This window comes from Aquibacillus kalidii (assembly GCF_014280935.1).
In the GTDB taxonomy this organism is placed as follows: Bacteria; Bacillota; Bacilli; order Bacillales; family Amphibacillaceae; genus Aquibacillus_D; species Aquibacillus_D kalidii.
Genome location: NZ_JACLZI010000028.1, coordinates 1 through 41104, shown reverse-complemented (window position 1 = coordinate 41104; position 41104 = coordinate 1). Strand labels below are relative to the sequence as shown.

The window sequence follows — 41104 nt, the reverse complement described above, 5'->3', positions numbered from 1 at the left end:
ACAGGGAGCGTTCTTTGCGACCGAGGAGGCTCAGCGCGAGCCCACGGAAAGCGTAGTGAATTTCCGTAGCGGCACCAGTTACTTCGTATTTTATACAAATTGCGTCAAATGAAATAATAGTTGCAAAAGAGTTATGTTTATAAGAAAATTTGGCTTATCTATTAAAATTCCATTATAATTGTCAAAGGTTTTAATTTTTATATAACGAAAAAACGTATGATTGTCATAAATTCAAGGGGGATTACAATGAAGAAATATATGTTGGCTTTGCTTTTAAGTACTATTATTTTAGTTCCGATACATATGCCAGTAAAAGCCGTTAATACGTCTTTATCAGATGGGTCTATCTATTATGTATTAATTGATCGGTTTACAAATGGGGAGTCGGAGAACGATAAAGAAATTAATATTGATGATCCGCAAGCTTTTCATGGAGGGGATCTCCAAGGTGTTATCAATAAGTTAGATTACATTAAACAGCTAGGCTTTACGACAATAAACTTGAGTCCAGTGATGCAATCAGATGTGTACCATGGATTTGCTCCAAGTGACTACCAAAAGGTTAATGAACAATTTGGCAAAATGGATATTTTGAAACAATTAGTCGACGCAGCACACGAGCAAAATATCAAAGTTATTTTGGACATGCCTGTATCTCAAATCAGTTCCAAACATCCGTGGGTTTTGGAACGACCAGAATGGCTTGGGGAACCTGTAAGTAATACTTGGGGAGAGAATTTGCCAAGTCCTGATCTAACCAATCCTAAAGTATCAAACTATTTCTTAGAAACTGCAAATATGTGGCTAGACGAAACAGGAATTGATGGATTCAGGCTGTACACCAATCAATATACACCAATCGAATTTATTGAATTGTTTGCTGAGCATATTAAAACAGTGAAATCAGATGCCATTACAGTTTTGGACTCGGGTGGTGAGATAGAAAAGCCTAATTTGTTACTTGTAAACAACACGCTAAAAGAGACGATATCTTCTATCTTAAGCGAACCCGGTAACTCGTTGGAACCATTATTTGAGGATAATCTACTAACAGAATTAAATGATATAAATTTCGTCGATTCGGTAGAGACAGTTCGTTTTACGAGAGAATCTGTAAAACAAGGACAAAACCCTACTACAAGATGGAAGCTTGCTTTAACATACTTGTACACGATACCAGGTACACCTACCATTTACCAGGGATCAGAAGTACCGATGGATAATGGAATGGATATCCCTGGTCACCAGATGGCTGAATTAAATACTGGTGAAGATGAACTACGTAATTATATGGAACAACTGATGGCAATTAGAAGCGAATTCCCTGCAATAACGAAAGGGGACATTCAGTTTGTAGATAGTAGTGGTGCCATGGTTTTATTTAAGAGGGAGTACGACGATAAATCTGTCTATATAGCAATGAATAATGATAAAAAATCTCAAGTAATCTCTTTAGCAGATGTTCCTGATGGAATGCAACTAACAGGGTTATTACAGGATAACATCGTCAGAGAACATGAAGATGGATTGTATAGAATTGGTCTTGAAAGAGAAACGGCAGATATATTTATCATCGAAGAAGACAAGGGATTAAACTGGTTGTTTGTAGGTTTTATTGTTTTAGTATTGGGTACTTTTGTTTTTTCAGTAATATACTTAAGTAGAAAGAATAAAAAAGAAGCTAGGTCATAATAAAAAAACTGTCTAACCAAGTTATGGGGTAGACAGTTTTTTTCATTATTCCATTACTTCTTTTTTTACATATGCTTTTCTAATCCAGTTTCGTGACTTCCATCTCTTTAACATTAATATACCTCGTAACCATTCATCTGCAATAAAGCCAATCCAGATTCCAACTAACCCTAATCCTAAGAAGATTCCAAAGAACCAAGCAAAGGTTACACTAACTCCCCACATAGAAAGTATGCCAATATAGACTGGGAATTTCACATCACCTGCGGCTCGGAGACAGTTAATTACTACTAGATTAAATGCCCTACCTGGCTCTAGGATAATGGTAACAAGAAGTACGAGTGCACCCTTTTCAATAATAGTAGTATCGTCAGTAAAAATACCTAATAAAAAGTCTCGTGAAAAATATACAACAATTGCAGCAAGAGTACTTATAACTATCGCGATTTGCAGGCTCTTAAGGCAACGTTTATATGCCCCTTCTATATCGCCTGCGCCAATCATATGTCCAATTAGGATTTGTGATCCCTGTCCAATAGCGATTGAAAAAAGAAGGATAAACATCATAATATTTTGTACATACACTTTTGTTGTGATCGCTACAGTTCCAAGCTGCGCGATAAAATAAGTAATTGCCATTTGACTGGTATTATAAGATAGTTGTTCACCAGCTGAAGGAACACCAATCCCAAGCAGATCCTTTACATCTTCTTTCTTAAAAGAGAAAAAGTTGCTAAATGGCAACGAGTGATTACTTCTCTTAATTAGTATAAAAATAAGTACAACAAACCCGATAAATCTACTAATCATAGTAGAATAAGCTACCCCTTCCACACCTAGAACAGGAAAGCCAAATGGACCAAAGATGACAAAAAAGTTTCCTACTACATTAATGATGTTCATTCCGATTGTGACAAACATCGTATCCTTCGTATAACCATAGCTACGTAAAATGGCAGACACAGTCATGATTAAAGCCTGAACAAAAATAAATCCGCCTACTATATTCATATAGGATGATGCGTCATCCATTAGTTCAGTAGGAAGATCCATTAAACCGAGAATAGGTTTACTGAATAGATATAAAACAATACTTAAAGCTAAAGAAAACCAGAGATTTAGGCTTATGGACGTAACTGATATTTTTCCCGCTTTTAGGTTTTGTTTAGCACCGAGATTCTGTGCGACTAATATAGAAGCTCCTGCCGCAACAAACCCGAACATGACAATAATAACAGAAAGTATTTGGTTAGATACTCCTACTGCAGCAACTGAATGATCAGAATACTGGCTCAGCATTAAAGTATCAGCATTTCCCATTAACATATGCAGTAAGATTTCTATAAAGATAGGCCAAGTCAAGCTAAATAAACTCAAGTTTTGGTTGTTTGTTTTTGCCACAGATGATCGCGCTCCTCTATATATAAAACTAGTTTCAGGATATAATGGATAAATAATCACTTAGAAAACGTATCCAAAAAATATGCATGTTACTAATTTAACCCTTTATAGGACTAAAAGGCAACATAATATTATGACACTTTTAGCACATAAATTCTTCGTAGTCTTCTGAAGGGAAATTAGTGGTACCATAAGAAAAAATGGCTGGAGGAGTGGAAGATGAAAATAACAGGAGTTAATCATTTTTTATTTTCAGTGTCTAATCTAGAAAAATCTATTATATTTTATGAAGAAGTATTTGGGGCGAAGTTATTAGTAAAGGGGAGAAGCACAGCATATTTTGACCTAAACGGACTTTGGGTTGCACTTAATGTAGAGCAGGATATACCTCGTCATGAAATAAGCTATTCATATACTCATATTGCATTCTCAATCGATGAGTTAGAAATGAAAGATACGCATGATAGGCTGCTTTCCTTAGGAGTAAATATACTTTCAGGTCGTCCTAGAGACGAAAAAGATAAAGAATCTATTTACTTTACGGATCCAGATGGGCATAAATTTGAGTTTCACACAGGGACTTTGCAGGATCGACTTGATTATTATAAAGAGGAAAAACCGCATATGGAGTTTTATGATTAGTAATAGAAGCAATGCTTGAATATAATGTACAAGCATTGCTTCTTTATCTTCTAGCCGTTAACAATAAATCCTCCATTAACATGGATCATTTGACCGGTTACATACGATGAATCGTTACTTGCTAAATAAACATAGGCAGGTGCTAGTTCGTGTGTTTCACCAGGTCTGCCCATCGGGGAAGTGGATCCGAATTCTGCTACCTGTTGCTCATCAAAGGTTGCTGGAATTAGTGGAGTCCAGATTGGGCCCGGTGCAACGCCATTTACTCTAATTCCTTTCGAAACAAGGTTTTGAGATAGGGAGCGCGTGAAAGAAGTAATGGCACCCTTCGTACTTGAATAATCAATCAACATCTTATTCCCATGATAAGCGGTAATGGATGAAGTATTTATGATGGAGCTTCCTTGTGACATATGTGGAAGCACTGCTTTTGACATGTAGAAAAACGAAAAGATGTTCACTTGGAATGTTCTCTCTAACTGTTCATTAGAGATATCCATAAAATCCTGTTGTGGAAACTGTTCTGCAGCATTATTTACTAAAATATCTATTTTATTGAATTCTTGTGCAATACTTTTAACGGTAGTATCACAGAAGTCTGGTTTACTAATGTCACCACTATAAACAGTGCATTTCCGTCCTTCATTTTCAACTAATTGTTTGGTTTTTTCAGCATCATCATGTTCATCGAAGTAGATAATCGCAATATCTGCGCCCTCTCTCGCAAAATAAAGGCTAACTGCTCGGCCAATGCCGCTGTCCCCACCGGTAATAACAGCAACTTTGTCATTTAATTTCCCGCTGCCTTTATAGTTTGGGTCTTCATACTTCGGTAATGGATTCATTTGGTGTTCAAATCCTGGTTGTCTATCTTGATGTTGTTTTGGCAATACCTCTTTTTTTTGTGGCACAAAAAGTCCTCCCATAACTATTTTACTAACAATAGTTGTAACCAATTTTTAAGATTTAAATCATGATTAGTGTGATGCTAAGCAAAAAACACACAGTGGAAATCTAGTGCACAGGTAACGAAAGGGGAGGTGAAATCATTAGATAGAATACGGTGTTGAAAGGCGGAATTGGCAGGAATCCTTGGGACAGAATATCCAAAAATAATAAAGCAGCATTTTAATTTAAAAATGCTGCTTGAAAGTACTTTATTTATAAGAACTGTTTAAGAAAAATAGGGCGATTGTTCCAGGTCCGGCATGTGCTCCTATTGATGAACCAACCATTTCGATATGGATATTGTCAGTCTTAAATTTTTCCTTTATTAATTCGGCTAGCTGGTTTGCTGTATCTATTGCATCACCGTGACTGATACCTATTGGTTGATTTTGCAAGTCAAATCCACGTTCTTCCATAACATCGACCATTCTTTTTAATACTTTTTTTGAACCGCGTACTTTTTCAAGAGGAATTAGTTTACCAGCCTCGACATGTAGAAGTGGTTTGACTTTAAGTAACGTTCCTACGAATGCAGCTGTTTTACTAACTCTACCACCGCGGTACAGGTACTCTAGATCATCAACTGTAAAAATATGTTCCATGTGTTCTGCATGATATTTACTAATCTCTACAATTTTTTCAAACGATTCACCCTCTTGAGCTAATTGGGCAGCTCGTAAAACGACTAAACCAAACCCTAAAGAAGCACATTTCGTATCGATTACTTCTATTTGCCAATCTGGGTAGCTTTCTTTAACTTCTTGTTCCATCATTTTAGCAGATTGAAACGTACCTGATAGTTCTGAAGAAAATGACACATAGATACAAGGCTGATTATTTTTGGCATAATATTCAAATGTATTCTTAAATGCTTGCGGAGAAACCTGAGAAGTCTTTGGTGCCTTACCATTACGCATAGCATCGTAGACAGTTTTAGCTGATATAGTTTTAGCGTCTTCATAGTTTTGCTCATCAAGTTGAACTGTTAAAGACAACATTTCAATATTATATTTATCAAAATGTTCTTTGGATAAATCACTAGCAGAGTCTGTAATTATTTTTACAGTCACATTAACACCTCCGGAATTTGTAAGAAGACAAATCTTCATGTTTACCTACGGAATTAGTAGTATTTATATAAAACAGCGGTAATACTAATAAGGTCAATTTGCAAATCTAATTTAAGTTTAATCATATAAACCGTTATAGTCAAAAGGAAAATGACATATTTTACTTTCGTTATTGTTTTACTGTAAGATAGTCAGGGTATTCTTAAGACATCGAAACTTTATAAAAGGAGGTATTTCCTTGTTTTTAGTAGAAGCAAAACGAATATTTATCGTTATAATTGGCGCCGTTTTAAATGCAATTGCATTAAATTTCTTCTTTATCGGTGCTAATGTATATGCTAGTGGATTTACTGGTATTGCACAAATTTTATCCAGTGTATTTACGGATGTTCTTCATATTCAAGGGATTAGTACAGGTATCATCTTGTTTATATTAAATATCCCGGTTGCCATATTAGGTTGGTTAAAGGTTGGGAAAGGTTTTACACTATACAGCTTTATGTCTGTTGGTTTTACAACAATCGTTCTTGAAATAATTCCAGTACTTCATCTTTCGAATGACATTATGCTAAATGCAGTATTTGGTGGTGTCCTTGGGGGGATAGGTGTCGGGATAACATTGAAATATGGTGCCTCTACAGGTGGCTCTGATATTATCGCGATGGTTTTATCAAGAATGAAGGATAAGCCAATTGGTAGTTATTTAATGGTCATTAATGGCTTAATCATCTTTATTGCTGGTGTACTAAACGAGCCTGAAAATGCATTATACACACTTTTAGCGTTATATGTATCCACACGTGTGATTGATGGTATCCATACTCGGCATGAGAAAGTGACAGCTTTGATCGTGACAAGAAATGCGGATGTGCTCCAGAAAGAAATACACAATACGATGACGAGGGGAATTACAATTCTTCCTGCTAAAGGTGCCTATACGAAGGAAGAGAAGGATATGATGTACCTTGTTATCACAAGATACGAGTTGTATGACCTAGAAAGGATTATACATGAAGTTGATCCTCACGCATTTACAAATATAATTGAAACAGCAGGAGTGTATGGTTTCTTTAAACGGAATGATTAGATAAGAAATATTCAGAAGTAAATTAATTATGGGTAACAAATTTAAAAAAGGTGTCCAACGTAGGGTTGGACACCTTTTTCGATTAATAACCGTATTTCTCTATAACTTCAGTAACAGTTTGAGTTAAAGAATCCCACTCAGCATCAAACTTCTTGTTTACCGTTATAAAATTTTGAAAGCCGAATACATTGTCGACACCATCTAATTCCATTAGATCATTTAAGATTTTATGTTCACTCGTTTTTCCAGGCATAACAGAAACGCTGTTATTCCCCTCGAATATTAAAGAATCAGTTGTGAATTTCATTGCATTTGGGTTTGGTGTAGCGTCTACGCGAATACTCATTGTGTGTTTCCTCCTATAATCTACTATACAACTAATCATAGCAGAATTTTAGTGATTTAAAAAGATTCGAGGTAGTATCTTCCTTAAGAATTTTGTTTAGAGATATAATAATTAAATCATTATATCTTCATTTTTATCAGATTGGAACGATATTAATAATAGGATGTGTTTCATATGAGAATAGGCAGAATTATTTTGGGTGGAACGTTGTCTGGTATTCTGCTCGGAATGTATCTAGGATTTTTTGAGTGGTTTTCAGGAAAAAAAGTTTATACTTTGTTATTAAATGTGGATTTTATCCCCTATATAGGGAACTCCCCTGATTTCTTACTATGGTTGTATCATCTTATTATTTCCTGGGGAATATGCTTACTTTTTGTCGTATTAATTAGCGTTAGAAAATTGGCGGGAATATATAAGTTTTTACTAGCCATTACGATAAGTGGTGTTGCAATGTTATCCTATTTTCCATTAACCTTGTTAGCTCTCAGGCCAACTCCTACCGTTTATGATATAGAATCTATTATTTATTGGGTAAGTGGACACTTTTTATACGGCTGCTTGTTATACGTATTTTATAGAAATGAGCATTAGATAAGGTGAATTATTTTTTAAAAAATATGTCGAATTTAGTTGTTTAATGTCGAAGAAAACAGTATTGTTAAGGGTGGGTTATTTATCATTTGAGTGTTTTCTTTTAAACTAATAGTAAATGTACATTGAACTTCCAATCTACTCAATTGAGTATTAAAATATAGTAATGGTCTACTAACTTAAATAATAAGATTTATTCCATTTAGATAGAACAGATATGGGACTACCTATAATTAGGAGTGAAGGTTTTGAAGAAGTATCAAACAATGTTCTTGCAAAGGTATAGCAACATGCTTATGCAATGGAAGCAGAAACAGGATATAACAAATGACGAGCTCTATCATTTTTTGCATTCGATAAAGGGTACTGCATCATCTATAGGACTTATAAAACTTACAGAAATTGCAAGTGAACTAATAGAAAAAATCTCCAAAGATGGACAGCGTATATGGAATGAAGAAGAGTGGGGTAATTTTATTCAACCACTAGCATTAGAATTCAATGATACAACTGAATCTAGTCAATTGGAAGAAGATATAATAGAAGAACGCCCATCACAATCCAAAATTCTTATAATAGATGATGATATTGAATTACTAAATGATGTTAAGGACTGCTTAGAAGAAAATAACTATATGGTGTTCATTGCTACAACTATAGATCGTGGTGTCCAGCTATTTTATGACCATCACCCTGATTTAGTAATTATTGATTATTTCATTAAAGGGAAAAGTAGTTTGGAATTCTTAAGTAGGATAGCAACTTTAGCTAGAAGTATTTTTACACCGATTATTGTGATTAGTGATGAAGCAACAACCTTTATACAAAAACAAGTGTATGACTCTGGTGCTCATGATTTCATTCAGAAACCGATTGATAACACTGTGTTTTTAAGTATTATTAACAATCGTATGAAACAACAGGATTGGTTTAAAAAACGTGTGATGGTTGATGAATTAACAAAAACTTATAACCGTGCCTCTTTATATGAAATATGGTCTGAATTAAATAAGACCTACCAAAAGACAGAAATCCCATTTAGCTTTGCCTTAATGGATTTAGATCATTTTAAGCAAGTGAATGACAGGCATGGTCATTCGGTAGGGGATCTTGTATTAACTAACTTTTCTAAATTGATCCTTCAAGAGAAACGCCAAAAGGATTACTTAGTTCGTTATGGTGGAGAAGAGTTCTTATTAATTCTGCCGAAGACGAAACAAAGTGAAGCAGTTGGTCTAGTAGATGGACTATTAAAAAAATTTATGAAACTTGGCCACGATACAGACGAGGGACAAATCAAATTAAGCTTCACTGCTGGAGTTGCAGAAGTGCAGAAGTCAATTAAATCGATGGAACAATTAATCGTAAGAAGTGATTTAGCCTTGTACTTTGGAAAACAAAATGGTAGACATAGCGTACACGGTTATACTGCAGAAATGCAAAAAAGTAATGAGGTAATTGAAAGAGATAGTTTACTTAGAATTGCAGTTGTCGATGACGATCGCGTGATACAGCGCTTATTAAGCGATCAATTATCTAAGATGTCCATTAGTAATTACCAAGTGGAAGTAAAGTCATTTCAAGACGGAGAGACTTTTCTAAATTCCACCTGGTATAAGGGAACAGGAAAGTACATCATTCTACTAGATGGAATTATGCCTAAGATGGACGGTTTAGAAGTATTGTCTCATTTGCGTAAAACAGAAAATGAGAAGAATATGGGAATTGTCATGTTGACTGGTAGACAAAAAGATAAAGACATTGTCAAAGCACTAGAGCTTGGTGCAGATGACTATATAACAAAACCATTCAGTTTGCAACAACTTCAAGCAAGAATAAAAAGGTTAGTAAACAGGTTGTTTTAAGGGGGGATCCTTGTGGCGAGAATTTTAGTAGTAGATGATGAAGAAGTACTTAGGATGTTAATTATGGATACATTAGAAGATGAAGGACATGATGTGTTTGAGGCAAGTGATGGCAAAGAAGCACTAGCTATTCTTGGAAATGAATCATTTGATCTAGTCATTCTTGACAACATGATGCCAGGCTTAACTGGTATTGAAGTGGCACAACAAATGGATGAGGAGTGGAAGAAGAACCACCCAATTCTAATGCTAACAGCGAAAACGCAGCAGTCAGATATTGATGAATCAAAGCTTGCTGGCATCCCTTATTACATGGCTAAGCCATTTAGCCCAAGTCAATTGGCTTTATTAGTGGAGGATATATTGGATGCTTAATTTTTTTCGTAAAACAATTCGTCGCCAGTTTTTCTTTTTAATAATGGCGGTGTCATTTATTACTTTTATAGGAGTAATTGGCTTATTTACTGTGAGTAACCAGGTGAAATCAGATTATTTACAAGAACGTTCTGAACTATCCTCCAGAGTTCGAGTATTACAAGAAATACAAAATCATATTAATGAGATGGTTGTCCACATGCGTGGATATGCTGCATTTGGAAATCAAGATGAGTTACAACAATCGGCTTTAGCTAATCAAGAAGTGAATGAAAGCTTAGATGAATATAGACAATTGGATTTAACGGTAGAAGAAACAGAAATTATGAATCAAATAGAGGCATTCCAAGACATATACTGGAATGAATTACTTAAGGTGATGCAGCCTTTTATCGAATCGAATGATTATACTGCGTTGAAAGAAGCTAGTGCATCTTATTCTTCAACAGAGATTGTAAATGGACTCTTGCACAGGATGAATCAAGTGACTGAAGATTTTAGAGCTAAACAGAAGGCAAGTCATGATTCTTTTTTAGATACAATTAGCTTCATTAACTATTCACTTTTTGCCTTTCTAATTCTTATATTTATAGTACTGAGCATTACATCAAGAAATTTAACAAGGATGATCGTTAATCCAATAAGTGAACTATCAACCGCGGCAGAAGAACTTGCAAAAAATAAACGAACTGAAATAAAGCGATTGAAAAGAGAAGATGAACTAGGAACGCTTTCCAATAGTTTTGCTGAGATGGCAGGGCGCATTATTGATAGAGAAGAGAACCTTTCTAATCAAAATCAGCGATTGAAAAAACAGCGAAAACAATTGGAAACAACAAAGCGTACATTAGAGCGGTTAAATCACATGAACCATGCACTTTCTGTGACACAGGATCAACAACAATTGTTGGATCAGGTAATAAAAGATCTTGTAAGCATTTATAAATTTAATAAAGGAATTTTATTTACACTGGATTCTGAATCCTTTAGTTCAGTAGGTGTAAAAACAGAATTGTTTTCTGGTCCTATTAGTGAATTGTTTGCCTCTGTGATCCAGCGACTACAAGAAGAGAAGCATTCATTTGTTACAGAAAGAAAAGCAAGTAAAGATGAGCAAGGGTTTTATCATTCTGCAGTGACATACGATTTCCATGCTCCTATTTTTGACAGCAATGAAAAATTAAATGCCGTGTTAAGTTGTTCTAGAATAGATTATCCATTCACAGAACAAGAAGTTGAGGAAATAATCGGTATCCTAAATCGTGTTTCAATTTCTTTAGAAAAAATCGCTTTCTTTGAACAAACAGAAAATAGTAGAAAGCTTAATCAGGATATTATCGATAATATTAACGAAGGTATTCAGTTTGTGGATGAGCAAGGTAATCTCGTTCAATATAATGAAAAATGGTTAGAGTTTTTTGGTCTTAATCATTATAATGAAACAAAATTTGTGAAGGATACTTTCCAAAAATGGATGAAGCATATATCTAATAATGTGAAAGACAAGGATTCATTTTCAAAGTATTTAAAAGATGTAGTCATCAATGATCGGATTGACTCAGAAGGAACTAGTTATCAATTCGAAGTGAGTAATCGTATTCTAGTTGTTTATGCAGAAGCAGTCTTTAGGCAGGAGCAGAGAATTGGGACACTATTAGTATATAGAGATATAACAGCAGAATATGAAGTGGATCAAATGAAATCCAATCTTGTTAGTACGGTTAGTCATGAATTGCGTACCCCTCTTGCTAGTGTGTTAGGATATACGGAATTGATGATTAATAAGGATTTGAAACCTGAAAGACAAGAAAGGTATCTCAAAACAATCCATGGTGAAGCCAAGCGGTTAACAAACTTGATTAACGACTTCTTGGATTTACAACGAATGGAATCAGGTCAACAAACTTATAATAAGCAGCAGATTAATGTGGTAGACATAGCGGACGAGTTGAAGGAAATCTTTGAAGTAAATAATCCTAATCATACCATTAAGCTTTTAAATCATAGTACAAATTCGTTAGTGTACGGTGATACAAGTAGCATTACTCAGTTGTACACCAATCTTCTCAGTAATGCCATTAAATTTTCACCTGAAGGCGGCGATGTAATTATTTCATTTAATAATAATGCAGAGCAGCTCTTTATTCATATATCTGACGAGGGGATTGGAATTCCGGAATATGAATTAAAACGTCTATTCACGAAATTTCATCGCATAGATAACTCGAGTCAACGTAAAATTGGAGGGACAGGTCTAGGTCTAGCAATCTGTAAAGAAATTGTAGAAGCGCACCAAGGAAAAATTGCAGTTAGATCAGAAATGGATAAAGGAAGTGTGTTTACTGTGACACTACCGCTAGATCCAGCTTCTATCACTTGGGAAGGTGATACTACAATAAAAGGGTTGTTGCCTGAAGTGATTTTAGTCGAAGATGACCAAAGCTTATCCCATCTACTAGAGGACGAATTAAAAGATACAGGTTTCTATGTAAAGAAATACAATACTGGAGAACTACTGTTAGAGGACTTAGACAACATACATCCAGACGGTTTTGTAATTGATATTATGTTGGGTGATGGTATTGATGGGTGGAAGTTAATTGAAACCCTACGGAAGCATGAGCATCTAAGGAACATACCAATTTTTATTTCCAGTGCTTTAGAGCAAAATTTAAAAAGCCAACTGTTTAAGGTGGAACATTACTTGACAAAGCCTTACCCACCTAATAAATTATCAACTGTTATTCTTCATACCTTGTTGCAACAAGGTAAAAATGGTCAAATTTTATTTGCAGATGAGGAATAAGAAAATACCCCTTCAATCTAGAAGGGGTATTTTCTATTTAGGCAGTTATTTTAGAACGTTTTGTTGTTCTAACTGCTGCTCTAATTGTTGTAGTTCTTGTTGTTCTTCTGGGGTAGCATTCGTATAAGCTGATTGAATAGCATTCTTTGCAGCTTGCTTATCATTTTGACCAATAGCTTGCCCACTTGTTAGACGGTTTACAGCATCTTTTGCTTGTTCAAATAAATTATTTTTCATGATTAAAAAACCTCCTAAAGTGTTCTTTTATTTACGGGACTCGCGCTCAACGTCTGAAAAGCGCTCATGATAAGGAATTCTTTCGTCATGCTTTTTAACGGAATCTGCTCCTTGCTGAGTAAATCGTTTCGATTTGCTCTTTTTGCTCATGACCACATTCCTCCCAATCGAACAACTTTTTAATACTAAAAAAGCTTGAACACTAATTTGCGTTCAAGCATAGTTTAGACATATTGAGAAATTTAATGAGTGTTATAAACTGGAATTAAACTTGAATATTTAAGTTTAGGTATTCTTCTAAGAAAATCCCGATTCCATCTTGTTCGTTTGTTGCCGTAATGTGATTAGCTTTTGCCTTTAATTCATCAATCCCATTACTCATTGCCACGCCAACTCCAGCATATTCAATCATTTCATAATCATTATCTTCATCCCCAAAAGCAATAATGTTCTCTTGTGGAATGTGATAGTAATGGGCGATCCTTTCTAGGCCAACTGCTTTACTCATTCCTTTTCTTACAATTTCAATAACATTCCAAGGTGCACCCCATTTTCTATGCTCGATTACAGTAGAATGTTTTGTATCAAGATGCTCACGCAATGCCTGAATGTGGTTGTTTCTAGGGTGAATAAGAATAGAGGTCGGATCCTCGTTTAACTCATTTTTTAAACTACCAACCTTTATGGGATGATCTTCAGCTGTTGCATGGAAAATTTCCATCAATTCCTCATCATAACGATCAAAGAACATATCATCTTTAATCTCAGCAAATATGTTTTTAACATCAAAATCATAGCAAGTTTGGATGATTTGCTTTGCTGTCCTCAGTGGTAGAGGACTATGTAATGCTTCCCATTTCTTATCAGTGGGATGGTGAATGAGTGCTCCATTGAAATTTACCATTGGTGTATCCAACCCTAGTTCATGGTAATATTCAATGCTTGCTCGATGAGGTCTACCAGTCGCAATAATTACGATATGACCTTCTTCTTTTGCTTTCAATACAGTTCTCTTGGTTCGTTCACTAATTACTTTATTATCTGTTAGCAATGTTCCATCTAAGTCTAAAGCAATTAGGTGTTTGTTTTTTTTCATGGTATCACCTCTTATTTAGTAAGTATAGTGTATAGTTATGACTATTATATGTAAAGAATTTCTATTTTTTTGTCTATATTTTTGCATGTGGAGAAATCAACCTATATGATAGATATATAATAAAAATTACTTCGAAAGGAAATTATATTATGATAGGTATTTATAAGGAAAAATTACAAGGTATTCCAACTTTAATCGTCGTAGACTCGGATAAGTATGACCAAGCTTTACCAGTTCTTACATATATGCATGGATTTACAAGTGCAAAGGAACATAACCTACCCTTAGCATTTCTTATGGCAGAAAAAGGATACAGAGTAATTCTTCCTGATTGTATGTTACATGGGGAAAGAGCTGAAGATATTACTTCTGACCAAAGGCAAACACAATTTTTTCAAATTGTAAAACAAAATATCCAAGATATCGAAACATTAAGAAAAGAACTTGTCGAACGTAATTGGATATTGGATGAACGTTTTGGATTAGCTGGAACAAGTATGGGTGGCATTACTACTTCGGCTGCTTTAACACAATTTCCATGGATTAAAACGTCTGCTGTATTAATGGGTTCACCTAAAATTACAGATTATGCTAAAGAACTGGTAGAGCATATGAAAAAAGCAAATGTAGACCTACCACTAACAGACGAAGAGATTAACCAAATTTTTAACTCACTAGAACAAATAGATCTCTCTAAACAAATAGATAAACTTAATGGGCGCCCTATTTTCTTTTGGCATGGCGAGAATGATTCCGTTGTCCCATTCCGCCATTCCTATAGTTTTTATGAAGAAGCTACGGATCATTATAAAAATCCGGAAAACATTCGCTTCTTGAGAGAAGTTGGTAGAGACCATAAGGTAAGTCGTTTTGCAATAAAAGAAACAGTAAATTGGTTTGAATTGCAACTGTAGTGATCTATATCATTTATTTTACTACACATTTATGTTTATAATATAGATAAGCACATTTAAAGGAGGAAGTATAATGGAAGAAGCATTACAAGAAAATCTAATGGGCGCTTTGGAAAATGTTATTGATCCAGAGCTTGGTATAGATATAGTAAATCTTGGACTAGTTTATGGTGTGGATTTAGATGACGATGGAGTGGCCACTGTAACAATGACATTAACTGCAATGGGATGTCCACTTGCTGGTCATATCGAACAAGATGTTAAGCGTGTGATGGAGGATCTTCCTGAGGTTAAGGATACAAATGTTAACATCGTTTGGAGTCCGCCATGGTCTAAAGATCGTATGTCACGTTATGCGAAAATCGCACTAGGAATTCCAGATTGATTCATACTTAATGATTCACTTGCAAATTTGTAATATTAGAATTTGAAGACATATTCTAATATTACAAAATAAGCAAATTAAAAAAGCTGTCTTTTGGATTTTTACTCCAAAAAACAGCTTTTTTATTATTGGACTTAGAGTATGTAGATAGACAAATGTAACAAGTGGATTAGTCATGAATATGTTATCCTATATACCTATTAAGGGGAGGATCAATAATGAATAATCCAACTCGTTTCCAACAATCTGCTTCTCCCAATCCGCAACAATTATATACACAGCAGGACAACGGAGATAATAAGGATAATCAGATTCGTACACCGAGAGTCGATATGTATGAGTCTGATTATCAATATTACGTTAGATTAAGTATACCTGGAGTTAAAAAGGATGATTTGCAGGTAGCGTTTAATGATCAGGAAATGTTAGAAATATCGGGAAGTGTAAAGCCGTTTGTTCCACAAGAAATGACGCTTAAAATTGTTGAAGAAATCTTTAAAGGTCCATTCAAACGTTATATTAAATTTCCTAAACCTGTAGATAAAAAACAATTAAAGTTTGGCTATACTAATGGGATTTTAGAGATTTATCTCGAAAAATTGCAGTAAAGTAATTGTTTGAAGTGGTATTTGGACCAGAGTCAATAGGTGTTATTCTTGATGGATTAGAATTAATGCAATGGAAAATACTGCATCAATTGGAATTGGGGATGTTTATTTTCAATCGCTAGATAGTCAGGTGAAGAATAATTTAGTAGCTGGGCAAACATATGGTGATTTTGATTATAATTTTATACAACCAGTTGGTACTCCTTTATTTGATCCAGATGGTGCGGATACATTTATGCCAATGACAACATCGTTACTTGGTCTTAAAGGACTGATAAAAAGGCTCCACTGCTGCTTAGAGAAGTAGCAGTGGAGCCTTTTAGTGAAAAGATAACATTTAAGGCTCCCAATATGGAGTATTCTTTTTAAAATCATTAAAAGAATTGATTGGATGGCTAATTGGTTCAGGTGAATGACTACTAATGTCATGATGGTTTTGAATGGGTATGTCGTACTGGTCAGGGTCATGTAATGGGGAATTATAAGGACTCATATTAATATTAGAGCCATCCCCATATGCGCTTCCGACCCCATTATTAGTTTTGGAGTTACTGGAAACACCCTCAAAACTACTTTTTCCAATAACAAGGGAGGATGTTCCTGACAAATGAAATACTTTAATGTTTCCAATGTTAATCTGAATAGTAATCATCCTCTCAGTCTAGAAGTCGAATGGAATCGTGAAATTATCGGATTGACTGGTGTCCTGCTTTTTCTCTAATACAATGTGAAGAATGTTATGTTCAAAAGACTTTGTATATTGTTCTATTCGTATTGGTCCTGGAAGGTCAATTTCTTTTTCAACCGTTTGATGAGGGAAATCTGTTGCAATAAGTGATTTTGCTCCTGTCGGCTGAATAGGACTTGCTTGGGCTTTAATCATTAGCTTTTGATCATTATAAAAATGTAGATAGGCATTACTAGCCGTAGTCAACCCAGGAATTAGTATACTAATGTAATAATTTTCTTCATTTTCCCAAATCTCACAGGGCACAAGCTCTCTCTGTCTTGGATTTCTTCTTTGGTTATTTCCACTACCAGTAAAACCTTGAATGTCCTTCCAAAAATCTTCATTTAGAACACTGTTAAAGTTTTTTACCATTTCTCTAATGTTATCTAAATATTGTGGGGAAAACTGACCATTGTTCATTTGATTCATAAAGGAAAAAGGGTCATTATTTTGATTATAACGCTTCATGTTGTAACTCTCCTTATGTGATGTTATTACATAGTACTCTTATATGTGCCTAAGCGTTCATCATTTCTAGTCGTAATCATAATCACCAATTTATAGTAGTCAAATATAATAGTCTTAGAATAATGGTGTAGGGAGATGACTATTTTGGTATTTGGATATGAAAACCAACCAATGCCGATAAATGTGTTCGGTGGCTTTGGTATCAATAGTATAGATGGAAATGCAACCATACAGTTGGGCGAGTCTGTATTTCAAGCACTATCTAGTAATTCGAAACATAATTTCATTGGTCAAACATACGGTGATTTTGGGTATGTTAACTTTACTCCAATAGGCTCACCAATAATTGATCCAGATGGTATTGACCATCCTATGTTAACGAATGCCATTCCTTTTGGTCTCGAGGATTAACCAAATCATATATTTATAATTAAGGGAATAGAATAATGGAAATAGTACTATGGGAGTGATCCTCATGTATAATTACACGGAATTATTCAAACAAATCAATTCCCTTAAACAAAAAGTAAAACACTATGAAAACCTTCTTCATAACCTTCCAATTTTTGAGTATCACTTAGGCACAATAAAGGTAGAAAAAGTAAAAGGAACCATACAGTTAGGCAAGTTGTTTCAGGAAGAAGAAATTGAAACGGAAGGTGTTCATAAAATATATGTAGATGATATCGTCATAAAAGAAATTGAATCTAGTGGTACTCTAGGGGTAGGGATTGTGGAAAAATCGAGTGAAAAACAAAAGGATAAGAACAAAGTTACTCCTGAAGAGGCAGAGCCTGAAATTAAAGAGATTTATGAGGAAATCAAAAATAAGCTAAATATAGACCAGGTACCGTCACTTTTTCAGGAAATAGCAACAAAAAAAGCTGTTTTGAAACAAGTTTGGTTTTATTTGAAGAATATTAAAGGTACTAAAGACTTCTATACTGCAATTGCTTCGGGTCTGGACAATCTCTTTAATGAGTCGACTAACGATATAGCAAACTACGATCTTGTTCAAGATCACATACTATATGAAAAAGTACGGAAGGAAATGGAAAGGCAAGTAAAGACATTCTATCTTATCCTGCATCTTTTTAAATTATTATTAACCGGGTATCTAGAGAAATATCGAGAACAAATGGTTAGTATCGAACAACTATCCATACAGAAAGAAATACAACCAGCAGAAATGATCGACAAACTAAAAGCAACCTATCATTTACATAACACACCGAAGTCATTGCAAGAATTGGAAAAGCACCCAAACATAGCAGCTTATTGGTACAATGATTTACTAGTACCGCTAAATAAAGCGGGTGATGACAACGAGTTTATTACTAAGCTTATAGACTATATATTAACGTATTTTGAAAGTATAAAAGATGATGAACAAAGTGATGTAGACTTGAAAGTAGAGGAAAAAGCGTTTTTGTTTGCCGTTATGATCAAGCATATGGAAGACATTCCAAAATATATTTATCTAGAAAAGGTGCTTATCCATCTTATTGACTAAAAAACCCTAGGAATCCGCTTTGAAGAGGAGATACCAAGGGTTTTATTTTAATAGCTTTTTTATTAAAATAGCTCGTTTTCTAGACGTTCTTTTTCGATGAGGAAATTGCCAGAAGCGTCTGTAGAAATGAGTTTTTGTTTTTTTAATTGGGTCAGTGTTCTACTAACAGTTTCTCTACTAGAACCAATCATATTTGCAAGCTCTCTGTTAGAGAAATCATTTTTTAATTTGAAGGTACCATCCGCTATTTTTTCACCGTAATTATCCGTTAAGCGAAGAATTAATAAAATAATTTGTTCATATGAATTATGTAAAATTTGTTCCTCCAGTCGTTTTTGTAAATCGACAATTAAATCACCAAGTACTTTAAATAATTTCATACATATCTCAGGATTGTTCAAAAGAAAACTTTCAAATAAATGAATAGGAATATAGACTAGAATAGCATCTTCGCTAACTTCTGCATGGGCAGGGCATTTATCTTGCCTAAAAAAACCTTGATGAGGAAACATATTTCCTTCCTGAAGAACATTTACGATTTGTTCTTTCCCATGAAAATCAGTTTTATAAATTTTAATTTTACCTTGATAAATAAAGTAAACATTCGTAAGAGGATCCCCTTGCATAAATATATGCGTACCCCGATCATATCTTCTCGATTGGGAAAGCTCGATAATGGGGGCCATTTCCTCGTCTGTCAAATCCTTAAATAAGGGCATACTTTGCAACAAATCTTGAATTGATCTTGGATTCAAAATTTACACACTTCCTTCTATTAAAAATTCTATAGTTAAAAGAATTTATTCTTTCCTGTGATTATTATCATAGGAGATTGGTGTTTTTTATCACAATAAATATCTATTAAATCAACTATGCTATAACTAGCAGGGGAAAACAAGTTATATGGGGGTACAAATAATGAGTGATATAAAATACGCAGAAAAAATTTATGCACCAGACATTGATCCGAAATATCGTCATCCAAGAATCTTTGAAATATTTGATGGGCTTGGACCAGGTGAAAGAATGGAACTTACAAATGATCATGACCCAAAACCACTGTATTATCAGTTCATGATCGAGAGAGAGAATCTGTTTACTTGGAACTACCTCGATAATGGACCTGATATTTGGCGAGTTTCGATAACAAAGAAATAAAAAATTAATGTCTCCTATCTATTATCTATGATAGGAGATTATTTATGTGTGAATTTAATCACATTAAATAAGGATTTGATAGGCTAAGATGATACGTAAAGAATACTAAAGGAGTCCTATAAAATGAAACCACGTGACTACAATCAAGATCCATTCATTGTCATCTGGGAATTAACTAGAGCTTGCCAACTGAAATGCTTGCATTGCCGTGCAGATGCACAATATCATAGACATCCATTAGAACTAACGTATGAGGAAGGAAAAAGGCTAATTGATGATATACACGGAATGAATAATCCTATGCTTGTTTTTACGGGCGGTGATCCATTAATGCGTCCGGATGTATTTGATATAGCCGATTATGCTGTTAAAAAGTGTGTACGGGTATCCATGACACCATCTGCAACTCCTAACGTAACGAAGGAAGCGATGAATAAAGCAAAGCAAGTCGGACTATCTAGATGGGCATTCAGCTTGGACGGACATAATGCAGAAATACATGATCATTTTCGGGGAACAAGTGGCTCTTTCGACTTAACGATGAATGCAATTAAGTATTTACATGAATTAGAAATGCCTCTCCAAATAAATACTGTAATCTCTCGATATAATGTAGATTATCTAGAAGACATGGTGGATTTGATGAAGCAACTTGACTGTGTACTATGGAGTGTGTTTTTCTTAGTCCCAATAGGTAGAGGGCAGGAAAAAGATATGATTTCACCTGCTGAACATGAGAAAGTATTTAGATGGTTGTACCAAACCTCTAAGCATGTACCTTTTGATATTAAGACAACGGCAGGACAACATTATCGTAGGGTAGTTATTCAGAATAAAATTAGGGAAGATAAAGGGAAGGAAAACAGTGTCATTCATTATCAGGATGCATTAATGAATGGTAAGACGGGAAGTATTGATGGTCTTGGTAGAGCTCCAAAGGGCGTGAATGATGGGAATGGGTTTATTTTTATTTCCCATACAGGTGATGTTTATCCGAGTGGCCTACTACCTGTTAAAGTAGGAAATGTAAGAGAGAATGCTTTATCCAACATATATAGGGAATCACAGGTGTTAAAGGATTTGCGAAATCCTGATAAGTATAAAGGCAAATGTGGTGTTTGTGAATTTAGACATGTATGCGGTGGATCTAGGTCGAGAGCCTATGCAGTAACTGGCGACTATTTAGAAAGTGAGCCGTATTGTGTCTATATACCAAAAGCGATGAGACAGAAAACAAGACATTAAAAAAACCAGCCGCTAAGGCTGGTTTCATTAGTCAATGCTGCATAAGACTAAAGGGCAATTCTCGCAATTAATTTCATCTTTTAAAAATTGGAGATGATGAACCGTAATCTTCCCTTTTTTAATGGAGATTATTTCGTTTCTTTTTAACTCATTTAAAAGGCGGTTTACACTTTCCCTGGACGTTCCACAGAAATTAGCAAGTTCTTGGTTAGTTAGTATGATGTCAATCAGAATATCATCATTCTTTTTAATGCCATAACTATTTGTGAGACGAATAAGGGTAGAGTAGAGGGCGCCTTTTTTTCCATGCAGTACTAAGTCTCGAAATTTAGTCTGATCTTTCCGATAGTTATTACTCATTAATTTCATAAATTCAATTGCTAAGCGATTATCTTCTAGAAGTCTTTCCTCAAGTGCTTGCTTTTTAACAACAACTAACTCCGTATCTTCCATTGCTTTTGCATTTAATATATATTTGATATTCTCTGTATATAAGGCTAGTTCTCCAACAATATCACCCTTAGCACATATACGTAGTGTTAATTCACGACCATCAGGTGAAATTTTACCGATTTGGATTCTACCGGATACTATTATATAGATTTCGGAAACATCTTCACCTTGTTGAAAGAGGAAACCATTCTTTTCAATTTTAATATGATGATCTACTTCGGTTAATAGTTCAGCTAAATCACCTGATATACCTTTGTGACTCAGAATGTTTTTCATTATCGTTCCCCCTTTCCAAAGTAATCAAGTTTTAAAGTAACACGTACGCGATTGCACCTGCAATAAAGCAATAAAAAGAAAAGTACTTTAAGTTTCCTCGTGCCATTATATTCATAAACCATCTTAGTGAATAATAGGTCGCAATAACAGACGCAATAAAAGCTAGTAAGTATGGTATCCAAAGAACATTAAATTGCTCGTCCGACACAATCTTGTCTACGGATAATATTAACGTCCCTAGACTAACAGGGATAAATAACAAGAATGAAAAACGAAGAGCTGTTTCTTGTTTCATTCCTAATAGCATAGCTGCAACAATCGTTGCACCGGAACGACTGATACCAGGAATTAATGCAACGGACTGAGCTAGACCTACGATAATTGCATCCTTAATAGTCAGCCCACCGTCATTTTTCCTTCCTTTTATATTACGAATGATCCATAATGCAATACCGGTAATGATTAAAGTAATCCCCACCATTTTTGGTGTATCAAACGTGTCTGCGATTTGGTCTTCGAACAGTACACCAATGATACCTGCAGGGATGGTAGCAACGACCAAGTAAAAAATAAAATTAAAATCATCTTTGCTTTTCGGATCTTTTGTAAAGATAAAGCCCATCCCATTTTTGATCAATCGTAAGATATCCTCACGGTAAACAAGTAATACTGCAATTAGAGATCCGAAGTTAACTAATATCTCAAACGAAAGCCCTTCGATATTTATATTAAATAAGTTTTGTACAATGACTAAGTGGCCACTGGATGAAATGGGGATTGGCTCTGTAAATCCTTGTAGCAATCCCAAAAATAAATATTTAATCAATAATCCCAACTCTACTAAATTTTCCATAGAATTCCCCTTTACATATATGTAGATATCCTCCGCTCCTGTCACAATAATCTTTAATAGTGAATAGACTATAAAAGATAAAGGAGGAGGAAATATGAATCGAACCCGTACCCAACATCAAATGTATGAGTTATGTGGTAAGCATATGCATTCTTATGTATTGATCGAAACACATGATGGATCTAAACTTGATGGTATTATAACAGGAGTAGATGAGCATAACGTCTATCTTGCAATACCTAATCATGGTCGTACTAATAAAAACTATAGTGATGAACGATTCGGTTATCCAGGTTTTGGATATGGATTTGGTCCCTATCCGTATGGTCCTTATCCAGGACCCTATCCATATGGTAGCCCGTTTAGAAGACTAGTTGTACCACTTGCAGCACTGACAGCCTTAAGCTTGCTACCATGGTATTAAGCCATAAAGCAACCCTTGCCGTCTAAGGTTGGCAAGGGTTGTAAATTACTTCTCATCGTCCGTTAGAATACCATCACCTATGATGATTACGGCAACTGCAAAGAAAGCCGCAATAACAAAAACAGGTGTTAAGCTTAATGTTTCACCAGCCATACTAGTAAGTACATATGCTGCTAAAAAGCTAAGTAAAATTGACCATATAATTGTCCAAATATAACGCAACACTTTCACCCCATTTACTGACGCTCTTTTCTATAGTTTACCAAAACCATCAATGAAAATAAATATTTATTATTTTTTAGTTGAAAATTATTTGGAAATCAACTATAAAGAACTTTTAACAGAAAGGTGAGATAGATGTTTCTAATAGTGGGCTGCTATGATTGGGTAGGGTATCATATAACAAATAAGCTACTAGAGCAAGGGCAAGAGGTTATTGGAATTGATACAATGGACTCTGACAAAAAAGAGAATCTTGCTATGTTTGTTGGTAGGAATGGTCTGTTTTCCCATTACGATTCAGCACAAGCTGTAATTAAGGATAAAAAGCATAAGGAAGGATTTAAGGCTATCATTTTCATTAAACCAGAAGATATAAGTGATATAGAAGAAATAAGCTATTTCTCACAAGTAAGTTTATGCTTAAGAAGTAAGAACGAAAACATGGATGAATGTGTTACGTTTGTTGATATTCCATTATTATATGGAGAATGGATGCCTAGAGATAATGAAGGAATATTCCACGGGGAGGAGTATGTCCGATTTGATTCAGATCAATTCAAAAAAGAGGCAACATATATTGAAGACTTTGTGAATGCATTTATAAAGTTTGCTGAAGAAAGTGAAAGTCCTGACTATGCTATGTTTGCATCTGATAAAAGTGAAAAGGAAGATGAAAATATAACGATAGTAAGAGAGACTAAATCACAGGGAGAACGCTTACAAGAGCTTGATGAACATTATGAAAAATTTCATTTTCTTTACTAAATGTAATAAAGTTGTAATTTTAAAGGCGTTTACTCGTAAACAATTAGACGGTACAATAGCACTAGTAAAAGTGTCTTTATGAATAGGAGTGCGTATTTTGAAAAAGTTTTTCGCTCTAATTTATATAATTATATTTATTTCAATCGTGTTTCTATTTACTAGTTGCAATTCATTAGGTGAAGAAAAGATTCAAAAAGTTGGGATGTTAGTGGAGAATTCTATTAATGACCAAACTTGGGGAAATAAAGGATACAAGGGTTTATTAGAAATTAGAGAAGAATTTGATGTAGACGTGTACTTTAAAGAGGAAGTCAAAACAGAGCAAGAAGTTGATCGAGCTGTTCAAGAGTTTGCTAATAAGGGGGTCAATTTAATTTTTGGCCACAGTAGTATCTATGGCAAAATGTTCGATAATATAAGTAAATCCTATCCAGATATTCATTTTGTTTATGCTAATGGAGGTTATTCCAACGATAACTTAACTAGTTTAAATTTCAGTTCCCATGCCATGGGTTTTTTTGGTGGTATGGTTGCAGGTGAAATGACCAAAACAAACAAAGTTGCCATAATAGCTGCATATGAATGGCAACCGGAAATAGAAGGGTTTTATGAAGGGGTTCATTTTCAAAATCCTAATGCAGAAGTACTAATGAATTTTGTGAATAGTTGGGATAACAAAGAGCGAGCACTGGAATTATATAATCAAATGAACAAAAAAGATGCAGACGTATTTTATCCTGCAGGGGATGCATTTAGTGTATCTGTCATAAATCAAGTGAAAAGTGATGGAAATTACGCAATTGGATTTGTTACCGATCAGGCAGAACTAGGAGGAAAAACCGTTTTAACTAGTACGGTACAACATGTTGACCAGTTGTATTTATTAGCAGCAAAACAGTTCAATAAAGGGGAATTAAAAGGCGGTATTTTCACTTATGACTTCGGGGATGATGTGATAACAATGGGAGAATTTAGTGAAGAGGTCCCTAAACCTTTTAGAAAGAAATTAAAAGAGTCGATAAATGAGTATATTGAATCGGGATTACTTCCAAATGAGAAGTAAAAGGACTGAAGGGTGCACCTCAGTCCTTTTTATTTTGACTTAAATCTTTTAAACATACCTGAGATCCCTTTTACATATGGTGATAATTGTTGGTACGTTTCCACAACAGTTTGTGCTGTACTAAAGAGGTCGACTGATCCATCTTCTGTTGCTTCATCCGATTTTGTATGTTCGGCTGATTTTTGTTCCTTATTGGAATCGTATCGTTTTGGCTGATTTCTGCGACCTCCGAACATCATCTGGTCAAAAGGATGGTTGTAATCATTTTTTTTATTGGGTTGTTCCATAAATTAAACACCTCCTTATATATAGTCTATTAATATAAACTCAAAAAGGTAAGGCGTTTATCCATAGAATAAAAAAACAGCAGAAGCAAATACTTGAAAATAACTATCATATACCTTAAAATTAGTACCAAGTCTTAATAATTGATTATAATTCCTGGAGAGGATGATATACAATGAACGCTGGTTTTATTGGAACAGGACATTACGCTCCTGAAAAAGTTGTCACAAATGCTGATTTAGAGAAGATTGTAGATACTAGTGATGAATGGATAAGAAGTCGTACTGGAATTGAAGAAAGAAGAATTGCTGAAGATGATATGGATACTTCAGACATGGCTTATCAAGCTGCAGTCAATGCTTTGAAGGATGCAAATATAACTGCAGACCAGTTAGATTTAATCTTAGTAGCAACTGTAACGCCTGATACACCTTTTCCAACAGTATCCTGTATGTTACAAGATCGATTAGGTGCAAAGAATGTGGCAGCAATGGATCTTAGTGCAGCGTGTTCTGGATTTATGTATGGGGTTATTACTGCTAAGCAGTTTATTGAAACGGGTGCCTATACAAATGTCCTTGTTGTGGGTGTTGAAAAGTTATCTAAAATTACTGACTGGTCAGACCGAAATACGTGTGTGTTATTTGGCGATGGAGCAGGAGCAGCTGTAATTGGTCCTGTTAGCGAAGGAAAAGGGATTCTCTCTTTTGAACTTGGCGCAGACGGAAGTGGAGGAAAGTACTTATTACAGGATAAGGATTATATTAGCATGAACGGTAGAGAGGTATTTAAATTCGCAGTTAGGCAAATGCCAGAATCATCCGTTAATGTAGTGGAGAAAGCAGGATTTAAGAAAGAAGATGTGGATTATCTAATTCCTCACCAAGCAAATATCAGAATTATGGAAGCAGCCCGTCAACGATTAGGTATATCTGAAGAAAAAATGGCTACTTCTGTTAAAAAATATGGAAACACATCTGCTGCATCAATTCCATTAGCGCTTTCAGAAGATGTGAAAAATGGTAAGATAAAAGATAACGACCTAGTTGTACTTGTTGGCTTCGGCGGAGGTTTAACTTGGGGTGCTGTTGCCATTCGTTGGGGAAAATAAAAGCGAACAAAATAGAAATAATCAAGAAATATTATTTTTCAATAAGGAGGAGAACCTTACATGGAAAAAAAACGTGTAGTAGTAACAGGTTTAGGGGCTGTAACGCCATTAGGGAACACAGTAGATAGTTTTTGGAATAATCTTTTAGCTGGTAAATCAGGCATTGATTATGTTACCAAGGTGAACAAGGACGATTTTCCTGCTAAAGTAGCTGCAGAATTGAAAGATTGGGACCCGAGTGTTTACATGGAGAAAAAAGATGCCAAACGAATGGATTTATTTACACAATATGCAGTTGCAGCAGCTAAGATGGCTGTAGAAGATGCTAAATTAGACATTACAGATGAGATAGCACCTAGAGTTGGTGTTTGGATCGGTTCAGGAATTGGTGGGATGGCCACATATGAAGAGCAGTTCCACAAATTTATTGAAAAAGGATATCGTCGTGTCAGTCCTTTCTTTGTGCCAATGTTAATTCCTGATATGGCTGCGGGACAGGTATCTATTCAGTTAGGTGCAAAAGGGATTAATTCATGTACCGTAACCGCTTGTGCATCGGGTGCTAATTCTATCGGGGACGCTTTTAAAGTAATTCAACGCGGCGATGCTGATGTTATGATTACTGGGGGTGCAGAAGCGCCGTTAACAAATATGTCTTTTGCTGGATTCTCATCCGCAAAAGCATTATCCACTAATGGAGATCCTAAAACAGCAAGTCGTCCATTTGATAAAAATCGTGACGGATTCGTAATGGGTGAAGGCTCTGGTATTCTAATTATTGAATCGTTAGAATCTGCACAAAATCGTGGAGCAAGAATTTATGCAGAGTTAGTTGGCTATGGTTCCGCAGGTGATGCTTATCATATTACTTCCCCAGCACCAGAAGGAGAAGGTGCTGCAAGAGCAATGAATCAAGCAATTTCAGATGCGGGAGTAGACTTGACAGCAGTAGATTATATTAACGCACACGGTACAAGTACAGAGTTAAATGATTCCTTTGAAACAAAAGCGATAAAGCAAGTATTTGGGGATCATGCATATAATTTATCCGTTTCTTCTACTAAATCAATGACAGGTCATTTACTTGGTGCTGCAGGTGCAGTAGAAGCAATTGCTTCGATTAAAGCAATTATTGATAGCAAGGTGCCACCAACGATTAATTATGAGACACCAGATCCGGAATGTGATTTGGACGTTGTACCAAACGAGACGAAAGCGAAAGAGGTAAATGTTGCCTTAAGTAATTCGTTAGGTTTTGGTGGTCATAATGCTGCGTTAGTTTTTAAAAAATACAATGGCTAAATAAAAATCCTTAACCACTTGTTAGTGGTTAGGGATTTTTTTTATGTTTAATTTCCATAGAAAGTGAAGTAACTTATTAGGTACCACTACGGAAATTCACTACGCTTTCCGTGGGCTCGCGCTGAGCCTCCTCGGTCGCAAAGAACACTCCCTGTGTGGGGTCTCAGCGTCTTCGCTTTCCCACAGGAGTCTACGTGAATTTCCTCCGCTCAGAGCATATGAGTGAATTTCACGTATTATTATGCGCGATTAATCCATTTTTCTGCGATAGGTAATCAGAGCAAAAAGTAACAATATAATAGTTGGATACTTGCTTTGGAATTAGGAATCATATGATAACAAGTCATTACTCTTCTTAGAGTTCAAGCAAAATGAAAGCAAAAATATCCCATCCTTCACATATAGATATAGTCCAATCAAATTTGCTCATTTATAGACAATTATTGGACATGTTATCCTTCACTCTATCATATAAATAAAAGTAAAAAGAGGCAGGTAGGAGGGTAGAGTATGATTTATGTATTAATTTTTTTAATAGGGTTTGGACTAGCTGTATCTGGAGGAGTTTCTATTATTCTGTATCTTAACTTTATTCCTGCCGGCCTGTCTTTAGTCGATTATTTCGTGTTTGTACAAGGCCAATTTGAATGTTATTTATTAATTGCCGGTATTTTAATTATGGGAATTGCAATAAGCAAAATATCAAATATAACTGTTAAATAATAGGATAGCTAGAATAAATTTTCCTATTTTGGTCATAATGTATTTTAAAGATTCAATAACAAAGCGAGGGTTCGACACATGTTATATTTACACGATGTATGGGTGAATTGGTTCGAGGGAGAAGAAAATGGTTATAATGTATGTCACTTTCATGAGTGGCGAAAAGAAGATGGGATAGAGTTACTAGATCAAGTACCGATACTATACATAGACGATGTCTTGTACCATTACATTGAGAATGACCTTCAAGATTTACCAAAACCCTTGTTGGACAGTATTTATAAACGCGCTTATTTAAGAAAAAATCAAGAAAGAATATCTTTAGAGTACGCATGTATAGTCACAAACGGAAAATCTATCGTTGCATTTGATACAATGGGATACAGTTTACCAGTACGAAAAAGTAGATTAATCCCAAGACAAGAACGACTAGTCTATGAAATGATTGAGGGTACGGAGCCACATAAGTTTACCTTTTCTGAAGGACAAGCAAGTAAAGAATACCATATACTTTCTTTACCACCTGAGAGTATGTTAGGACTGACAAGGAAAGAAAGACAATTAAAGCAGCTCTTGATGATGGCATTAGATCAACTAGAAGGAACGAAGAATAGTGAAGAGATGCGATATTGGTTAACAGAATGGGAACCTGACAAATACACAGAGATTAGGAATATGGGTTTTGAAGACGCATGGGAAGCACTTTATGAAGGTCTTATGGATGGCTGGAGTAAGGCACATGAAGATTTATGCGGGAAGCTTATTAAAGGTCAACCATTTTTTGAGAAAATGTGGGAGTTAGAGCAAGATAGTGAAAGACCGAGTACGTTTAAAAGAATGCTATAAAGCAGTAGAAAGGGTAATCGCGATAATGCGATTACCCTTTCATTTTTTTAGGATTAGCATTCAAAAAGTACTCCTATTATTTCTTTTTCTTAACTCTTCCTAATCCCATAGCTTTCTTTGCTTTTGCTAACATTTTGTTTGCGACGAAGCTAGCCTTTTCTGCACCGTCATCTAGTATTTCATCGAGTTCTTGTGAGTCAAGTAATTCATAGTATCTTTCTTGAATAGGCTTGAGGGTTTGAATCACTGCATTTGCAGTATCCTGTTTAAATTCGCCATAACCTTTGTTCTTATATCTTGCTTCTAATTCTTCCAAAGATTCTCCGGAACAACTTGCATGAATAGTCATCAAATTACTAATCCCTGGCTTATTCTCTTTATCGAATTTAACAATACCTTCAGAGTCTGTCACAGCACTCTTAATTTTTTTCTCAATTTTCTTTTCGTCATCTAACATAAAGATAGAGGCCTTTTGATTTTCATCAGATTTACTCATTTTCTTCGTTGGTTCTTGTAAGGACATGATCCTAGCTCCAACTTTAGGAATACTAATATCTGGAATGGTAAATATATCATTATATTTATTGTTGAAACGTTGCGCAAGGTTACGCGTTAATTCAAGGTGTTGTTTCTGATCGTCACCAACAGGAACGATGTCCGTGCTATATAAGAGAATATCAGCTGCCATCAGTGGGGGATAAGTTAACAAGGATGAAGATACTCCTTCTTTACCACTAGATTTATCCTTAAATTGAGTCATCCGCTCAAGTTCTCCAATATAGCTAATTGATTGCATCATCCATCCAAGTTGCGTATGTGCGCTTACTTCCGATTGAATAAACAACGTAGCTTTTTCAGGGTTAATTCCAGATGCTAAATACAACGCAGCTAATGAACGAATGTTGTCTCTCAATTTTAACCTGTCTTGTGGAACTGTAATTGCGTGTTCATCCACTATACAAAAATAACAATTACTATCATCCTGTAAATCTACGAAATGCTTCATCGCTCCCAAATAGTTTCCGATGGTAAGAGTCCCACTAGGTTGGATTCCTGAGAATATTGTTTTCATTTTATCACCTCATAAAGTTATCAAAAAATTAAACACAAAAAAAGCCCATTCTTTTCCCTCTACAAGGGACGAATGAACCGCGGTGCCACCCTTATTACCTCATCAAAAGATGATGAGATCACTTTTTCAAACATAATTAGCTCGAAAGCCCAATTCCGATTTACAAAGGCACTTGTTTTCACCAATCACAAGTTCTCTATTTGCTGCCAAAAGTAAATGTACTCTAACTTTCTCATTGCCACTTTTATTGATTTTTTATTATTATATAACCCAATTTCCTTTGATGCAAGTTAGTTTAGAATTAAAGCTATTTCGATTTCGTTTCTAGGTGATTCATGATAGGCATACCTTTTGATTAAATAAGGTTGTCCACCAAGTAACTTTGCTTAATAAGCAATTGAATAACCAACAATTAAAGACAGGGTGAAAAGTATAACACTGCAAGTTAATAGGGAGAAGGTAGCAGTTTGACTGAACATTTCTGAAGGCATTCTCATTTCAGCGATCTCATCTTTTATTAGTTCTCCCTTTTTGGTTAGCTTAGAATAGGTTGTTCTAAAGCTATGGGTAATAGCATCAAAGAATCCCCCTCTTGCTGTCATCATTAAAGCACTAGCGCATAATTCTAGTAAAGCTATAATAAATAAAGTGTTGATCATAGATAAAACAGTAATATATTTATATATTAGTATCGATAGAATAAAACTTAAGATAAATGAAATACTTATATAAATGATCGTGTGCTTGAAAAGTTTAGATTTCATCTGTTTTCCTCCTAAAAGTTAGCATTTGCATTATACCCTTTTATGGTTTTAAAGAAAAGTACCCTTAAATGAGCATACTCTATCAACGTATTGTTTTTGTGCTAATTTTTAGACTGTTTTTAATATTTTTAAATAAGCAAAACCGCTATACATAGCTAATTAGCTAGTAGTATAATTTTTTACTAGGGTGACAATATATACATAAACACCTAGAAGGGGAGTTATACACATGAAAAAAGCAAAATGGTCACTTTTGTTTGTACTACTGTTAGCTATGGGCATGTTCTTAGCTGCATGTGGTGGAGAAGATAGTAAGGACCAAGATGAGCAAAAGTCAGATGACACCGCGTCATCAAACGAGTTAGCAGAGGAGCAGGTTGTTAAAATGACTGCTACAGCAGACATTCCAACTCTAAACTCTACTGATATGCAAGATTCAACTTCAGGTACATGGGCTGCACATCTTTTCGAAGGACTAATGAAGTTTGACGAAAACGATCAACCAATTCCAGCTATGGCGGCTTCTGAAGCAGAAGTAAGTGAAGATGGTACAGTATTTACATTCACCATTCGCGATGATGCGAACTGGTCTGACGGAACTCCTGTAACTGCAGAAGATTTCGTCTATGCTTGGAGAAAAGATAACAATCCAGATACAATGGGTATTTATTCTTTCATCTTTACAGTTGCGCAAATCAAAAACGCTGCTCAAATTCAAGCAGGTGAAGCAGAAGTTGACACTTTAGGTGTGGAAGCTGTTGATGAAAAGACTCTTAAAATTACTCTAGAAAAGGCTGTACCAACAGACTTATTTCATAGTTTAATGGCTTTCTACCCATTTTTACCACAACCGCATGAGTATGCAGCAGAACAAGGTGATAAGTGGGCTACTGAACCAGAAAACACACTTTCTAATGGTGCTTTTATCCTTGATTCATGGGAGCACGGTGCGAGTTGGACACTAGTAAAAAATGATGACTACTTCGGTGCAGAAGATGTGAAAATCGAAGAAATCAAAGTAAATGTAGTTAAAGAAATGAGTACAGGCGTTAACTTGTATAAGCGAGATGAGATTGATTACAAGTCTTTAGCATCTGATTATGTTCCAGAATTTAAAGACTCTGATGAATTCCATACATTAACTGGAGCAGGAATGTTTGCTTTAGGTTATAACCAAAAGAACCCTGATCTTGCAAATGTGAATATTCGTAAAGCGTTAAGCTATGGTTTTGACAAACAACAATTGACTGATGTAATTTGGAACGATGGTTCTATTCCAGCAAATGGATGGGTTCCAACAGACTTTGCAGTAGGTCCAAATGGAACTGACTTCCGTGAAGCGGCTGGAGACTACCAAGGATTCGATGCTGCTAAAGCAAAAGAATTCTGGGATAAAGGTCTAGAAGAGCTTGGAAAAGATTCTATTACATTAGAATTATTAACTGGTGACAGTGATCAAGCTGATACACAGGCTGTTTACTTAAAATCACAACTTGAAGAAAACCTTCCTGGTTTAACACTTAACATTAATAAGCAACCTTGGGGACAACGCCTTGAATTAACTAATTCCGGAGATTATGATATTAACACAAGAGGTTGGTCACCTGACTATGCTGACCCAATGACATTCTTGGATATGTATACGTCTGAAAGTACAATGAACCAACAAGATTGGAAAAATGAAGAATATGATAAGTTAATCGAAGAAGCGAACAATTTAGGTAATGATCCTGAAGCTCGTTGGGAAAAACTTGTGGAAGCCGAACATATTCTAATTGATGAAGAACAAGTAATTGGTACATTGTATCAAGAAGGTGGCGTGTACGTTCAAAAGCCTTGGTTAAAAGGTGTTCAACACCATAACCTTGGTGCTGAAGTAGACTTCACAAAAGCATATATTACAAAGCATTAATTAATAAAGAGGTATATTCCATTTGGAGTATACCTCTTTTTCTTATTCATTACGTATCTATTTCAAGATACTTGACTAGAAAGATAAAAACTTAAAAATATTACTTATTAACTTAATAACGTCAAAATAAAACAAATTTTTACTATGAATGGGTAGCGAAAATAGAGTTATTTATTGTAGTGATGCTTCTATCTAAATAGGACTTTTTAACTATTTTTAATTTGAAAAGTCTTTATTTTATAATGTTTTCAATTTTTTCTGAAAAAAAACTCTATTAAAAATTATAAATTACTTGTACAATACGTTTATGGGTGTTAACACAGAATTCAGAAAATTCACCCGATATAAAAAACGGGAGGTCATGGCAACATGAAAAAATTTAAGTGGTCATTATTGCTAATGTTGGTATTAGCAATGAGTATGTTCCTAGCTGCTTGTAGTAGTGGGGATAAAGAAGAAGGTAAGGAAAAAGAAGGAACTGAGCAAGCAGAAGGTACTGATGAAGGTACTAGTGGAGAAGAAGAATTAGCTGAAGAGCAAGTTGTTAGTTTAACTTCTTCTGCGGATATTCCAACTCTTAATTCCACTGAGATGCAAGATTCAACTTCAGGTACTTGGGGAGCTCATTTATTTGAAGGTTTAATGAAGTTTGATGAAAACGATCAACCAATTCCAGCTATGGCTGCTTCTGAAGCAGAAGTAAGTGAAGATGGAACAGTATTTACATTTACCATTCGTGACGATGCAAATTGGTCTGACGGAACTCCTGTAACTGCAGAAGATTTCGTCTACGCTTGGAAAAAGGATAATAATCCAGATACAATGGGAATCTATTCTTTCATCTACACAGTTGCACAAATTAAAAATGCTGCTAAAATCCAAGCGGGTGAAGCAGAAGTTGATACTTTAGGTGTTGAAGCTGTTGATGAAAAGACTTTAAAAGTAACTTTAGAAAAGGCAGTGCCTGCTGACTTATTTCATAGCTTAATGGCATTCTATCCATTCTTACCACAACCACATGAATTTGCGGCTGAAAAAGGTGACAAATGGGCTACTGAGCCAGAAAACACACTTTCTAACGGTGCTTATATTCTAGATACTTGGGAGCACGGTGCAAACTGGAAGCTAGTGAAGAACGATGGTTACTTCGCAGCTGACGATGTAAAAATTGAAGAAATTAACGTTAACGTTGTTAAAGAAATGAGTACAGGTGTTAACTTGTATAAGAGAGACGAAATTGATTACAAAGCTCTAACGTCTGACTATGTACCAGAATTTGAAGATTCTGAAGAATTCCACCAGTTAACTGGAGCAGGAATGTTTGCGCTTGGTTATAACCAAAAGAATCCTGATCTAGCTAACTTAAATATCCGTAAAGCATTAAGCTTTGGTTTTGATAAGCAACAATTAACAGATGTTATTTGGAATGATGGTTCTGTACCAGCAAACGGATGGGTCCCAACTGACTTTGCTACAGGTCCTGATGGAACAGATTTCCGCGAAGCGGCAGGAGACTATCAAGGATTTGACGCTGCTAAAGCAAAAGAATTCTGGGATAAAGGTCTAGAAGAGCTAGGAAAAGATTCAATTACATTAGAACTATTAACTGGTGACAGTGATACTGCTGATACACAAGCTGTATATTTAAAATCACAACTTGAGGAAAACCTTCCTGGTTTAACTCTTGAAATTAATAAGCAACCTTGGGCACAACGTCTAGATTTAGCTTCATCTGGAAATTATGATATCAACACTAGAGGTTGGTTACCTGACTATGCTGATCCAATGACTTTCTTAGATATGTTTACTTCTGAAAGCACAATGAACCAACAAGATTGGAAGAGCGAAGAGTACGATAAGTTAATCGAAGAAGCGAACAACTTGGGTAATGATCCTGAAGCTCGTTGGAAAAAACTTATTGAAGCTGAGCACATTCTAATTGAAGAACAACAAATAATTGGAACATTGTATCAAGAAGGTGGCGTGTACGTTCAAAAGCCTTGGTTGAAAAATGTTGTACACCACAATCTTGGAGCAGAAATTGACTTTACACAAGCGTATATTACTAAACATTAATTGGTAACAATATTAATGTGTTAAGGAATTGATACTAATAAGGGTATATTGTCCACAAGGCATATACCCTTATTTTAATGGGAATTTATGTATTATTGACAATTTTGCGACTATTTAGTTTCCATATACTTCAGCTTGACTATTTGTCGAATAAAAACGAAAATATAAACATGTAACAATTCAGGAGGTGTAAGTGTGGGGAAATATATAATTAGTAGATTTAGTTACATGCTAATTACTTTTCTAGTTATTGCTAGTCTTACATTTTTCTTAATGCATGCCCTTCCGGGGACTCCGTATGGGGGAGCGCAAGGAAAAGTATCACCAGAACAGCTAGAAAGACTGGATGCTCGGTACGGTTTAGATAAACCATTACCAGTTCAGTATGTAAAGTACATTGGAGGTATATTTAAAGGTGATTTAGGTGTATCATTCCAATTCCAAGGTCGTGAAGTTGCGACTATTATATCGGAAAAAATAGGTGCGTCAGCAACATTAGGTGCGGAGGCAATTATTTTTGGTACGATTTTAGGTATTATCTTAGGGGTAATCGCTGCATTAAAACACAATACAATACTTGACTATGGTTCTATGGTCATTGCGGTTTTAGGTATATCAATACCTGCCTTTGTGTTTGCGGCATTATTACAGTATTACTTTGCAGTAAAATGGCCTATTTTACCTGTTGCTTATTGGGAAGGGCCGAAATATCATATATTACCGGCAATTTCGTTAGCAGTGGGTGTGTTGGCCAATATTTCTCGTTTTATGAGAACGGAACTAATGGAAGTACTTGGTCAGGACTATATCCTAATGGCTCGTGCAAAAGGTTTATCATCAACATCTGTTATTGTTAAACATAGTGTACGAAATGCTTTAATCCCTGTTATTACGATCTTAGGTCCTATGACCGTTAATATCATGACAGGAAGTCTAGTTATTGAACAAATTTTTGCGATTAATGGTCTAGGAGAACAGTTTGTTACGTCTATCATGACAAATGATTATCCAATGGTTATGGGTACGACTTTATTCTATAGTGCACTATTTATTGGTGTAATATTCTTAGTTGACGTACTTTATGGTGTAATTGATCCTAGAATCCGCTTAGGGGGTGGAAAAGCATAATGCCAGAGAGAGAGATTGATAAAAAACTCTTCGAACCTGCTGTATTTGATGAAGGAGTCCACGAGAAAATTGAGGGTCCAAGTATCGGGTTTTGGAGTGATGCTTTTCGCCGTTTATTTAAAAATAAAGGTGCGATTGTTGGTTTAATATTAATCGTTGTATTTATTTTCTTTTCTTTATTTGGTCCAATGATGAACGATTTTGGGGCAGATAAACAGAATATTATGGCAAGAAACCTTCCGCCAAAGATACCTGTATTAGAGAAAGTTAGCTGGTTAGGTCTCGATGGAACAAGAGAAGGTGTAGACTTGTACGAAACAAGACAAATTGAGGAAAACTACTGGTTCGGTACGGATGAATTTGGACGTGATCAGTGGACTCGTATCTGGGAAGGTACTAGAATATCGTTACTAATTGCCTTTGTTGCAGCTTTCATTGATGTAATAGTTGGTGTGGCGTATGGAGGTATTTCCGGTTTTTACGGTGGACGAGTTGACAATATCATGCAACGTATTATTGAAATTCTAGTTGGTATTCCAAATTTAATTATTATTATTCTATTAATAATAGTTTTAAAACCAGGTATATCGTCAATTATCTTGGCGATGGTAATTACCGGATGGGTAGGTATGGCCCGGATTGTTAGGGGTCAGATCTTGAAAGCGAAAAATGATGAGTATGTGCTTGCTTCTAGAACATTAGGTTCTTCGAGTGGTCGACTAATTTTAAAACATCTTATTCCAAACGTATTAGGTCAGATTATTATTACCACAATGTTTACTATTCCTGGTGCAATCTTTTTTGAAGCATTCTTGAGCTTCATTGGATTAGGTATACAGCCCCCAGAGGCTTCACTAGGTAGTTTGGTAAACGACGGTTATAAAAAGATGCAAATGTTTCCACATCTTCTTATGGTTCCAGCTGTAATTATTAGTTTACTTATGATCAGCTTTAACTTACTCGGGGACGGATTAAGAGATGCGTTTGATCCGAAAATGAAAAAGTAGGTGAATTGAAGTATGGAGAAAATATTAGAAATTAAAGATCTTAAGGTACACTTCAATACATTTGCTGGAACAGTTCAAGCTGTAAGAGGTGTTTCTTTAGATCTGTATAAGGGTGAAACATTAGCGATTGTAGGAGAGTCAGGTTCAGGAAAATCTGTAACTTCAAAAGCGCTAATGGGATTAATTCCAAAACCGCCAGGTGAAATTGCTGGTGGAGAAATTCTTTTCGAAGGTAAAGATTTAGCTAAACTGACAGAAAAAGAAATGCAAAATGTCAGAGGTGCAGATATTTCGATGATTTTCCAAGATCCAATGACATCATTAAACCCAACGATGACAATTGGAAAACAAATCATGGAAGGTATTATTAAGCACAGAAAGCTTGGTAAAACAGAAGCACATAAACTAGCTTTAGAGTTATTAAAACTTGTAGGTATTCCTAACCCTGATGTTAGAATTAAGCAATATCCACACCAGTTTTCGGGTGGTATGAGGCAGCGTGTGGTAATAGCGATTGCCTTAGCTTGTAATCCAAAAATCTTGATTGCTGATGAACCTACAACAGCATTGGATGTAACGATTCAGGCTCAGATTTTAGATTTAATGAAAAATTTACAAAAGCAAGTGGATACTTCTATTATCTTTATTACGCATGACTTAGGGGTAGTTGCGAACGTTGCAGACCGTGTTGCTGTTATGTATGGTGGTAAGATTGTAGAAATTGGAACAGTTGATGATATTTTTTATAATCCTCAACATCCATATACTTGGGGTCTAATAAGTTCGATGCCAGATCTTGATACGAATGAAGATGAATTATACGCTATCCCTGGATCACCTCCGGATTTGTTAAATCCACCAATAGGTGATGCTTTCGCTCCAAGAAATCCATTTGCGATGAAAATTGATTTAGAACAAGAGCCGCCTATGTTTAAAGTGTCTGAAACACATTATGCAGCTACTTGGTTACTTCATCCGGATGCTCCTAAGGTGGAACCACCTGAGGCTGTTAAAAAGCGGATGAAAAAGTCTCCTAACAAAAAGGAGGAGAATTAATTGGCTGGGACACAAGAAAAGCTTTTAGAAATTCAAAACTTAAAACAGCACTTCAATATTGGTAAACCAAACGAAGTTAAGGCTGTTGATGGACTTACTTTCGATATATACAAAGGGGAAACTTTGGGTCTGGTAGGTGAATCCGGTTGTGGTAAGTCTACTACTGGACGAACAATTATTCGTTTATACGATGCAACAGACGGAAAAGTAGTATTTAAGGGTGAGGATGTTCATGGGAAGAAGAATAGATCTCAACTTAAAAGCCTTAACCGTAAGATGCAAATGATTTTCCAAGATCCATATGCATCGTTAAACCCTCGTATGAAGGTTGAAGATATTATTGCTGAAGGTATTGATATTCATGGCTTAGCAAAAAATAAAGAAGAACGTAAGCAAAAAGTAGTTGATTTGTTAGAACAGGTTGGTCTTAACAAAGAACATGCTAATAGGTACCCACATGAATTTAGTGGTGGACAACGTCAAAGAATTGGTATTGCACGTGCTTTGGCTGTTGACCCTGAATTTATCATTGCCGATGAACCAATCTCAGCGCTTGATGTTTCCATACAAGCACAGGTTGTTAACCTATTAAAGGATCTTCAAAAACAACATAAGTTAACCTATTTATTTATCGCGCACGATTTATCAATGGTTAAGTACATTAGTGATCGTATTGGTGTTATGTATTTTGGTAACATGGTAGAGCTTGCAGACGCAGATGAGTTGTATTCTAACCCAATTCATCCTTATACAAAGTCTCTATTATCAGCTATTCCATTACCAGATCCCGATTATGAGCGCAACCGTAGACGTATTGCGTATGATCCTAGCCAACATGATACAAGTGAAGAGCCGGAATTTAGAGAAATTCGTCCTCGTCACTGGGTACTATGTACAACCAAAGAATTTGAAGCTTATAAACAGGAGTTTCAAAATAAAGAGAGTTGAATTTATAAATCCTTATTAACATTTGTTAATAAGGATTTTTTCTTGTAATTATATAAAATTAAATTATTTCCACAAATCCGTTTTGAAAAAAGGAAAAAACTCCTACAAACTTTTTACAATATTTTTAACTATATCGTGTAATCTTCTAATATAATAAGAGTAAATACAACATTGGGAGTTTGATTCAAATGGAGAAAATACGAAACATTATTAGTCTCTTCATTACTTTTCTCCTTCTCAGTATAGTGATGACGACTCATACATCCGAAGCTGCAGAAACAGAAGTAATGACTATGAAAAACCATGAAAAGCATGCCACGGCACTGTCAGGCTACGAATTACCTGACAAAATAAAGCGTTTTACCTATGATTCTGGACTTCAATTTGAATATCCTGAGGCTGTTAGAGGGATTTACGTCACTGGTCATTCTGCTGGAGGTAGCAGGTTTGATAAGTTAATTAATCTTATTAAGTCGACTGAATTGAATGCAATGGTCATTGATATTAAGGATGACTACGGTAACCTAACGTATATACCTGAAGAAGGTTCTCCATATAAAGATATAGCTAAACCATATATGGATGATCCACGTAAAATGTTAGAGGTGTTAGAAAAAGAGGGAATATATCCTATTGCTAGAATAGTGGTGTTTAAGGATACCGTTTTAGCAAAAAAACGTCCTGATTTATCGTTTACGCAAAATGGAAAAGTGTGGTCCAATGGGAAAGGTGATTCTTTTGTAAGTCCATTTAAGAAAGAAGTATGGGAATATAATGTTGAAATAGCTAAAAGGGCAGCAGAACTTGGATTCCAAGATATTCAATTCGATTATGTCCGCTTTCCAGAAGGATTTGAACGTAGGGACAAAGAGTTGAAATACGACCTTGGTGACTATAAAGATTCTGAATTAAATGATGTGAAAAAACGTGTAGAAGCTGTAACCGATTTTGTAGCTTATGCAAGAAAAGAACTAGAATACTATGGTGTTGATGTCTCAGTAGATATTTTTGGCTATGCAGCCACTATTAAAGAAACACCAGGTATCGGACAGAACTTTTCTAAAATATCATCTAATGTAGATGTTATATCATCGATGATATATCCAAGTCACTGGACATCGTATTTTGGGATTGATATGCCAGACAAGGAACCTTACCGTTTAGTTAAGGAATATGCGAAGGTCGAAAACGAAGTGTTAGGTAGTCTAGAAAATTCACCAACATCAAGGCCTTGGATCCAAGACTTTGAGGCGCCATGGTTGTATAGTGGTGCAACAAAACAATATGGTAAAGCAGAAGTAGAAGCACAAATTAAGGCTTTAAATGAGAACGGTATTAAAGAATTTCTACTATGGAATGCAGGAAATACCTACACGGAAAATGTAGATTACACTCCATTACAATAATAATAGTAAGATGGAAAGCCAATCATGGTTTTCCATCTTTTTTTGGCCCTTTTGTATAAATTATTCCCTTTTTAAATTACACATTAGAGATAAAATCTGCAGTAACTGAATTCTTTAATTTATTGAGTGCAAATGCTACGCTGTGGAAAAATACTCGCTTTCCGTGGGGAACGCTTCAGCCTCCTCGCTCGCAAAGAACACTCGCTGTGGGGTCTTCAGACTGTTCCTTTCC

At 35.4% G+C, this 41104-nt stretch carries 45 protein-coding genes and 1 other annotated feature; of the genes, 29 read left to right on the top strand and 16 right to left on the bottom strand.

The annotated features are described in order from the left end of the window. Positions 1-246: 246 nt before the first annotated feature. Entirely contained in the window at positions 247-1692 is a 1446-nt protein-coding gene (locus tag H7K77_RS05215; RefSeq protein WP_186576672.1) for an alpha-amylase family glycosyl hydrolase, read from the top strand. Positions 1693-1737: 45 nt separating this feature from the next. On the opposite strand, the gene H7K77_RS05210 is transcribed toward H7K77_RS05215, so the two are convergent. Continuing rightward, positions 1738-3093: an MATE family efflux transporter gene (locus H7K77_RS05210; RefSeq protein ID WP_186576671.1), complete on the bottom strand. Its 1356-nt coding sequence runs from the start codon at positions 3091-3093 to the stop codon at positions 1738-1740. A gap of 219 nt (positions 3094-3312) precedes the next feature. On the opposite strand from H7K77_RS05210, the gene fosB reads away from it, so the two are divergent. Next, positions 3313-3735 (top strand): metallothiol transferase FosB, encoded by a 423-nt coding sequence (fosB, locus tag H7K77_RS05205; protein ID WP_186576670.1) that lies wholly within the window; start codon positions 3313-3315, stop codon positions 3733-3735. A 50-nt stretch (positions 3736-3785) separates the two neighbouring features. Here fosB and H7K77_RS05200 read toward each other — a convergent pair whose 3' ends face one another. Beyond that, on the bottom strand, positions 3786-4646 hold the full coding sequence (locus tag H7K77_RS05200) for an SDR family oxidoreductase (RefSeq protein WP_407926415.1): 861 nt from the start codon (positions 4644-4646) through the stop codon (positions 3786-3788). A 246-nt stretch (positions 4647-4892) separates the two neighbouring features. Then, positions 4893-5753: a DegV family protein gene (locus tag H7K77_RS05195; RefSeq protein WP_186576668.1), complete on the bottom strand. Its 861-nt coding sequence runs from the start codon at positions 5751-5753 to the stop codon at positions 4893-4895. Between the two features lie 238 nt (positions 5754-5991). Between H7K77_RS05195 and H7K77_RS05190 the strand changes: the two genes are divergently transcribed. Continuing rightward, complete coding sequence (locus H7K77_RS05190) at positions 5992-6840, top strand: YitT family protein (protein WP_186576667.1); 849 nt, start codon at positions 5992-5994, stop codon at positions 6838-6840. Positions 6841-6922: 82 nt separating this feature from the next. Here H7K77_RS05190 and H7K77_RS05185 read toward each other — a convergent pair whose 3' ends face one another. Next, a complete protein-coding gene (locus tag H7K77_RS05185) occupies positions 6923-7186 on the bottom strand; it encodes a NifU N-terminal domain-containing protein (RefSeq protein ID WP_186576666.1) in 264 nt (87 codons plus the stop codon). Between the two features lie 174 nt (positions 7187-7360). On the opposite strand from H7K77_RS05185, the gene H7K77_RS05180 reads away from it, so the two are divergent. The 4 genes from H7K77_RS05180 to H7K77_RS05165 all read left to right on the top strand — a co-directional run bounded on the left by H7K77_RS05180 (position 7361) and on the right by H7K77_RS05165 (position 12826). After that, positions 7361-7780, top strand: a complete 420-nt coding sequence (locus tag H7K77_RS05180) for a hypothetical protein (RefSeq protein ID WP_186576665.1) — start codon at positions 7361-7363, stop codon at positions 7778-7780. Positions 7781-8028: 248 nt separating this feature from the next. Further along, positions 8029-9645 (top strand): response regulator, encoded by a 1617-nt coding sequence (locus H7K77_RS05175; protein WP_186576664.1) that lies wholly within the window; start codon positions 8029-8031, stop codon positions 9643-9645. A 12-nt stretch (positions 9646-9657) separates the two neighbouring features. Further along, the gene (locus H7K77_RS05170) at positions 9658-10020 is read left to right on the top strand and encodes a response regulator transcription factor (RefSeq protein WP_186576663.1); all 363 of its coding nucleotides are present in this window, start codon (positions 9658-9660) and stop codon (positions 10018-10020) included. Then, positions 10013-12826 (top strand): ATP-binding protein, encoded by a 2814-nt coding sequence (locus H7K77_RS05165; RefSeq protein WP_186576662.1) that lies wholly within the window; start codon positions 10013-10015, stop codon positions 12824-12826. The genes H7K77_RS05170 and H7K77_RS05165 overlap by 8 nt, the downstream gene beginning before the upstream one ends. A 45-nt stretch (positions 12827-12871) precedes the next feature. Here the strand turns inward: H7K77_RS05165 and H7K77_RS05160 are convergent, their stop codons facing one another. From H7K77_RS05160 to H7K77_RS05155, 3 genes are all read right to left on the bottom strand, one after another. Further along, positions 12872-13063 (bottom strand): DUF3813 domain-containing protein, encoded by a 192-nt coding sequence (locus H7K77_RS05160; protein WP_186576661.1) that lies wholly within the window; start codon positions 13061-13063, stop codon positions 12872-12874. A 27-nt stretch (positions 13064-13090) separates the two neighbouring features. After that, positions 13091-13213 (bottom strand): hypothetical protein, encoded by a 123-nt coding sequence (locus tag H7K77_RS21470; protein ID WP_268911892.1) that lies wholly within the window; start codon positions 13211-13213, stop codon positions 13091-13093. Between the two features lie 115 nt (positions 13214-13328). Beyond that, entirely contained in the window at positions 13329-14159 is an 831-nt protein-coding gene (locus H7K77_RS05155; RefSeq protein WP_186576660.1) for a Cof-type HAD-IIB family hydrolase, read from the bottom strand. A 149-nt stretch (positions 14160-14308) separates the two neighbouring features. Between H7K77_RS05155 and H7K77_RS05150 the strand changes: the two genes are divergently transcribed. The 4 genes from H7K77_RS05150 to H7K77_RS05135 all read left to right on the top strand — a co-directional run bounded on the left by H7K77_RS05150 (position 14309) and on the right by H7K77_RS05135 (position 16373). Continuing rightward, entirely contained in the window at positions 14309-15073 is a 765-nt protein-coding gene (locus H7K77_RS05150) for a prolyl oligopeptidase family serine peptidase (RefSeq protein WP_186576659.1), read from the top strand. A 73-nt stretch (positions 15074-15146) separates the two neighbouring features. Beyond that, positions 15147-15458, top strand: a complete 312-nt coding sequence (locus H7K77_RS05145; RefSeq protein WP_186576658.1) for a metal-sulfur cluster assembly factor — start codon at positions 15147-15149, stop codon at positions 15456-15458. 218 nt (positions 15459-15676) lie between these two features. After that, on the top strand, positions 15677-16066 hold the full coding sequence (locus tag H7K77_RS05140) for an Hsp20/alpha crystallin family protein (RefSeq protein ID WP_186576657.1): 390 nt from the start codon (positions 15677-15679) through the stop codon (positions 16064-16066). 70 nt (positions 16067-16136) lie between these two features. Then, positions 16137-16373: a hypothetical protein gene (locus H7K77_RS05135; RefSeq protein WP_186576656.1), complete on the top strand. Its 237-nt coding sequence runs from the start codon at positions 16137-16139 to the stop codon at positions 16371-16373. A gap of 30 nt (positions 16374-16403) precedes the next feature. On the opposite strand, the gene H7K77_RS05130 is transcribed toward H7K77_RS05135, so the two are convergent. Together H7K77_RS05130 and H7K77_RS05125 are read right to left on the bottom strand one after the other, a co-directional pair. Beyond that, positions 16404-16718 (bottom strand): hypothetical protein, encoded by a 315-nt coding sequence (locus H7K77_RS05130; RefSeq protein WP_186576655.1) that lies wholly within the window; start codon positions 16716-16718, stop codon positions 16404-16406. A 9-nt stretch (positions 16719-16727) separates the two neighbouring features. After that, entirely contained in the window at positions 16728-17264 is a 537-nt protein-coding gene (locus H7K77_RS05125) for an Hsp20/alpha crystallin family protein (RefSeq protein ID WP_186576654.1), read from the bottom strand. A 144-nt stretch (positions 17265-17408) separates the two neighbouring features. Between H7K77_RS05125 and H7K77_RS05120 the strand changes: the two genes are divergently transcribed. Further along, the gene (locus H7K77_RS05120; RefSeq protein ID WP_186576653.1) at positions 17409-17675 is read left to right on the top strand and encodes a spore germination protein; all 267 of its coding nucleotides are present in this window, start codon (positions 17409-17411) and stop codon (positions 17673-17675) included. 64 nt (positions 17676-17739) lie between these two features. After that, positions 17740-18777 carry a hypothetical protein gene (locus H7K77_RS05115; RefSeq protein ID WP_186576652.1) on the top strand — a complete coding sequence of 346 codons (1038 nt, stop codon included), beginning with the start codon at positions 17740-17742 and terminating at the stop codon, positions 18775-18777. Between the two features lie 62 nt (positions 18778-18839). On the opposite strand, the gene H7K77_RS05110 is transcribed toward H7K77_RS05115, so the two are convergent. Next, positions 18840-19532 carry a Crp/Fnr family transcriptional regulator gene (locus H7K77_RS05110; RefSeq protein WP_186576651.1) on the bottom strand — a complete coding sequence of 231 codons (693 nt, stop codon included), beginning with the start codon at positions 19530-19532 and terminating at the stop codon, positions 18840-18842. A 163-nt stretch (positions 19533-19695) separates the two neighbouring features. Between H7K77_RS05110 and H7K77_RS05105 the strand changes: the two genes are divergently transcribed. Further along, positions 19696-19935: a DUF2249 domain-containing protein gene (locus tag H7K77_RS05105; RefSeq protein WP_186576650.1), complete on the top strand. Its 240-nt coding sequence runs from the start codon at positions 19696-19698 to the stop codon at positions 19933-19935. 123 nt (positions 19936-20058) lie between these two features. Continuing rightward, on the top strand, positions 20059-21180 hold the full coding sequence (locus tag H7K77_RS05100; protein WP_186576649.1) for a TIGR04053 family radical SAM/SPASM domain-containing protein: 1122 nt from the start codon (positions 20059-20061) through the stop codon (positions 21178-21180). A 27-nt stretch (positions 21181-21207) separates the two neighbouring features. On the opposite strand, the gene H7K77_RS05095 is transcribed toward H7K77_RS05100, so the two are convergent. Both H7K77_RS05095 and H7K77_RS05090 read right to left on the bottom strand, forming a co-directional pair. Continuing rightward, positions 21208-21900: a Crp/Fnr family transcriptional regulator gene (locus H7K77_RS05095; RefSeq protein WP_407926416.1), complete on the bottom strand. Its 693-nt coding sequence runs from the start codon at positions 21898-21900 to the stop codon at positions 21208-21210. A 40-nt stretch (positions 21901-21940) separates the two neighbouring features. Then, positions 21941-22762, bottom strand: coding sequence for an undecaprenyl-diphosphate phosphatase (locus H7K77_RS05090; RefSeq protein WP_186576647.1), 822 nt, complete (start codon positions 22760-22762; stop codon positions 21941-21943). A 94-nt stretch (positions 22763-22856) separates the two neighbouring features. Here H7K77_RS05090 and H7K77_RS05085 point away from each other — a divergent pair, with 94 nt between their 5' ends. After that, positions 22857-23186, top strand: coding sequence for a hypothetical protein (locus tag H7K77_RS05085; RefSeq protein WP_186576646.1), 330 nt, complete (start codon positions 22857-22859; stop codon positions 23184-23186). Positions 23187-23231: 45 nt separating this feature from the next. Here H7K77_RS05085 and H7K77_RS05080 read toward each other — a convergent pair whose 3' ends face one another. Beyond that, a complete protein-coding gene (locus H7K77_RS05080) occupies positions 23232-23411 on the bottom strand; it encodes a DUF2929 family protein (RefSeq protein WP_328701037.1) in 180 nt (59 codons plus the stop codon). A gap of 132 nt (positions 23412-23543) precedes the next feature. Between H7K77_RS05080 and H7K77_RS05075 the strand changes: the two genes are divergently transcribed. Together H7K77_RS05075 and H7K77_RS05070 are read left to right on the top strand one after the other, a co-directional pair. Next, positions 23544-24173: an NAD(P)-dependent oxidoreductase gene (locus tag H7K77_RS05075; protein WP_186576644.1), complete on the top strand. Its 630-nt coding sequence runs from the start codon at positions 23544-23546 to the stop codon at positions 24171-24173. An 88-nt stretch (positions 24174-24261) separates the two neighbouring features. Then, entirely contained in the window at positions 24262-25236 is a 975-nt protein-coding gene (locus H7K77_RS05070) for a BMP family ABC transporter substrate-binding protein (protein ID WP_328701036.1), read from the top strand. Positions 25237-25265: 29 nt separating this feature from the next. Here the strand turns inward: H7K77_RS05070 and H7K77_RS05065 are convergent, their stop codons facing one another. After that, a complete protein-coding gene (locus tag H7K77_RS05065; protein WP_186576642.1) occupies positions 25266-25523 on the bottom strand; it encodes a YppG family protein in 258 nt (85 codons plus the stop codon). A gap of 173 nt (positions 25524-25696) precedes the next feature. On the opposite strand from H7K77_RS05065, the gene H7K77_RS05060 reads away from it, so the two are divergent. The 4 genes from H7K77_RS05060 (at position 25697) to H7K77_RS05045 (ending at position 29503) form a co-directional block, all read left to right on the top strand. After that, positions 25697-26632, top strand: a complete 936-nt coding sequence (locus tag H7K77_RS05060; RefSeq protein ID WP_186576641.1) for a beta-ketoacyl-ACP synthase III — start codon at positions 25697-25699, stop codon at positions 26630-26632. Positions 26633-26692: 60 nt separating this feature from the next. Continuing rightward, the gene (fabF, locus tag H7K77_RS05055) at positions 26693-27934 is read left to right on the top strand and encodes a beta-ketoacyl-ACP synthase II (RefSeq protein ID WP_186576640.1); all 1242 of its coding nucleotides are present in this window, start codon (positions 26693-26695) and stop codon (positions 27932-27934) included. 510 nt (positions 27935-28444) lie between these two features. Then, complete coding sequence (locus H7K77_RS05050; protein ID WP_186576639.1) at positions 28445-28657, top strand: hypothetical protein; 213 nt, start codon at positions 28445-28447, stop codon at positions 28655-28657. A 78-nt stretch (positions 28658-28735) separates the two neighbouring features. Next, positions 28736-29503 (top strand): YjbA family protein, encoded by a 768-nt coding sequence (locus tag H7K77_RS05045; protein ID WP_186576638.1) that lies wholly within the window; start codon positions 28736-28738, stop codon positions 29501-29503. A gap of 76 nt (positions 29504-29579) precedes the next feature. Here the strand turns inward: H7K77_RS05045 and trpS are convergent, their stop codons facing one another. Continuing rightward, positions 29580-30575, bottom strand: a complete 996-nt coding sequence (trpS, locus tag H7K77_RS05040) for a tryptophan--tRNA ligase (protein ID WP_186576637.1) — start codon at positions 30573-30575, stop codon at positions 29580-29582. Between the two features lie 61 nt (positions 30576-30636). Then, positions 30637-30820 (bottom strand) — a binding site (T-box leader). A 141-nt stretch (positions 30821-30961) separates the two neighbouring features. Continuing rightward, positions 30962-31339, bottom strand: coding sequence for a DUF3899 domain-containing protein (locus tag H7K77_RS05035; protein ID WP_186576636.1), 378 nt, complete (start codon positions 31337-31339; stop codon positions 30962-30964). A 229-nt stretch (positions 31340-31568) separates the two neighbouring features. On the opposite strand from H7K77_RS05035, the gene H7K77_RS05030 reads away from it, so the two are divergent. From H7K77_RS05030 to H7K77_RS05000, 7 genes are all read left to right on the top strand, one after another. Further along, positions 31569-33251 carry a peptide ABC transporter substrate-binding protein gene (locus tag H7K77_RS05030; protein WP_186576635.1) on the top strand — a complete coding sequence of 561 codons (1683 nt, stop codon included), beginning with the start codon at positions 31569-31571 and terminating at the stop codon, positions 33249-33251. 369 nt (positions 33252-33620) lie between these two features. After that, the gene (locus tag H7K77_RS05025; protein WP_186576634.1) at positions 33621-35327 is read left to right on the top strand and encodes a peptide ABC transporter substrate-binding protein; all 1707 of its coding nucleotides are present in this window, start codon (positions 33621-33623) and stop codon (positions 35325-35327) included. Positions 35328-35522: 195 nt separating this feature from the next. Next, the gene (opp3b, locus tag H7K77_RS05020; protein WP_186576633.1) at positions 35523-36455 is read left to right on the top strand and encodes an oligopeptide ABC transporter permease; all 933 of its coding nucleotides are present in this window, start codon (positions 35523-35525) and stop codon (positions 36453-36455) included. After that, a complete protein-coding gene (opp3C, locus tag H7K77_RS05015; protein ID WP_186576632.1) occupies positions 36455-37462 on the top strand; it encodes an oligopeptide ABC transporter permease in 1008 nt (335 codons plus the stop codon). Before opp3b ends, opp3C begins: the two co-directional genes overlap by 1 nt. 12 nt (positions 37463-37474) lie before the next feature. Then, a complete protein-coding gene (locus H7K77_RS05010; RefSeq protein ID WP_186576631.1) occupies positions 37475-38518 on the top strand; it encodes an ABC transporter ATP-binding protein in 1044 nt (347 codons plus the stop codon). Continuing rightward, positions 38519-39466 (top strand): ABC transporter ATP-binding protein, encoded by a 948-nt coding sequence (locus H7K77_RS05005; protein WP_186576630.1) that lies wholly within the window; start codon positions 38519-38521, stop codon positions 39464-39466. A 188-nt stretch (positions 39467-39654) separates the two neighbouring features. After that, the gene (locus H7K77_RS05000) at positions 39655-40872 is read left to right on the top strand and encodes a putative glycoside hydrolase (RefSeq protein WP_186576629.1); all 1218 of its coding nucleotides are present in this window, start codon (positions 39655-39657) and stop codon (positions 40870-40872) included. The last annotated feature ends 232 nt before the right edge of the window (positions 40873-41104 follow it).

Bases quoted from the DNA above. Each gene is read 5' to 3' on its own strand.
- H7K77_RS05215 (WP_186576672.1), top strand. From the start codon at position 247: ATGAAGAAATATATGTTGGCTTTGCTTTTAAGTACTATTATTTTAGTT.
- fosB (WP_186576670.1), top strand. From the start codon at position 3,313: ATGAAAATAACAGGAGTTAATCATTTTTTATTTTCAGTGTCTAATCTA.
- H7K77_RS05185 (WP_186576666.1), bottom strand. From the start codon at position 7,186: ATGAGTATTCGCGTAGACGCTACACCAAACCCAAATGCAATGAAATTC.
- H7K77_RS05180 (WP_186576665.1), top strand. From the start codon at position 7,361: ATGAGAATAGGCAGAATTATTTTGGGTGGAACGTTGTCTGGTATTCTG.
- H7K77_RS05165 (WP_186576662.1), top strand. From the start codon at position 10,013: ATGCTTAATTTTTTTCGTAAAACAATTCGTCGCCAGTTTTTCTTTTTA.
- H7K77_RS05160 (WP_186576661.1), bottom strand. From the start codon at position 13,063: ATGAAAAATAATTTATTTGAACAAGCAAAAGATGCTGTAAACCGTCTA.
- H7K77_RS21470 (WP_268911892.1), bottom strand. From the start codon at position 13,213: ATGAGCAAAAAGAGCAAATCGAAACGATTTACTCAGCAAGGAGCAGAT.
- H7K77_RS05155 (WP_186576660.1), bottom strand. From the start codon at position 14,159: ATGAAAAAAAACAAACACCTAATTGCTTTAGACTTAGATGGAACATTG.
- H7K77_RS05150 (WP_186576659.1), top strand. From the start codon at position 14,309: ATGATAGGTATTTATAAGGAAAAATTACAAGGTATTCCAACTTTAATC.
- H7K77_RS05145 (WP_186576658.1), top strand. From the start codon at position 15,147: ATGGAAGAAGCATTACAAGAAAATCTAATGGGCGCTTTGGAAAATGTT.
- H7K77_RS05140 (WP_186576657.1), top strand. From the start codon at position 15,677: ATGAATAATCCAACTCGTTTCCAACAATCTGCTTCTCCCAATCCGCAA.
- H7K77_RS05135 (WP_186576656.1), top strand. From the start codon at position 16,137: ATGGAAAATACTGCATCAATTGGAATTGGGGATGTTTATTTTCAATCG.
- H7K77_RS05130 (WP_186576655.1), bottom strand. From the start codon at position 16,718: ATGATTACTATTCAGATTAACATTGGAAACATTAAAGTATTTCATTTG.
- H7K77_RS05125 (WP_186576654.1), bottom strand. From the start codon at position 17,264: ATGAAGCGTTATAATCAAAATAATGACCCTTTTTCCTTTATGAATCAA.
- H7K77_RS05115 (WP_186576652.1), top strand. From the start codon at position 17,740: ATGTATAATTACACGGAATTATTCAAACAAATCAATTCCCTTAAACAA.
- H7K77_RS05105 (WP_186576650.1), top strand. From the start codon at position 19,696: ATGAGTGATATAAAATACGCAGAAAAAATTTATGCACCAGACATTGAT.
- H7K77_RS05100 (WP_186576649.1), top strand. From the start codon at position 20,059: ATGAAACCACGTGACTACAATCAAGATCCATTCATTGTCATCTGGGAA.
- H7K77_RS05090 (WP_186576647.1), bottom strand. From the start codon at position 22,762: ATGGAAAATTTAGTAGAGTTGGGATTATTGATTAAATATTTATTTTTG.
- H7K77_RS05085 (WP_186576646.1), top strand. From the start codon at position 22,857: ATGAATCGAACCCGTACCCAACATCAAATGTATGAGTTATGTGGTAAG.
- H7K77_RS05075 (WP_186576644.1), top strand. From the start codon at position 23,544: ATGTTTCTAATAGTGGGCTGCTATGATTGGGTAGGGTATCATATAACA.
- H7K77_RS05065 (WP_186576642.1), bottom strand. From the start codon at position 25,523: ATGGAACAACCCAATAAAAAAAATGATTACAACCATCCTTTTGACCAG.
- H7K77_RS05060 (WP_186576641.1), top strand. From the start codon at position 25,697: ATGAACGCTGGTTTTATTGGAACAGGACATTACGCTCCTGAAAAAGTT.
- fabF (WP_186576640.1), top strand. From the start codon at position 26,693: ATGGAAAAAAAACGTGTAGTAGTAACAGGTTTAGGGGCTGTAACGCCA.
- H7K77_RS05050 (WP_186576639.1), top strand. From the start codon at position 28,445: ATGATTTATGTATTAATTTTTTTAATAGGGTTTGGACTAGCTGTATCT.
- H7K77_RS05045 (WP_186576638.1), top strand. From the start codon at position 28,736: ATGTTATATTTACACGATGTATGGGTGAATTGGTTCGAGGGAGAAGAA.
- trpS (WP_186576637.1), bottom strand. From the start codon at position 30,575: ATGAAAACAATATTCTCAGGAATCCAACCTAGTGGGACTCTTACCATC.
- H7K77_RS05035 (WP_186576636.1), bottom strand. From the start codon at position 31,339: ATGAAATCTAAACTTTTCAAGCACACGATCATTTATATAAGTATTTCA.
- H7K77_RS05030 (WP_186576635.1), top strand. From the start codon at position 31,569: ATGAAAAAAGCAAAATGGTCACTTTTGTTTGTACTACTGTTAGCTATG.
- H7K77_RS05025 (WP_186576634.1), top strand. From the start codon at position 33,621: ATGAAAAAATTTAAGTGGTCATTATTGCTAATGTTGGTATTAGCAATG.
- opp3C (WP_186576632.1), top strand. From the start codon at position 36,455: ATGCCAGAGAGAGAGATTGATAAAAAACTCTTCGAACCTGCTGTATTT.
- H7K77_RS05010 (WP_186576631.1), top strand. From the start codon at position 37,475: ATGGAGAAAATATTAGAAATTAAAGATCTTAAGGTACACTTCAATACA.
- H7K77_RS05000 (WP_186576629.1), top strand. From the start codon at position 39,655: ATGGAGAAAATACGAAACATTATTAGTCTCTTCATTACTTTTCTCCTT.